The organism is Vibrio bivalvicida (assembly GCF_001399455.2).
Classification (GTDB): domain Bacteria; phylum Pseudomonadota; class Gammaproteobacteria; order Enterobacterales; family Vibrionaceae; genus Vibrio; species Vibrio bivalvicida.
Genome location: NZ_LLEI02000091.1, coordinates 115343 through 172204 on the forward strand (window position 1 = coordinate 115343; position 56862 = coordinate 172204).

At 44.3% G+C, this 56862-nt stretch carries 62 protein-coding genes and 1 pseudogene (1 of these 63 running past the window's edge); 22 read left to right on the forward strand and 41 right to left on the reverse strand.

Annotation, left to right across the window (positions count from 1 at the left end):
- From APB76_RS22125 to APB76_RS22135, 3 genes are read left to right on the forward strand one after another with little or no spacing between them, the layout of a single operon-like run.
- Window positions 1-633 carry a DUF2760 domain-containing protein gene (locus tag APB76_RS22125; RefSeq protein WP_049845024.1) on the forward strand — a complete coding sequence of 211 codons (633 nt, stop codon included), beginning with the start codon at window positions 1-3 and terminating at the stop codon, window positions 631-633.
- A complete protein-coding gene (locus tag APB76_RS22130; protein ID WP_054962575.1) occupies window positions 633-2564 on the forward strand; it encodes an Hsp70 family protein in 1932 nt (643 codons plus the stop codon). The genes APB76_RS22125 and APB76_RS22130 overlap by 1 nt, the downstream gene beginning before the upstream one ends.
- 57 nt (window positions 2565-2621) lie before the next feature.
- Window positions 2622-5429: an Hsp70 family protein gene (locus APB76_RS22135; protein ID WP_054962576.1), complete on the forward strand. Its 2808-nt coding sequence runs from the start codon at window positions 2622-2624 to the stop codon at window positions 5427-5429.
- An 88-nt stretch (window positions 5430-5517) separates the two neighbouring features.
- On the opposite strand, the gene APB76_RS22140 is transcribed toward APB76_RS22135, so the two are convergent.
- A complete protein-coding gene (locus tag APB76_RS22140) occupies window positions 5518-7059 on the reverse strand; it encodes a hypothetical protein (RefSeq protein WP_054962577.1) in 1542 nt (513 codons plus the stop codon).
- Between the two features lie 218 nt (window positions 7060-7277).
- Here APB76_RS22140 and APB76_RS22145 point away from each other — a divergent pair, with 218 nt between their 5' ends.
- Complete coding sequence (locus APB76_RS22145) at window positions 7278-7709, forward strand: CesT family type III secretion system chaperone (RefSeq protein ID WP_054962578.1); 432 nt, start codon at window positions 7278-7280, stop codon at window positions 7707-7709.
- Window positions 7710-7848: 139 nt separating this feature from the next.
- On the opposite strand, the gene vopD is transcribed toward APB76_RS22145, so the two are convergent.
- The 12 genes from vopD to sctW are packed head-to-tail and all read right to left on the reverse strand — an operon-like array spanning window position 7849 to window position 17858.
- Window positions 7849-8859, reverse strand: a complete 1011-nt coding sequence (gene vopD / locus APB76_RS22150; RefSeq protein WP_054962579.1) for a type III secretion system translocon subunit VopD — start codon at window positions 8857-8859, stop codon at window positions 7849-7851.
- A gap of 9 nt (window positions 8860-8868) precedes the next feature.
- Entirely contained in the window at window positions 8869-10134 is a 1266-nt protein-coding gene (gene sctE, locus APB76_RS22155) for a type III secretion system translocon subunit SctE (protein WP_054962580.1), read from the reverse strand.
- A gap of 3 nt (window positions 10135-10137) precedes the next feature.
- The gene (locus APB76_RS22160) at window positions 10138-10629 is read right to left on the reverse strand and encodes a SycD/LcrH family type III secretion system chaperone (protein WP_054962581.1); all 492 of its coding nucleotides are present in this window, start codon (window positions 10627-10629) and stop codon (window positions 10138-10140) included.
- A gap of 11 nt (window positions 10630-10640) precedes the next feature.
- Entirely contained in the window at window positions 10641-12731 is a 2091-nt protein-coding gene (locus tag APB76_RS23510; protein WP_054962582.1) for a virulence-associated V antigen, read from the reverse strand.
- A gap of 11 nt (window positions 12732-12742) precedes the next feature.
- Window positions 12743-13033: an LcrG family type III secretion system chaperone gene (locus APB76_RS22170; protein WP_054962583.1), complete on the reverse strand. Its 291-nt coding sequence runs from the start codon at window positions 13031-13033 to the stop codon at window positions 12743-12745.
- 60 nt (window positions 13034-13093) lie between these two features.
- Window positions 13094-13504, reverse strand: coding sequence for an LcrR family type III secretion system chaperone (locus tag APB76_RS22175; protein ID WP_054962584.1), 411 nt, complete (start codon window positions 13502-13504; stop codon window positions 13094-13096).
- Complete coding sequence (sctV, locus tag APB76_RS22180) at window positions 13504-15630, reverse strand: type III secretion system export apparatus subunit SctV (protein WP_157633236.1); 2127 nt, start codon at window positions 15628-15630, stop codon at window positions 13504-13506. Before sctV ends, APB76_RS22175 begins: the two co-directional genes overlap by 1 nt.
- On the reverse strand, window positions 15614-15955 hold the full coding sequence (gene sctY, locus APB76_RS22185) for a type III secretion apparatus assembly chaperone SctY (RefSeq protein WP_054962586.1): 342 nt from the start codon (window positions 15953-15955) through the stop codon (window positions 15614-15616). Before sctY ends, sctV begins: the two co-directional genes overlap by 17 nt.
- A gap of 6 nt (window positions 15956-15961) precedes the next feature.
- Window positions 15962-16339 (reverse strand): type III secretion system protein VscX, encoded by a 378-nt coding sequence (vscX, locus tag APB76_RS22190; RefSeq protein WP_054962587.1) that lies wholly within the window; start codon window positions 16337-16339, stop codon window positions 15962-15964.
- Window positions 16336-16710 (reverse strand): type III secretion chaperone SycN, encoded by a 375-nt coding sequence (sycN, locus tag APB76_RS22195; RefSeq protein WP_049845010.1) that lies wholly within the window; start codon window positions 16708-16710, stop codon window positions 16336-16338. The genes vscX and sycN overlap by 4 nt, the downstream gene beginning before the upstream one ends.
- On the reverse strand, window positions 16697-16981 hold the full coding sequence (locus APB76_RS22200; RefSeq protein WP_049845009.1) for a TyeA family type III secretion system gatekeeper subunit: 285 nt from the start codon (window positions 16979-16981) through the stop codon (window positions 16697-16699). Before APB76_RS22200 ends, sycN begins: the two co-directional genes overlap by 14 nt.
- Complete coding sequence (sctW, locus tag APB76_RS22205) at window positions 16962-17858, reverse strand: type III secretion system gatekeeper subunit SctW (RefSeq protein WP_054962588.1); 897 nt, start codon at window positions 17856-17858, stop codon at window positions 16962-16964. Before sctW ends, APB76_RS22200 begins: the two co-directional genes overlap by 20 nt.
- Before the next feature lie 190 nt (window positions 17859-18048).
- Here sctW and sctN point away from each other — a divergent pair, with 190 nt between their 5' ends.
- From sctN to sctU, 8 genes are read left to right on the forward strand one after another with little or no spacing between them, the layout of a single operon-like run.
- Window positions 18049-19371: a type III secretion system ATPase SctN gene (gene sctN / locus APB76_RS22210; protein WP_049845007.1), complete on the forward strand. Its 1323-nt coding sequence runs from the start codon at window positions 18049-18051 to the stop codon at window positions 19369-19371.
- Window positions 19368-19829, forward strand: coding sequence for a type III secretion protein (locus APB76_RS22215; protein ID WP_054962589.1), 462 nt, complete (start codon window positions 19368-19370; stop codon window positions 19827-19829). Before sctN ends, APB76_RS22215 begins: the two co-directional genes overlap by 4 nt.
- Window positions 19830-19837: 8 nt before the next feature.
- Window positions 19838-20722 carry a type III secretion system needle length determinant gene (locus APB76_RS22220; RefSeq protein ID WP_054962590.1) on the forward strand — a complete coding sequence of 295 codons (885 nt, stop codon included), beginning with the start codon at window positions 19838-19840 and terminating at the stop codon, window positions 20720-20722.
- Window positions 20722-21681, forward strand: coding sequence for a type III secretion system cytoplasmic ring protein SctQ (gene sctQ / locus APB76_RS22225; protein WP_054962591.1), 960 nt, complete (start codon window positions 20722-20724; stop codon window positions 21679-21681). The genes APB76_RS22220 and sctQ overlap by 1 nt, the downstream gene beginning before the upstream one ends.
- 1 nt (window position 21682) lies before the next feature.
- Window positions 21683-22333: a SctR family type III secretion system export apparatus subunit VscR gene (vscR, locus tag APB76_RS22230; protein ID WP_004749292.1), complete on the forward strand. Its 651-nt coding sequence runs from the start codon at window positions 21683-21685 to the stop codon at window positions 22331-22333.
- Window positions 22334-22347: 14 nt separating this feature from the next.
- Window positions 22348-22614: a type III secretion system export apparatus subunit SctS gene (gene sctS, locus APB76_RS22235; protein ID WP_004745567.1), complete on the forward strand. Its 267-nt coding sequence runs from the start codon at window positions 22348-22350 to the stop codon at window positions 22612-22614.
- Complete coding sequence (sctT, locus tag APB76_RS22240; RefSeq protein ID WP_049845003.1) at window positions 22611-23402, forward strand: type III secretion system export apparatus subunit SctT; 792 nt, start codon at window positions 22611-22613, stop codon at window positions 23400-23402. The genes sctS and sctT overlap by 4 nt, the downstream gene beginning before the upstream one ends.
- A gap of 9 nt (window positions 23403-23411) precedes the next feature.
- Window positions 23412-24464, forward strand: coding sequence for a type III secretion system export apparatus subunit SctU (gene sctU / locus APB76_RS22245; protein ID WP_049845002.1), 1053 nt, complete (start codon window positions 23412-23414; stop codon window positions 24462-24464).
- A gap of 57 nt (window positions 24465-24521) precedes the next feature.
- On the opposite strand, the gene APB76_RS22250 is transcribed toward sctU, so the two are convergent.
- Window positions 24522-25997: a hypothetical protein gene (locus tag APB76_RS22250; RefSeq protein ID WP_054962592.1), complete on the reverse strand. Its 1476-nt coding sequence runs from the start codon at window positions 25995-25997 to the stop codon at window positions 24522-24524.
- Window positions 25998-26008: 11 nt separating this feature from the next.
- The gene (locus APB76_RS22255; RefSeq protein WP_049845000.1) at window positions 26009-26467 is read right to left on the reverse strand and encodes a type III secretion system chaperone; all 459 of its coding nucleotides are present in this window, start codon (window positions 26465-26467) and stop codon (window positions 26009-26011) included.
- A gap of 195 nt (window positions 26468-26662) precedes the next feature.
- Here APB76_RS22255 and APB76_RS23045 point away from each other — a divergent pair.
- Window positions 26663-26803, forward strand: a pseudogene (locus APB76_RS23045) (IS481 family transposase); the annotation flags it as partial.
- A gap of 247 nt (window positions 26804-27050) precedes the next feature.
- Here the strand turns inward: APB76_RS23045 and APB76_RS23515 are convergent.
- Window positions 27051-28268: a hypothetical protein gene (locus APB76_RS23515; protein WP_082173485.1), complete on the reverse strand. Its 1218-nt coding sequence runs from the start codon at window positions 28266-28268 to the stop codon at window positions 27051-27053.
- A gap of 192 nt (window positions 28269-28460) precedes the next feature.
- On the opposite strand from APB76_RS23515, the gene APB76_RS22265 reads away from it, so the two are divergent.
- On the forward strand, window positions 28461-28874 hold the full coding sequence (locus APB76_RS22265) for a CesT family type III secretion system chaperone (RefSeq protein ID WP_049844998.1): 414 nt from the start codon (window positions 28461-28463) through the stop codon (window positions 28872-28874).
- 163 nt (window positions 28875-29037) lie between these two features.
- Here APB76_RS22265 and APB76_RS22270 read toward each other — a convergent pair whose 3' ends face one another.
- The 15 genes from APB76_RS22270 to APB76_RS22340 form a co-directional block, all read right to left on the reverse strand.
- Window positions 29038-29394 carry a hypothetical protein gene (locus tag APB76_RS22270; RefSeq protein WP_150114998.1) on the reverse strand — a complete coding sequence of 119 codons (357 nt, stop codon included), beginning with the start codon at window positions 29392-29394 and terminating at the stop codon, window positions 29038-29040.
- A gap of 117 nt (window positions 29395-29511) precedes the next feature.
- On the reverse strand, window positions 29512-30144 hold the full coding sequence (locus tag APB76_RS22275; protein ID WP_049844996.1) for an HrpE/YscL family type III secretion apparatus protein: 633 nt from the start codon (window positions 30142-30144) through the stop codon (window positions 29512-29514).
- The gene (gene vscK, locus APB76_RS22280; protein ID WP_049844995.1) at window positions 30123-30788 is read right to left on the reverse strand and encodes a SctK family type III secretion system sorting platform protein VscK; all 666 of its coding nucleotides are present in this window, start codon (window positions 30786-30788) and stop codon (window positions 30123-30125) included. Before vscK ends, APB76_RS22275 begins: the two co-directional genes overlap by 22 nt.
- Window positions 30781-31524 (reverse strand): type III secretion system inner membrane ring lipoprotein SctJ, encoded by a 744-nt coding sequence (sctJ, locus tag APB76_RS22285; protein WP_049844994.1) that lies wholly within the window; start codon window positions 31522-31524, stop codon window positions 30781-30783. Before sctJ ends, vscK begins: the two co-directional genes overlap by 8 nt.
- Before the next feature lie 3 nt (window positions 31525-31527).
- Window positions 31528-31872: a type III secretion system inner rod subunit SctI gene (gene sctI / locus APB76_RS22290; RefSeq protein WP_004745577.1), complete on the reverse strand. Its 345-nt coding sequence runs from the start codon at window positions 31870-31872 to the stop codon at window positions 31528-31530.
- A gap of 8 nt (window positions 31873-31880) precedes the next feature.
- Window positions 31881-32510 (reverse strand): YopR/YscH family type III secretion effector, encoded by a 630-nt coding sequence (locus APB76_RS22295; RefSeq protein ID WP_049844993.1) that lies wholly within the window; start codon window positions 32508-32510, stop codon window positions 31881-31883.
- Window positions 32507-32866 carry a YscG family type III secretion system chaperone gene (locus APB76_RS22300; RefSeq protein ID WP_049844992.1) on the reverse strand — a complete coding sequence of 120 codons (360 nt, stop codon included), beginning with the start codon at window positions 32864-32866 and terminating at the stop codon, window positions 32507-32509. The genes APB76_RS22295 and APB76_RS22300 overlap by 4 nt, the downstream gene beginning before the upstream one ends.
- A 3-nt stretch (window positions 32867-32869) precedes the next feature.
- Entirely contained in the window at window positions 32870-33121 is a 252-nt protein-coding gene (sctF, locus tag APB76_RS22305) for a type III secretion system needle filament subunit SctF (protein ID WP_049844991.1), read from the reverse strand.
- Between the two features lie 11 nt (window positions 33122-33132).
- Window positions 33133-33342 (reverse strand): EscE/YscE/SsaE family type III secretion system needle protein co-chaperone, encoded by a 210-nt coding sequence (locus APB76_RS22310; RefSeq protein ID WP_049844990.1) that lies wholly within the window; start codon window positions 33340-33342, stop codon window positions 33133-33135.
- Window positions 33329-34630: a type III secretion system inner membrane ring subunit SctD gene (gene sctD, locus APB76_RS22315; protein WP_049844989.1), complete on the reverse strand. Its 1302-nt coding sequence runs from the start codon at window positions 34628-34630 to the stop codon at window positions 33329-33331. Before sctD ends, APB76_RS22310 begins: the two co-directional genes overlap by 14 nt.
- Window positions 34631-34635: 5 nt before the next feature.
- Complete coding sequence (sctC, locus tag APB76_RS22320; protein ID WP_054962593.1) at window positions 34636-36489, reverse strand: type III secretion system outer membrane ring subunit SctC; 1854 nt, start codon at window positions 36487-36489, stop codon at window positions 34636-34638.
- Window positions 36486-36914, reverse strand: a complete 429-nt coding sequence (locus tag APB76_RS22325) for a YscB family type III secretion system chaperone (protein ID WP_054962594.1) — start codon at window positions 36912-36914, stop codon at window positions 36486-36488. The genes sctC and APB76_RS22325 overlap by 4 nt, the downstream gene beginning before the upstream one ends.
- A gap of 13 nt (window positions 36915-36927) precedes the next feature.
- Window positions 36928-37908, reverse strand: a complete 981-nt coding sequence (locus tag APB76_RS22330; protein ID WP_049844986.1) for a T3SS regulon anti-activator ExsD domain-containing protein — start codon at window positions 37906-37908, stop codon at window positions 36928-36930.
- A 151-nt stretch (window positions 37909-38059) separates the two neighbouring features.
- A complete protein-coding gene (locus APB76_RS22335; protein WP_054962595.1) occupies window positions 38060-38920 on the reverse strand; it encodes a helix-turn-helix domain-containing protein in 861 nt (286 codons plus the stop codon).
- Between the two features lie 642 nt (window positions 38921-39562).
- Complete coding sequence (locus APB76_RS22340) at window positions 39563-39967, reverse strand: YscW family type III secretion system pilotin (RefSeq protein ID WP_054962596.1); 405 nt, start codon at window positions 39965-39967, stop codon at window positions 39563-39565.
- A gap of 473 nt (window positions 39968-40440) precedes the next feature.
- Between APB76_RS22340 and APB76_RS22345 the strand changes: the two genes are divergently transcribed.
- From APB76_RS22345 to APB76_RS22360, 4 genes are all read left to right on the forward strand, one after another.
- On the forward strand, window positions 40441-40887 hold the full coding sequence (locus tag APB76_RS22345; protein WP_049844983.1) for a CesT family type III secretion system chaperone: 447 nt from the start codon (window positions 40441-40443) through the stop codon (window positions 40885-40887).
- 7 nt (window positions 40888-40894) lie between these two features.
- Window positions 40895-41170 carry a T3SS regulon translocated regulator ExsE2 gene (gene exsE2 / locus APB76_RS22350; RefSeq protein ID WP_049844982.1) on the forward strand — a complete coding sequence of 92 codons (276 nt, stop codon included), beginning with the start codon at window positions 40895-40897 and terminating at the stop codon, window positions 41168-41170.
- Window positions 41171-41349: 179 nt separating this feature from the next.
- On the forward strand, window positions 41350-41730 hold the full coding sequence (locus tag APB76_RS22355; RefSeq protein WP_054962597.1) for a hypothetical protein: 381 nt from the start codon (window positions 41350-41352) through the stop codon (window positions 41728-41730).
- A 189-nt stretch (window positions 41731-41919) separates the two neighbouring features.
- Window positions 41920-42519 carry a thiol:disulfide interchange protein DsbA/DsbL gene (locus APB76_RS22360; protein WP_054962598.1) on the forward strand — a complete coding sequence of 200 codons (600 nt, stop codon included), beginning with the start codon at window positions 41920-41922 and terminating at the stop codon, window positions 42517-42519.
- Window positions 42520-42585: 66 nt separating this feature from the next.
- Here APB76_RS22360 and APB76_RS22365 read toward each other — a convergent pair whose 3' ends face one another.
- The 3 genes from APB76_RS22365 to APB76_RS22375 form a co-directional block, all read right to left on the reverse strand.
- A complete protein-coding gene (locus tag APB76_RS22365) occupies window positions 42586-43209 on the reverse strand; it encodes a substrate-binding periplasmic protein (protein ID WP_082173478.1) in 624 nt (207 codons plus the stop codon).
- Window positions 43210-43451: 242 nt separating this feature from the next.
- Entirely contained in the window at window positions 43452-44432 is a 981-nt protein-coding gene (locus APB76_RS22370) for a Gfo/Idh/MocA family protein (RefSeq protein ID WP_049844979.1), read from the reverse strand.
- A complete protein-coding gene (locus APB76_RS22375; protein WP_054962599.1) occupies window positions 44432-44728 on the reverse strand; it encodes a putative quinol monooxygenase in 297 nt (98 codons plus the stop codon). Before APB76_RS22375 ends, APB76_RS22370 begins: the two co-directional genes overlap by 1 nt.
- 105 nt (window positions 44729-44833) lie before the next feature.
- On the opposite strand from APB76_RS22375, the gene APB76_RS22380 reads away from it, so the two are divergent.
- The gene (locus APB76_RS22380) at window positions 44834-45700 is read left to right on the forward strand and encodes a LysR substrate-binding domain-containing protein (RefSeq protein WP_054962600.1); all 867 of its coding nucleotides are present in this window, start codon (window positions 44834-44836) and stop codon (window positions 45698-45700) included.
- Window positions 45701-45797: 97 nt separating this feature from the next.
- Window positions 45798-46484: a DNA-3-methyladenine glycosylase I gene (locus APB76_RS22385; protein WP_054962614.1), complete on the forward strand. Its 687-nt coding sequence runs from the start codon at window positions 45798-45800 to the stop codon at window positions 46482-46484.
- A gap of 11 nt (window positions 46485-46495) precedes the next feature.
- On the opposite strand, the gene APB76_RS22390 is transcribed toward APB76_RS22385, so the two are convergent.
- On the reverse strand, window positions 46496-47047 hold the full coding sequence (locus APB76_RS22390) for a GNAT family N-acetyltransferase (protein ID WP_054962601.1): 552 nt from the start codon (window positions 47045-47047) through the stop codon (window positions 46496-46498).
- A gap of 41 nt (window positions 47048-47088) precedes the next feature.
- The gene (locus APB76_RS22395) at window positions 47089-47550 is read right to left on the reverse strand and encodes a MarR family winged helix-turn-helix transcriptional regulator (protein WP_054962602.1); all 462 of its coding nucleotides are present in this window, start codon (window positions 47548-47550) and stop codon (window positions 47089-47091) included.
- 111 nt (window positions 47551-47661) lie between these two features.
- On the opposite strand from APB76_RS22395, the gene APB76_RS22400 reads away from it, so the two are divergent.
- On the forward strand, window positions 47662-48084 hold the full coding sequence (locus APB76_RS22400; protein ID WP_054962603.1) for an organic hydroperoxide resistance protein: 423 nt from the start codon (window positions 47662-47664) through the stop codon (window positions 48082-48084).
- Window positions 48085-48153: 69 nt separating this feature from the next.
- On the opposite strand, the gene metE is transcribed toward APB76_RS22400, so the two are convergent.
- Window positions 48154-50439 (reverse strand): 5-methyltetrahydropteroyltriglutamate--homocysteine S-methyltransferase, encoded by a 2286-nt coding sequence (gene metE / locus APB76_RS22405; protein ID WP_054962604.1) that lies wholly within the window; start codon window positions 50437-50439, stop codon window positions 48154-48156.
- 280 nt (window positions 50440-50719) lie between these two features.
- Between metE and metR the strand changes: the two genes are divergently transcribed.
- Window positions 50720-51631, forward strand: coding sequence for an HTH-type transcriptional regulator MetR (metR, locus tag APB76_RS22410; protein WP_054962605.1), 912 nt, complete (start codon window positions 50720-50722; stop codon window positions 51629-51631).
- A 46-nt stretch (window positions 51632-51677) separates the two neighbouring features.
- Here the strand turns inward: metR and APB76_RS22415 are convergent, their stop codons facing one another.
- The 4 genes from APB76_RS22415 to APB76_RS22430 all read right to left on the reverse strand — a co-directional run.
- Window positions 51678-51878 carry a DUF4250 domain-containing protein gene (locus APB76_RS22415; protein WP_049844971.1) on the reverse strand — a complete coding sequence of 67 codons (201 nt, stop codon included), beginning with the start codon at window positions 51876-51878 and terminating at the stop codon, window positions 51678-51680.
- 87 nt (window positions 51879-51965) lie between these two features.
- Entirely contained in the window at window positions 51966-52646 is a 681-nt protein-coding gene (locus APB76_RS22420) for a hypothetical protein (RefSeq protein WP_054962606.1), read from the reverse strand.
- Between the two features lie 54 nt (window positions 52647-52700).
- Window positions 52701-55175, reverse strand: a complete 2475-nt coding sequence (locus APB76_RS22425; protein ID WP_054962607.1) for an EAL domain-containing protein — start codon at window positions 55173-55175, stop codon at window positions 52701-52703.
- Between the two features lie 53 nt (window positions 55176-55228).
- A protein-coding gene (locus APB76_RS22430; RefSeq protein ID WP_054962608.1) for a bifunctional diguanylate cyclase/phosphodiesterase crosses the window boundary here: on the reverse strand, window positions 55229-56862 show its 3' portion. Its footprint extends 829 nt past the window's final position; the window shows 1634 of its 2463 coding nt (coding positions 830-2463); its start codon lies beyond the right edge, outside the window; it ends in the stop codon at window positions 55229-55231.

A 56862-nucleotide genomic window follows, 5' to 3' on the forward strand; every position in this document is an offset into this window, starting at 1 on the left:
ATGACGTTCGATTTACAAATGATCCCTCAAACGTTCGATATGCTTCACGCAGGCCTTGCTGCTTCAAGTGTATTGCTGCTACTTATCGCGGTTTCTCGCAAATCTACAGTGATTGAGAAAGTGGTAGAGAAACCAGTTGAGAAAATCGTTGAAGTAGAAAAACCAGTCGAAAAGATCATTGAAGTAGAAAAAGTGGTCGAAGTTGAAAAAGTCATCGAAAGAGTGGTTGAAGTTGAATCAAAGCTGGCAACTGCATCTACCGATTCCGCAATGCAATTTCTGTCGATCATGCAGCAAGAAGCTCGCCTTGTTGATTTCCTGAAGGAAGACCTGACTACCTTCTCTGATGAAGAAGTTGGCGCAGCTGCTCGCGTTATCCACACTGGTGGTAAAAAGGTACTGAGTGACTACGTAACGCTAGAGCATATTCGCAATGAAGACGAAGAAACTCGTATCACAATTGAAGATGGTTTTAACCCACAACAAGTTCGCCTTACAGGCAACGTTACAGGTAACGCACCATTCAATGGCACACTGGTTCACAAAGGTTGGAAAGCGAGCGCGATGGACTTACCTAAACTCGCTGAAAACTACGATGCATCTATCATTGCTCCTGCTGAGGTTGAGCTATAATGGAACATCAAAATAACCAACAGCAACACACCGAATCCAATGCACCAAAGTTCAGTGTCGGTATCGACTTAGGTACTACTCACTGCGTGTTGTCCTATGTCGACACTCACGTTGAAGATGCCCGTGTTGAAGTGATGGCGGTTCCTCAGTTGACTGCACCAGGTACGGTTGAAACTCGTAGCCAGTTAGGCTCGTTCCTATACCAACCACACGAACACGAGATGAACCCTGCATCACGAGTGTTGCCTTGGTCATCTGAACCAACGGCTTTGGTGGGTGCTATTGCTCGCAACCTTGGTGCCAAAACACCAATTCGCTTAATTGCCAGTGCTAAATCTTGGTTATGTCATGGTGGCGTAAATCGTCGTGATGCGTTTCTTCCTGCTGGTAGCCCTGAAGAAGTTGAGAAGGTGTCACCACTACGTACCACTGAACTTTATTTAGAGCACCTAAAGCAAGCTTGGGATCATACCAACCCAAATAACCCGTTAGCCGATCAAGACGTTACTATTACTGTTCCTGCATCGTTCGATCCTGCCGCACGCGATCTAACCGCTGAAGCTGCGCGTAATGTGGGCTTTGTTCACCTAACGCTACTTGAAGAGCCACAAGCTGCACTCTACAACTGGATTGATAATAGTAACGACAAATGGCGCGATGAAGTCTCTATTGGCGATATTGTTCTTGTTGTCGATATCGGAGGGGGTACAACTGACCTTTCTCTTGTTGAGGTGACGGAAGAAGAAGGTAACCTAACGCTGAATCGTATCGCTGTCGGTGAACACATTCTACTGGGTGGCGACAATATGGACCTTGCGCTGGCTTATCGTCTCAAGATGAAGCTAGCTCAAGAAGGCAAAGAGCTTCAGCCTTGGCAAGTTCAGGCAATGACTCATGCATGTCGTGATGCAAAAGAAGCCCTACTAAACGATAGTGAGCTTCAATCAGTGCCTATCGTTGTACCTAGCCGTGGTTCTAAGCTACTAGGTGCGACGCTTAAAACAGAACTAACTCAGCAAGAAGTACAGCAGACACTTGTTGATGGATTCTTCCCTAAAGTTGCTGTTAGCGAGCATCCCGTTCAGCGTAACCGTGGCGCACTGACTCAAATGGGCCTACCTTACGCGCAAGACGCAGGTATTACTCGCCATATTGCTGCTTTCTTGACTAAACAAGCCAACGCACTTTCTGGTTCTGAAATTGAACAAGAGTACAACCCATTTGCCAATATGCCAGGCATGCCAAGTGGTGAAACCGCTCAATCTTGTGACTTCATCAAACCGACTGCGATTTTGTTTAACGGTGGCGTCCTAAAATCTACGCTTCTTGCTAATCGTCTCGAAGAAACGCTCAACGAATGGTTGATTGATGCAGATAGCGAAATGGCGAAGCGTTTGACTGGTGTTGACCTCGATCTGGCAGTGGCTAGCGGAGCTTCATACTACGGCAGCGTTCGCCGAGGAGAAGGCGTTCGAATTCGCGGTGGTGTCGCGTCTAGCTATTATGTAGGTATTGAAAGCGCTATGCCAGCAATTCCAGGGATGGCTCCACCGATGGAAGCACTGTGTGTGGCTCCATTTGGCATGGAAGAAGGATCCAGCGCTGATGTTCCAAGCCAAGAGTTTGGGCTTATCATTGGTCAACCGGTTAACTTCCAGTTCTTTGGTTCTACCGTTCGTCGTGACGACATCGCTGGTACTCACCTAGACCATTGGGCTCCTGAAGAGCTAGACGAACTGCCTGAGATTCAAGTCACGCTGCCTGTCTCTGAAGGGCGCCGTGAAGGTGAAGTCGTTCCGGTGACTCTTGCCTCACGCGTCACTGAACTCGGTACTTTGTATCTTGAAGCTATCGCTGCTGACAATGGGCAGAAGTGGCATGTTGAATTTGATGTCCGCGAAGACGCAAGCTCGAACTCAGAACAAGCATAACGATTAACGGCACCTCTGGGTGCCGTTGTTTTAAGTTGTCCGCAAATAAGGTTATCTATGGCATCTCCTCGATTCTTAGTCGGTATTGATTTAGGTACAACCAACACGGTTGTCGCATTCTGTGAAATCACCGACGACCTACAAAACTCTGCCGTTTCCCTATTTGAAATAGACCAGTTAATTGGCCCGGGTGAAGTCGTGCGCAAGCCATTGCTACCCTCTTTCCGTTATCACCCAGCGGCAGGTCAAGTCTCCCCATCAGACTTAACACTGCCATGGGATAATGAACCTGTCTTGGGTGACATTAGCCAAGTGATTGTTGGCGAATGGGCGCGAGAGCTCGGTGCCAAAGTGGAAGGTCGGCAAGTTTCTAGTGCCAAAAGCTGGCTCTCGCACCAAGCGGTGGATCGAAGCTCCGACATTTTGCCTTGGGCAGGAGCAACGGATGTCGATAAAGTCTCGCCTGTTATCGCCAGCGCAAGCTACCTGAACCACATTCGACTTGCTTGGAACTATCGCAATCCAAGCAATAAACTCGAAGACCAAGAAGTGGTGGTGACGGTTCCTGCTTCATTCGACGAAACAGCGCGCAAACTTACCCTTGAAGCCGCGCAGCTCGTAGGATTAAATAAAATTGTGCTTCTCGAAGAGCCACAAGCGGTTTGCTACGACTGGTATGCGCGCCACCAGCAAAGTGCAGCAGAAGAGCTAAAAGACCTTCCGTTAATTCTTGTCTGTGATATCGGTGGTGGTACAACTGATTTAAGTTTGATTGAAGCTAAGTTCGATCAAGGTGAGCTCTCTTTGGATCGCATCGGCGTTGGTGATCACTTAATGCTCGGTGGTGATAATCTCGACCTTGCTTTAGCACATCTGTCAGAGCAGCGCTTCAATCAAAGTAAAAAGCTCAATGCAGCTAGCTTAACCAAACTGATTCAGCAAACGCGCAAGGCAAAAGAAAATCTACTTTCTAGCAACGCGCCTGAAGAAGTAAAGATCACTATGCTCGGCAGCGGTTCAAAACTTCTTGGCGGGACGAAGAGTATCGGCCTTTCAAAGCAAGAAGTTCATCAAATTGCTCTAGATGGATTCTTCCCATTGTCTGATTTTACTGACACCCCAGATAAAAGACGCAGTGCTGTCGTTGAGTTCGGTCTGCCTTACGTCGCCGATCCTGCGGTCAGTAAGCATGTTGCAGAGTTTTTGAGCCAACATCAGCAAGTTTCAATGGCAGCGCTCAAGCAAGACGACCCCTACAAACCCGCTATCCCTGCAGGCATCCTGCTCAACGGTGGTGTGTTCAATAGTGACCTTGTCACTCAGCGTGTTACCCAATTGCTTGGCAACTGGCGTGGTGACGATGTCACGGTGCTCGATAACCCTCATCCGGATTGGTCAGTCGCACTTGGCGCTGTCGCTTTTAGTAAGGCTCGCCGAGGTGCGCAACTTAAAATCGGTGGTGGCGCAGCACGTTCTTACTTCTTACATCTTCAAGAAAAGAACAAAATGGGCAAGGCACTCTGTTTGCTATCAAAAGGGACCGAGGAAGGGCACGAGATTAGACTTAGTGGTCGCCGATTCTCATTAACCTTGGGCGAACCTGTTCGTTTTAACCTTCTAACAACGACACACGACACGCTGTCCAACAACACAGCCATTCAAAATGGCGTCATGGTTGATATTGACCCAGACCTATTCGCGCCGCTACCCCCTTACATCTCGACACTGGAAGGTGAAGGAATCGAGCTGCAAGCCAACCAGAAAGAGCGAGTTGAAGTTCAGCTCGCCTGTCAGCTAACCGAAGTCGGCACGCTGAAAATGGAGTGTGTCCATGTCGAAGACGACACAAAGCGTTGGGAATTAGAATTCGAAGTTCGTAACCAACAAGCAGAAGAGCAAGTTGAAGAGAGTCTTCACCCTCGCCTGCCCGAATGTCAAGAGCTGATTTCTCGTATCTACAGTGGCAATAAGAAAAGCGCGGATTCTAAAGAAATCAAAACCCTTGCCAAAGATCTCGAACGGAAACTGGGTAAACGTGATGAGTGGGATTTTTCTACTTTACGTCAGCTGTTTGATGTTTTTGCACTCGGACGCAAACGTCGTCGTCGCTCTGAACCGCACGAAAAGAACTGGTTACGTTTGGCTGGCTTCTCGCTGCGTCCTGGTTTTGGCGATGCTACTGATTCATGGCGTATCGAGCAAGTTTGGGGGCTCTACCAACAGGGGATTCAGTTTAAAAATCATCAAGGTTGGACCGACTGGTGGGTCTTCTGGCGCCGAATTGCTGGGGGACTAAGTCAAGAACAGCAAGAGAGCATCCTTGCCGATATTGCTAAGTATCTTCACCCTGGTGCGATGAAAAACCCTCAGTCAGCCAAAGCGGCGCAAGATATGGGTTACGAATCTATGGTCAGACTTGCCGCCTCATTGGAGCATCTTGAAATAGAAGATAAGGTACTTCTCGCTTCTTGGTGTATAAGTAAAGCCATTAACCATAACCAGTTCGAACAAGCACATTGGTGGGCGTTAGGTAGGCTTGCTTCACGTACTCCACTGTATGGCAGTCAGCACAGCGTGATCCCTCGTGAACAAGCAGAACAATGGCTACCTAAATTACTCGAGCAAAACTGGCAAAAAGAACCAATGATTGCTTTTGCCGCGGTCATGATCTGTCGAAAAACAGGTGATCGTCTGTTTGATATTTCTGATGACTATAGAAAACAAGTTCTCGCTAAGCTAAAACAAAGCAAGGTGCCTGAATCCTGGGTTAGCTTGGTAGAAGAGGTGAAAGAGCTATCAGAAAGCGAATCTAAGCGCGTATTTGGCGACGCTCTGCCTAGTGGGTTGACTCTTGTAAATCATTAATGGCTGAAATGCATTATAACCCTAAGACAAAAAAGCCCTTCTCATCGAAGGGCATCTTTTTAGTGTAAACAAAGCATGTAGACGTGGGTTAAGCCATCATCTCTTCCGTAATTCCCACCCTTAACAGCGCAGCTTTCTCAAAAGCAGTCAGCTCAGAAAGGTCGCTAATCATTGGTGCATCAGCAAAGCGAGTATCGGTCGGCTCACCTAACTTTTCCTTTAGAGCAGTAATCAATCCTTCGATAACATTGCCATAGCGCATCGCACTAGAGATCAGCACCGGATATTCCTGTGCATCATCAGAAACTGGTACTTTTTCGGCAACTAAGCCCATAATGCCCCTCAGATTCTGACCAAAATCGCCTTCTAATTGAGCTAAAGCCTGCTTAAGATCGCTTTGCGACATGCCATCAAAGCTTGATTTCATCAACTCTCTGTCAAACTTAGCGTGAGCGTTGGCGTCAATAGTGTCTTCCTGCTTATCCGCTGTTTTTGCGTGCCACTGAGAAGCTGACATATCAATAAAGCCCTGAACACCTTGCATTACGGTTCCTACATTTGACCGACTATGATTTAACGAGTCTACAATTGAGCCTAGTTCGCCAGTATATGATGCTTCTTGGTTTGAAACTGTTGAAAGTGCCAGCTCCCGGATCATGGCTAAGTCGCCTTTATTAAGAACGTCCTGTTGTATCATACTAAAGGTGACTGTCCCGTCGGCGATTGCATCTTGCAGTGCATTAATCGATTCACTAGACAATGTTGGGGTTGTACTTGGTGCTACTCTCGTAGCTAGGAAGCTAACTGCATCCAATGCAGTTTTAACACTGCTATCTTTAGCAGAGCGGCCACCTCCAATCCCAAAATCGTTATCCGCTTCATAACGAGATTCAACTGAATTCGCGGGCTTCTCTTCACTTGCCGAAGCAGTCTGCTGAGGCTGTAAATAATCAATCAATTCACCTTTCAGCTTGCTGATTTGCACGGAGAGTTGATTGATCTTGTCGCTAGCTGCTTGTAGTTCCTCAGATGAGGCATCGTTCAAAAACGTTGCAGCATCTTTAGCCTCGCCACTGCCTGTTGTCGCCCACTGCTGGAAAGGCTGGCCACCCACCGTATCGCTTAATATATTGATTGCCGCCGATTTCTGGGCTTCTGTACCGAACAGTTTGATTGTCTGAAGTGCTGTAACTGTTGAGCGCAGAGCACCATTGTTTGTCGCAAGCTCTCTATGTTGCTGCTTCAGTGATTCTCCATCAAGGCTCGATAAAGTATCCAACTGAGTTAGACCATTTAGAGACTCTTTTAGGGCTACCTTACCCATTTCTTCACGAGATAGCTGCTGTGTTTGACCTGTCGGAGTCATACTTGAGACAGGCTTATCTTTTGCTGTAAACAACCCCTTAATGGCGTTTGCCGCATTGCTCAACCAACTAATTACTTTGTCTTTTAGCGACGTTCTCGGGCTACTCTCGGTCCTTTCTGCTAACTGCTGAGCATCTTTTGGTGTTGCAATTGAAGTGACTGGTTTATCACCAAGTGCGCCAGCCTGAGTTGACAGCTCTGTCTGATGATTGGAAATACTGGCAACCTGTGTTGCGCTAGAGTGAGTTGCGTTTAAATGAGTCATACTGCTTTTCTTTATTGTTTAACACATGGAGCAGTTTAGGATCTAGCAGCAGGAGAAAATATCAGGATCAGTCGGAAATATATAACTGACAAATACCAGTCAGCTATCTCATTCACTCACACCAAACAATATAAAAACTTCCTGCCGATACTGATAGTTGGGCCAGACGCTTTTTGTTGTACTGCCGTCAGATTTTCAGACCAACATAAGAGTAACGAATGAGTCAACAATACACTCAGGCAATTGAAATACTATGTCAGGAGTTAAACCTGACACTTTCAGGTAACATTGATACCGTTGTCAGCTTTAAGGTAGGAGAGCAGGAATGCCACATTACAGAACACCCTTCCGGACGGTTACTTATGTTCAGCAATCTTGGTGAGTTAACCTCTGACAATGCGAAATCGCTGCTCGAGATTGGTATGTTCAGCCAAGAAGAGAAAAAGCCTGTCATTGGCTTTGATAGCAACAGCAATAACGTGATCCTCTGGAACCATCAATCTCTGGTACAGGCTGACCGTCATAGCCTCTATCAGCAACTTGAGGTTCTTAGCCAATATTTCGATCAAGTGCAAAGTGACTTACAAGAGTTGGCTGAACCAGAAGCCAAAGAGAAGTCTAATTTTAGCCCAGCTGCATTCCGAGTGTAATCGTCGTTCACTAACAAAGAACCATTAGGAATCTAAGCAAAGTCACTCTGGCTTTGCTTTTTTTTTGTACATAACCAATAAGAAAATTTACAAAAAAAGGCGCCACAATGTAGCGCCTTGAGGTTAGAACGATTTTAAGTTAAACCGTTGGAGCCGAAGCCCGCCATGCCTGGTTTTCGCTGTCAGAGATTGAGCGGAACATATCACGCAGCTCTTTCAGCATGCCATCCTGAAAACCAATATTTTCATCGGCTTTCTGTTTGGCTGCCTGAGCACGGGTCGCCTGGATCTCATCTTCCTTACCACGAGCCTGAGCTTCAGTCTGCTTCTGATTACCGACAGAGTTTGCCATCTGGCCCAGAGCCTGAAGTACGGCATTTAAGCCCTGGTTCTTGCTCATCTGCTTATCGAATTTACGACCCTGCCTGGTGGTGTCTGCCTTAATGTCATCCATGCCGCGACGCATCGCATTGGCTTCCTTATGCATCTCACCACGCTTGGCTTTTGCTCCGGTAAAACCTTTGGTGTCCTTAATCTCAGCCATTTTGGAATCAAGGTTCGCCTGCTGGTTTTTAAACGCTTTATTACCTGCAGATTCATTGTTGATTCGCTTACCTGCTTTAACCGTACCCACCGCACCCATAATAGCCGTAAAACCTGCCATAATGCCCGAGACAATGGCCATCGCCATCAGGGCTTTCGCCGAGTTGTTAAGCTCTGCCGCCTGACTCTTCAGACTGGAAACATTAGCTTCAACTGCAATTTGACGTTGAGTGACCTGCTGCTGACGGCTCAGCTTGGATACCTGATACAGAAGAGTCAGCAGAGTCAGCGCCTGAGACACAGACTCAGACTTAGCATCAGCTTTCTCGCCGCTGATGGCTTTGTTCATGGTCTCCATCATCAGGTTCAGCGTAGGTGCCAGCACATCCATCAACTTTGCAACCGTACCTGCCTGGCTTCCGGCTGCCGGCGCTTGTGGTCCTTCCAGCTGGTAGTGCTGCGGACCGCTTGCGCGTTTTTCGCCCATTGCTTTAAGCTCAGCCGCCTCTGTTCTGGTCGGTGCCGGCTTCTCTTTGTCAGCGACTTTAAAGTCACCACCCAGGCCATACAGTTCAGCCGGGTTTCTGTTTGTTACTTTTTCTACCATATTTGCCCCTTACACCGTCGCAGGACGGTTAAGTACTGTTTGCATGGTTTCGCCTTTGGCCTGGATCATCTGCATGATCTGTTCCATCAGCTCCTGGAATCCCTGCATGATCTTCTCAACCTCTTCTTTGAGCTTGTCTATCACCGCCTGACTCAGGGTCATCTTGGCCCTCATATCGGTCAGCTCAGACTGAATCTCAGTGACTTCCTGCTGTTTCAGTCCATTCGCCATGTCTGTGAAACCTTTGCCCACATTTACCGTCAGATCGACTGTTTCCGCACCAAGACGAGCTGCTTTCGCCGTTGTAGACGCCGCTTTAGCCCCAGTTTCAAAGGTCGTTTTCATCAGATTTGCCACATCTTTAGCCTTACCAGAAACCTGCTTCAGCACCACTTTCGCAGCCTCTCCAGCCGCCTTCTGACCTAGCTTAACACCCAGTTTAGCTGCCTGTTCACCAGCTTTCGAAGCCAACTTAGCAATACCACTGGCAGCAGCACCACCAAAGGTAACAATCGCGCCAATTACCGCAACGGCAATTTCCAGTGCCATTACGACCTTGTTCAGCACATCAACATTAACGCCCATCTCTTTCAGGGCATCCTGTACCGCTGGCTCCTGGAGCGCCATACTGACTGCCCCCATGACACCACCGGCGATCATCAGAGCACCCGCCGCCGCGCCAACGCCGGTCGCTACCATAATCGCACCAACAACAATCGAAACGACTGCGCTGATCCAGCCAAAGATCTTCGCCGCCAAACCCGACTTCTGAGCTTCTTTAGCTGCAGCTTCAGATTCTTTGATCTTCTCCTGGTTCTCCGCCATCTCCTGCTTATGCTTGGCTTTAGCTACCTTCACCTCATCGATTTTGAGGTTACTTTGCGCAGTCTTCAGCTTCTCAGTCATCGCAGCCAGCTCGACTTCAAAGTCATCACCTGAGCCAGAGATGATCTTCACCGCCAGAGGAGCGATCGCTTCTGCAAAAGCTGAGTGAATTCCGGAGAAGCTACTGGCAAATGCTCCAATCAACTTCTGAAGCTGCGCCATTTCCTGCATGGTCTTCTCTGTCACTACATCACTCACAACCGGATTTGGCGCATCCAGTTGTACCGGCACTTTACCGGTATTGAGCATGTCAGACGCTTTGCTTTGAACATTTTCTACCGTAACAGCTGGCTGTCCGGTACCTTTTTGCTGGGTTTTCTCCAGCGTATTTTCATCAGGGCTCTGGGTATAAACCTGGCCCTGGGCGCGGTCAAGTGCAATAGAACTCATATTCTAGTTACTCCTTTTATTTCTCACCGCTTCCAACATGATGTCTGCACGTTTATGCAGGTCTGCATAGTTTAATTCCCCGGCAGACATCTCCTTTGCACTATAGAACCCGCTTTCCGCTTCGGTCAGTTGCTCGAGCTTTAAGTGACACTCAGCCGAATGGAAAGGCGGACGCGGATCATTAATATCCACCAGTGCTGCATAACTGTAGGCGTCAATCGCCTCCAGATATTCACCCAGTTCCTGACGAGCCGCTCCCAGACCGATAAAGAAACGGGCCTGGTAATGATCCAGCATGCTCAGCAGTTGAAATACTTTCGCTGCCTGTCCTATTTTTCCAGACTGGAAAAAGTTATAGCCCACTGCGTAGATATGCTCGATGGTGTCAGCAGACACATCGTGCAGCATTTTCAGGGTACCGCCTTCTTCTAGGAAGGACATCAGCTCTTCAGCCTGCATTTCTGATGGATCGATTGTTGCGTTTTCTTTGGTCATGGTCTCTATCCTTAAATGGCTCGTAGGATTTGTTCTAAAATGCTGTGGTATTTCTGAACGAACTTATTTATCGCTTCAACAGTAGAGTTGTACTGCGAGCTGGTGTCGTTCAGTTCTGTGGTTTTAATCTGGACTTCATCATTAAGTAATTTTGATTTATCACTGATGGAGCTGGAAAAGTTCGATAGCTTTTTCACCTTTTCGCCATCCTGATAAGGTGTGCCTGCAGCATCAACACCTTCATATTTTAAGAACATCAAATGCGTTACTTTGACTTCGCTGCGACGAGCCCCCGAAATACTATTCACTGTAACGTCATCCCGATATTCCGGTTTGATGTATTTATCTACATATTCCCTGGTGCAATGAAACCGGGTTTTTCCGGAATGACCTTGTGCCCAGGACACTTCATCCATACTAATCAGACCTGCCCTTCTGTCTTCATGTAACTTATTCCAGTCGATCCAGGTATTATTTATATCCTGCCATTCGCCGCTTATGGCAACTGTATTTTCTGACAAGTATACCTTGGTCAGATGTTTGAACTCCGGTGAGTTATAGAACTCTTCGTCTGTGCTGTAGTTAAAGTCTTCACGACTAAATGTGTAATCTTTAGGGTTATAACTTTGACCATAAGTGCCACTGCCACTCTGCTTGGTGTGTATCAGAGACTGCACTTCACCATATATTTTCAGTCTACCGGTATAAGACTGAAGTTCTGCCTTTTGACTGTCCCGCTTTTCCAGACGGTTAACGCGGCGCTCGTTCAGGGAAAACAGAACCTGCTCGTCAAACCGGTTTGCTATGCTGGCGTCAACGACGGACAGCAGGTCACGGGCAGTCATTGAATGCCCGGCATTGATCTCTTTCCTGGCAAGCTCTTCCGAGGTAACTCTTCGAAGACGGGCAGTCAGCGTATTCAGGTTGTCCACCATAGCTGCGTAACGGTCTTTAAACGCTGGCTCGACAGGTTCCCCGCGCATCATCTTTTCAAACAAGTCGCGAATATCGCGCTCCACATGATCTTTAACACCTGTAACCTGATCAGCATTTATCTGAGTTTTCTGATCGCTATGGATTTCGTCGTCGTTATAAAAAACGTCGATCCGTGAATGAGTTAGGCTGACCGCTATATTGGCAAAAAAATCTGACAGGGATTCTGCTTTACTATCCGTTTTTCCAAGCCGGGTCACTTCTGCATCGATAACCGCTTTAAGCCTGGTGGAAGCATTTGCTTCATAAGCTGTATCAAACTGCCCCTTAAGCTGAGTCACCATCTTTTTAACAGCTGTCTCCAGCTGTGTTTCGGACATACCCGGTGTCCACTTGATTTTCGCGGCGATCTTATCGGCATCATCCTTACTGAGAGTGACACCAGCATCCTTAAACTGTTTAACCAGTTGCTCAGATACTTTTTGAGAGAACCTGTCCGCTTTCAGCAAAAACTCTGAATCTTTTATCTCTGATAAAGTAAGGCTTCGGTTAGCCAGACTGCCAAATGCAGAGCGCAGAAAAGGGAGAGAATCATTACGTATCCGGAGGTCGCTGTTTAAGTGGTCCTTTAACTGGGTTATGAAAGTACTGACCTCACCAGTTTTGATTTGCAGATCTGCTGCGGTCAGGCCGCCAATCTGGTCCGCCTGACTGACCGTCGAGCCCAACACAAGCTTAAACTGACTGACAACACCAGTTGGCAAGAATGAGTCCAGCTGGCTGGTCAGTTGCTTACTGAACCAGTCCTGAAACTGGTTCGACAAAACCTGGTTAGACTGATCAAGCGGATCGCTGCTGGTAACCCTGCTCATGCCCTGCAGTGAATTAACCCACTGAGTCAGTGCGCTGCCTGTATTACCTGAAACTGCAGCCTGTTTATCGGCTAGGTTCTTAACGGCTGCGGCGTACAGGGTCGCGGTTTCTTCCGGCGTTTTTCCCTTAATTGGGGGAAGCCGGCCAATAAATGGCTGCACTAAAGCAAACTGTTCGCCGGAAAGCTGGCCTTTTAATTCACTCTCAAAATTTACCGAGGTTTTCGGCGCTTCATTGCTCTGTGCATCGGTTGAAGCACCGGTATTAGAACCCGTAATTTTTAACATATCTGTCATATCAAAAAACCTTAAATCACCATTCCGCGCATCATGGCCGGACGTTTTCTTCTTTTGCCTTTTTCACCCGGCGCCTGAACAGCGTTCAACTGCTGACGCCTGCGCATCACCTCTTCTACCAGTTCCTGCTCTGCATTTTTCATGGTTTGTGGAGAGGCATTGATCCTTCCCAGCAGGATTTCACCGGCTACTGGCCCGACCCCAAGCCCTTCCAACAGTTCGTTAAATACATCACTACGATCTCCAGCACTTTGGATCGCTAGTTCGGCTTGGTCTATCGTGTCGGTAAAGGGTTGTTTCATCTTGTTTTCCATCATAAAGGCAGTAAAACGTCGCGCGCTGTCAGTAACAGCCGAGACTTTTTACTTTTTCCTATTTTTCAACGGTCTATAGTCAGCTAAACGCAGCAAATACCAGTCTTCTTCTGCATCATGGCTGGCACCACAAGCCGTTAGATAAAATTGCGCAAGTCGTTGGTTACTCATGTTACTTCCACGTAACACATCGACATTACCTCGAATGATCCAGTCTGCTGGGTAGAGCCTAACCGCATGTTCAGCAAGCATAAACAGGCAGGAAAATGGGTTTCGAAGTCCTTGGTTGGCGCTGGTTCTTCTAAGCAGAACAATAACTATTTCGCCCTCTTCAACACGAAATACAAGCTCCATTCCATCGAATTCAATGCGTTCTCCGAGCTTGATACTGCTTTGTTGCCAGTAATATGGTGTCGTCTCTATCCCTGCGTTTTGTAGAGAGCAAATGAGCTTATCCATTACATTCCAACCCGACCAAGTGGTTGAATGTTGATTTGCTGTGTCAACTCTTGGAATGAAAGCACAGGCAACTCGTAGTAGTCTGATTCAATCAACTTCCTGACATATCGACGTACATCCATGGAGACAACTAGTACTGGCTTGTTAGGCATTCTGCTAAGATCACCTACAGTCTGCTTTACATCGCTGACAAATTGCTGAGTAACCGAAGGGTCTAGCGCCAAATAGCTGCCCGCTGATGTTTGTCTAATACCATTGCGAATCGTATCTTCAAGGCTTTGATCTAGCAGATAAGCTGGGAGCATGTTTTGCCCACTTGCGTATTTGTAGCAAATGTAACGCTTCAGACTTGAACGAATATATTCAGTGAGTTGAACGACATCTTTTTCTTTTTGTCCCCACTCAACCATCGCTTCGAGAATAACTCTTAGATTTCGAATAGATATATCCTCTGAAACCAGACGCTGTAGGATTTCAGTCATCTTTTGCAAAGGTACAATTCGCTGCGCTTCTTTAACCAACTCCCCAAAACTGCCTTCCATTTGCTCAAGCAAGTAACGAGTTTCCTGAATACCAATAAAGTCTTGTGCGTAGTCTTTCAACACGTGTGATAAATGGAATGTGAGGATTCTATCCGGAGTTAAGAAACCGACATGACTTGCCTCTAGCTTCGCCCGATGGCTATTTGCCACCCACATAGTCTTGACACCAGGAAGGAAGTCATCGTCTTCTTCGTAAGGTATCCCGAGCAACTCAAGCTGCTCTGCTCCCTCGGTCACAAGTAATTTGTCTTGCTCGATCCGACCTCGAGCGACAGGTACTTCCTGTAGCTGAATTAAATATTCTCCACTGCTCATTCCTTCGTTAAAACGTAGGTGGATACCAGGGAACGGAACGCCAAGATCGAGGTATAGTGCGCGCCTAACCCTTGCAAGCTCATCGTTAAGTGCCACTGCCTCAAGGTGCACCTGCAGACTTGAATCGAGATCAATAAGCAGAGGCACTGTCATGGCGAACTCTTCTTGTTCGGTTAACTTGCCTTTGCTCGCTCGTGACTGAGATGGCTTATGTGGCATCGCAGCAGGTGAACCCGCACCTTGAGCGACAAATGTAGATAGATCAGATGTGTCAGTCTCGTTTTGCTTTTTTTGTTGGTAAAAGAGAAACATTCCCCCTCCCCCAACCACTGCTGCAAGAACAAGGAAAGTTATCTTCGGAAAACCAGGAATCAAAGCGAATAGAATCAGAAGAACACCACCAATGAGCAAGGCTCTTGGTTGAGCCGTCACTTGTCCACCAATATCTGAGCCTAAATCTGAAGACTCTTCATGAGACACTCGCGTAACGATGATACCAGCAGTAATGGCGATAAATAGCGCAGGGATCTGTGAAACGAGACCATCTCCAACCGTTAGAATCGCAAATAATTCCAACGCTTCAGATGCACTCATGCCTTTCTGAGTGACCCCGATCATGACACCACCAAGGATGTTAACTACGATGATGATCAACCCCGCAATTGAATCGCCTTTTACGAACTTCATTGCGCCGTCCATCGACCCATACATCTGGCTTTCTTTCTCTATCAAAGAGCGGCGGTGCCTAGCTTCATTGACATCAATCACCCCTGCGCGCATATCACCATCGATACTCATCTGCTTACCAGGCATTGCATCAAGCGAGAATCTCGCGCTAACCTCAGCAACACGTTCAGAACCTTTGGTAATGACCATAAACTGAACTACGGTGATGATTAGGAAAACAACAATACCGACAACTAAGTTGCCACCCACCACGAAGTTACCAAAGGTATAGACAATTTGACCTGCGTCAGCTTGCAGAAGAATAAGGCGTGTGGTGGTAATAGACAGTGATAAACGGAACAGCGTCGTGATTAGAAGAACGGCAGGAAAAGCGGAGAACTCTAGCGGCGTGGTAATGTAAATCGCCAGCATAAGTAACACCACAGCGATACTCATGTTCGCACCAATCAGGACATCTACAAGTCCAGTAGGGAGAGGCAAAATCATCATAAAGACTATCGCCAGCAACATAACTGCTAGCATAATATCTTTACGCTGACCGACCTTATTTAATATATCAATCAACTTATTCATTAGATTCACTATTTAGTGATTGTAGGTAACGTCTGTGGGCCTGACGTGCCCCATCTTGATTATTCTGTTTCCATCTGGCCTGACTAAGGCAAAACCAAAGTCCCGGCTCATGGCCTTTTGGATCACCTTGTAATAATTCTTCACACAACATGGTCGAGCGGGTATAGCGCCCTGTTTGTAGACAGGCGACAGCGAGCAGCCGTTTTGCTTCCCAATTGTCAGAGCTAAGCTCTAGCAGTGCGTCGAGCAAAGACATCGCCTGTTCTGGTCGTTGGTACTGAATTTGAAGCGCTGCATGCACCAGTAAAAGCTCTGATTCTTTTTTGCTTATCATTGCTCGTTAGACCTGAATTAGTAGGTTGAGAGCCATGGTTAGATAGCGCTGATCTAATTGGCTACTCTCTAGCGTTCTTGCTGCTGAAGTCAGTGTTTGGGAGTCACTTTGATTTGCCAACGCCTTGAGAGTGTCTAACGTTTGATCAAATTGCTCACGATACTTTTCTGGCCTCAATAAGTCAGATTGCGTTAACTTCGGCTTAGCTAGATTTAATAGGTATTGGTCTGAAGGGCGAAGATCATATAAACGTTCCAAGTGTGTCGCTATCGCTTGGCCATCTGGCAATAGCTGGAAACGTTGTGGAAAGTCGTGTTCAGCTTGCTCGGTTGTGAGATGACTAAATGCTTCAATCCCAACATTTAAGGTGCTTATACTATTCATTTTTCAACCACTTCATTGTGAAGTCGAATCAGTAACGCAAACGCTTGTTCTAAAGATGGTATTGTTACCTCCGCACCATTAATTTGCGCCGTGAATACAAGAGTTTCTTCTCCCAACAATCCCGTACGAACGGAAAACGGCCAGCCATTCTCAAAATTGCACAGTGCTAATGCACCTTTAATCAGTTCGCTCGATTGATGCCATGAAATCCCTCTTGAAAGCATCAAAAATATGTTGTCTTGGTGTCTTTCTATGTGGAGAGTTCCGCTAAGTTGGAATGTCAGCTGCACCCGACCAGTTGATGAAAAATCAACCGTATCTAACCCCATCCCTCGACAAAAATCATCCACTGACGAGTCAATCCAATTCATCTTCCCACGCTTCCTCTTCTTCTCTATCGACAGCTTCATCAAGTGCCGTTTGCACCGCACGGATTAAGTTTTGCCTTTGCTCATCGTCTGCGAACACGTCTACAGGTATATGTCGAACCAACTTATGTAACTCACGGAAGAAGCTTATTTTTTGTTCAATCGAGTTTAAGCTCATTGACTCAGCTAACTTCCAAACCGCTTCAGCACCCACCCATCGCTGTTCAACCAAAGCGATGATGTCAGCCATTAAGTCAGAGTCCTGATAGGCCATGGCTCATCCCTTGCGTTTGAAACATTTGGAACAGACCGCGCACCTGGTCCTGAAGCGTGTTTAAGGTCTTTAGCTTCTGCATATCAGACATCAGCAGTTGCAGTTTTACAGAGTCAATCGTGCTACCTTGAACACTCAAATCTGCACTCATGCCTTGCAACATGAACTCCACAGCTGTCGATACTTCCTGCGAGCCAAATCGTTCAACAACATCCTGATATGCGGCTCCTAAGCCTTGATAGCTGTGTACAGTGTCCCGATAGAAACCTCTCAACTGATGCAAGCTGCTAAACTCTTGCTCACGACTAAAATCATCTGCAAATTGCGATACGCGGATTTCGGTATCGATCTGACCCCAAGAGTCTGGATTTTGCTCCATCTTCAATAAGGCTTGATCAATAACCGCCAGCAGATGCTTATTATCTGGGCCCGCTTTGAGGTATTCCTTTGCCGCTTTTAACGCTAGGTATTGGTGACTTTTCTCTTCTGAAAATCCATTTAGATAGGCTTGCAGTTGCGCAATCGTAGAAATATTGCCACCAGCCATCTTGGCAGCAAGATCTTTTATTTTTTGGTTTTTCTCTAAATCAGGAACTTTCTTTAGATACTCAGAGACCAGTTCATGAACTTCATTGACGCGTGAACCACTGTCTTTGACTTTACGCTTGCTAAGGTCTTTTTCTGCCTTTTCTGAGCCCAGTGACGTCAACTCCTCCATCGCATCGAATAGCGATTGAGTAGCGTTATGCACTCTGACAGTTTCCCCCCGATAGGTACCTTTGCTACTAGCAATATCAGAGCGAGCACTATCTTGGCTAACTCTCGCGGACGCATCAAATTTCGAATTTGTAGTGACTTGATTATTGATCGTACTCATTCACTCACGCTCTATTTTTCCCAATTTATAGAGCGATTATATGGAGCACCAGCATTCCAAGCTGTCAAAATCAGACGCGTTTTTTTAGGCCTTTTTTAGTTTTCTAAAAACTCCCGACTAATACTCACTATAAATAGAACGTCCTAAATCCTATTCTCGCAATCATCAATCATTGTGCATAAATTTAAGTTTGAACCAGTTTTCCTATATCACCGATATTCAGCAATCAGCTATCAAGCAAACACGACTGATCCAGATCCGGGGTCGTGTTACTCAAGTAACCGGTACGATCATCAAAGCCGTGGTCCCTGGTGTGCGCGTGGGTGAACTTTGCGAACTACGTAATCCTGACCAAACTTTGTCTTTATTGGCCGAAGTTGTGGGTTTCCAACAACACCACGCACTGCTAACCCCACTTGGCAACATGTTTGGTATTTCGTCCAACACTGAAGTAAGTCCGTTGGGGAAAATGCACGAAGTTGGTGTCGGTGAACACTTGCTAGGTAAGATTCTTGATGGGCTTGGCCGCCCGTTTGATGGTGGGCAAATGCAGGAACCTACATCCTGGTATCCCGTCTATCAAGATGCACCACCACCGATGCAACGCAAATTGATAGAAAAGCCAATATCGTTAGGTGTCCGATCAATTGATGGTCTACTTACCTGCGGTGAAGGCCAACGTATGGGTATTTTTGCCGCCGCCGGTGGTGGTAAAAGTACCTTACTTGCCAAACTGATTCGCTCCGCAGATGTCGATGTCACCGTACTTGCTCTTATTGGTGAACGCGGACGGGAAGTTCGAGAGTTTATAGAACATGACCTTGGTGAAGAAGGCATGGCCCGTTCTGTACTGGTCGTTGCAACATCTGATCGCCCTGCAATGGAGCGTGCAAAAGCCGCTTTCGTGGCGACGTCGATTGCCGAGTACTTTCGCGATCAAGGAAAGCGCGTCCTTCTACTTATGGATTCAGTCACTCGGTTTGCACGTGCTCAACGAGAGATTGGCTTAGCGGCTGGCGAACCACCTACACGTCGTGGTTATCCACCGTCAGTTTTTGCAGCATTGCCTAAGTTGATGGAGCGTGCCGGACAATCAGACAAAGGCTCTATTACGGCTCTTTATACTGTTTTGGTTGAGGGTGACGACATGACAGAGCCCGTCGCCGATGAAACTCGCTCAATACTCGATGGACACATTATTCTGTCTAGAAAGCTCGCAGCAACCAACCATTATCCCGCGATTGACGTACTACGCTCTGCAAGTCGCGTAATGAACCAGATAGTTGATGACTCGCACAAAGAATCTGCGGCTCATATGCGTGAAATGTTAGCAAAATACGAGGAAGTCGAGTTGCTAATTAAGATTGGTGAATACCAACAAGGTACTGACCCTAGAGCAGATATGGCAATTGCTCAAAGCGAAGACATCCGCACTTTTCTTCGTCAGGGTACTCATGAGCTGAGCGACCTAACTGGCGCGGTTGAACAACTCACAGGAATTGCTAACCAATGATTGCTCAGCTTCTGCACATCAAAAGAATTCGTGCTGACAAAGCCGATAAGGCAGTCCAACAGCAAGAATACCGAGTGTCCCATGCTTCCGCGTTCGTGTTGAAAGCAGAACAAACGGTCAAAGAATACCATCACTGGCGCGAGCAAGAAGAAGAGCGGCGCTTTGCCAAAGCCAAACAGAGCACTGTCTTGCTCAAGGAATTAGAAACGTTAAGACAAGAAATTGCCCTGTTACGAGAACGCGAGGCCGAACTCAAGCAAAAATCGGCAGAAGCAAAGAAAGCACTTGAAGAAGAGCAGCGACTCTTACAAGACAAAAAAAAGGCGGCCTTACAAGCACACAAAACCACCGAAAAATTTATTCAGCTATATGAACAAGAGCAAGCAGAGAAAGAACTGCTAGCACAACATCAAGAAGAACTCGAACAAGAAGAATTTCGCACTGTCGCGGTAATGTAGAGGGAACAATGCAAATTAAGCAAAACATTGACAGTCAGACCCAAAATCCACCTCAAAGAGCACGCTCTCAAAAAGCTTTAGAGCAGGACCCAAATCGCCTGCAATCTCGCTTCGAAAGTGCAATGGCCGACAAAAAACAACTAAGCAAAAAGAAAGCCAGCGACAAAGATTCAGAACAAACGAATACCGTAGAAAGCCTTCCTGCCGATAAGAGCAAGCTCTCGTCAAGTCAAGGAGTGAGCTTGCAACTTGCTCAAAGTAATAGTCAAAGACAAGACTCCGATTTGTCACCAAAGGATAAAAATCACAGAAATCCAATGGCGGGAAGCTCTGGTTATCTGGCCACTAGTAAAGGTGAATCAAATCTCTCTTCCCTAGGCCGTGGAGCATCTAGTGCTGAAGTAAAAGAGATTCCTTTTGAGCTACTAGAAACACATTCAACGCCTAAAACAGAAGCAACGCAAAGTCACTCCTCTAATGCTATGACTCAGGGAGAACTCATTTTAAGAAGCATGACCAATCAAGCTTCTCAGCCAACTCAACGCGAGCTGTCTCACCTCGTCAAACAGCTTGTAGAGCAGATCCAAGTATCACTACCGAATGCCACCACATCAAAAGAGGTACGCTTGCTTCTCAATGACGGTCAGCTAAAAGGTGGAGAGATCCAAATTAAGTTAGATAACCAAGGTTATAGTGTGACCATCCGTCAAGATAACGCACTTTCAGTCATTAACCAGCAGGCACGCCAAGAATTATCCGAAAGACTTAATCGTCTTAACTTAGATCAACCAATTAAAATCACCGTCACAGAACAAGCAGACCAACAGCATGACCAGCAGCATTCGCGGCAACAGCGCAGCATTTATGATGAATGGCAGCCAGAGGAAAACTGATGAAACTTGCATTTCCTAAAATCGAAGCCGAAAGCGTTGAACTGATTAATCGCCTTTGCACAAAGCAATGTTACTTCCATGGCGATAATGGAGGGAGCTTATCAATCACTATCGCGGAAAAACCGCAGTTTTCAGGGTATCGACTTACGGCGATAATTGGTAGTCAAACTCTACACATCGACTTGGCATCGGCGCAATTACAGCAATGGCTAGGCGATATCCTTAAAGAGACTTCTTTCGACTCACTACCAGATTCGCTTCAGCTGGAGCTACTGGCTGCTCAATTGGAGCCATATGCGCGTGAGTTAAAACAGCAGTTTGGGCAGCTTCCAGTTCTAAGCAAGTTGGAACCCATTACGATTGAAAGCAATCAAGAACAAACCTTGATGTTGGCTGCCAAGGGCAACAACAATACACTTTGCCTTTGGCTGAGCCAAGGCAACAACGTTCTCGTCGAAGCTCTGCCAACGCTATCCTCCAAGATCAATCAGCAAATCACTCTGCCTATCTGGTTGTGCCTTGGCACCACTCAATTAGCGGTGAGCGACTTTACTGCACTTGAACAAGGCGATGTTGTCTTTTTTGACCACTGCTATGTAGCTGATCAGCAAGTTGTTTTTCAGCTATCAGGCAAAAACCTATGGCGATGCAAACTTGAAGACCAAACCATTCAAATACTGGAAAAAGAACCAACTATGAACGATTTACATAACCAAGAGCCAATTACCGAACATCAACAACTTCCAGTTGATCTTACTTTTGATGTTGGTCAGCAGACGATAACCTTAGATCAACTTACTCAGCTTCAACCGGGCTATGTTTTTGAGTTAGACCAACCAATAACCAAACCAGTGGCATTAAGAGCCAATGGCAAAGTGATAGGTCAATGTGAGCTTGTTAATGTTAACGATAAGCTCGGTGTTCGCTTATTAGAAATTTTCATCGGCGAGAACGCTTAACATGATTCAGCTGCCAGACGAACTCAATCTCATCGTCAGCCTTGCGCTACTGGCGTTGATTCCTTTCATCGCAATGATGGCCACCTCTTTCGTCAAACTTGCGGTCGTCTTTTCATTGTTGCGAAATGCATTAGGTGTGCAGCAAATACCGCCCAACATGGCGTTGTATGGTCTTGCGATCATTTTATCTATTTTCATCATGGCACCCGTTGGCTTCGAAACCTATGACTATGTAAAGGCAAACGAGATTTCTCTAGAGGATTCAGCAAGTGTTGAAGGACTAATTGAAAGTGGAATGCAGCCCTATCGCGAGTTTTTAAAAAAACATATTCGAGAGACAGAAGCTGCATTTTTCACCGATGCTGCGCGAACTTTATGGCCGCAAAAGTACGTCGACCGACTTGAATCTGACAGCTTATTGCTCTTATTGCCTGCATTTACCGTCAGTGAACTAACTCGGGCTTTTGAAATAGGTTTTTTACTTTATCTTCCCTTTATCGCCATCGATTTGATTGTGTCAAACATTCTGTTGGCAATGGGGATGATGATGGTATCCCCGATGACCATTTCGCTGCCTTTTAAACTGCTGCTATTCGTACTACTTGATGGCTGGACCAAGTTAACTCACGGTCTCGTGTTGAGTTACGGTTGACAAGGTACCTAGCTATGAACCCTTCAGAAATCATTCACTTTACGACACAAGCACTAACACTTGTCTTGGTACTATCGCTGCCTCCCATTTTAGTTGCTGCCTTTGTCGGTACTTTGGTCTCACTGATACAAGCGCTGACTCAGGTCCAAGAGCAGACTCTCGGATTTGTCGTCAAACTGATCGCAGTCATCATTACTCTGTTTGTTACTACCCAATGGCTAGGTGCGGAGCTGCATTCATTTGCCGCACTTACAATGGATAAGATTCCGCAGATACGATGAACTACGAAGATCTCCATCAAGCTTTATTTGTTTACAGCTTAGCGCTACCTCGAATGATGGCGTGTTTTATCTTTTTGCCTATTTTAAGCAAGCAGATGCTAGGTGGCACTATGGTCCGCAATGGTGTCCTGTGCTCACTGGCGCTATTTACTTTTCCAATCATAAACCAGCACGCCTTACCTGCCGAGATTGATGGGCTATGGATTATGGTTATCCTCGGCAAAGAGATCTTATTGGGTCTTTTGATTGGCTTTATCGCAGCGATTCCATTTTGGGCCGTAGAAGCTAGTGGCTTCTTGATCGATAACCAACGCGGTGCTGCGATGGCGGGAATGTTTAACCCTACATTAGGGTCACAATCGACACCAACAGCCGTTTTGTTGACTCAAACACTCATCACCCTCTTCTTTTCTGGTGGTGGCTATATCGCATTTATGTATGCGATTTTCAAAAGTTATAACTCATGGCCCGTTATTGATTTCTTTCCAACGGTAACCGACGCTTGGGTAACATTCTTTTACGGACAGTTCCAGCAAATGTTATGGCTTGGAGTCTTGATGTCTGCACCATTAGTATTAGCGATGTTCTTATCAGAGTTTGGGCTTGCACTCATTAGCCGATTTGCCCCTCAGCTCAACGTATTCTTCCTCGCTATGCCAGTTAAAAGTGCCGTTGCTAGTGTTTTACTGATTTTTTATCTCGCTTTGATGATGGATCATTATCAAGACCTGTTCCCCAATATCACCTTGTTTGTCGAACTACTAAACCCCATTTGGCTAAGCCACTAGGATTGAGATATGAGCGGTGAAAAAACTGAACAACCCACCCCGAAAAAACTTCGTGACGCGAGACAAAAAGGCCAGGTTGCCAAAAGCCAAGAAATCGTCTCTTCCTCGCTGATACTTGTGCTCATTGCTGTACTGTTTGCATTCTCAGATTATTACCTTGAACACATTTCCGCCCTGTTGCTACTTCCCAGTGAACTGGCCTATCAAGGCTTTCAAGATGCGTTGCTTGATGTCGCCATCTCGATTGCTAAAGAAATGGCTTACCTCTTGGCTCCAATCATTCTTGTCGCAGCGCTCGTTGCAGTTTTCGCCAACATGGGCCAATTTGGTTTTCTGTTTACCGGAGAATCTGTTAAACCTGAAATCAAAAAAGTGAACCCTGTCGAGGGGGCAAAGCGGATTTTTTCACTCAAAAGTGTTATCGAATTTATTAAATCGATACTTAAAGTCAGTCTGCTTTCATGCATTATTTGGGTTACCCTTCGCGGCAACCTGAATACATTGCTACAAGTCCCTACCTGTGGACTAAACTGCGTTCCAACCATAGCTGGCGTGTTGATTAAACAGCTTATGATTATCTCTTCCTTCGGGTTTATTGTGATTGCTGCAGCTGATTTTGCTTACCAAAAATACGATCACACCAAGAAACTGAAAATGACTAAAGACGAAGTTAAGCGCGAATATAAAGAAATGGAAGGTAGTCCAGAAATCAAAAGTAAACGCCGTCAATTACACCAAGAACTTCAGGCATCTAACCAACGTGAAAATGTTAAGCGTTCCAACGTATTAGTAACGAACCCTACCCACATCGCCATCGGTCTCTACTACAAAAAAGGAGAAACCCCTCTTCCAATCATCACTTTGAAAGAAACCGATGCCATGGCAAAACGTATGATTAAAATCGCACAGGAAGAAGGAGTACCGGTTATGCAGAAGGTTCCTCTAGCTCGGGCACTTTACGCCGATGGCCAACTTGATCAATACATCCCCGGAGATCTGATTGAGGCAACAGCAGAGATTCTAAGGTGGGTAGCTTCTTTAGATTCAGCAGAAGCCAACTAATAAAGCCCGTCAAAACATAGAGTTACATATATTAAAAAGGAGCTTTCGCTCCCTTTTTTATACCCAACCTTCTGCTAAATAGAGCAACCTTAATTGGCTTGGTGAGCCCAATCTCTCCAGTGCATCAATTTGCTCATCTGTTAAGTTAGGACTCTTATCTAGCATTACGCGGCCATTGGGGGCGTCTAATGGCAATTTATAAGTCAACTTTTCATTGATCTGATCCGCCTTACCTTCGTCTAAGCAACGTACTGCCGGCATCAACCAGTTCCAATCTTCGTCGAGAAGTTTTTTCAGTGCGCCCGTCGCCACTTTCTCTGTTTCGCTAGGTTCATCTTCTTCGCTAAGCTTCAATATAGCATCGGTGTCTGGGACCAAATGTTCACTAGGTGCCGAGCCGAGCATTTTCTTTAATGCTAACCGAGCATTCTCCATCTGTTTAACTTCTGCTGGAGCATCAGAGCCCGTCAAGTTTGTGTCTTCTTTTGGCCCTAGATAAACCATAAGAGCTCTCACCGATGCGGCGTCTTGCATACTAAAAGTGAAGTTTCCTTTTGTGTTGGCAACCTCAAGCCTTGGCAACACGCCTGAATTGGCCTCCTCAGCCAATGACTCAGTTGCTTCCTTGTTTAGAACATAACTGCTAGCCTGCCCCGCAACAAAGCCGCCACCGCTAATAATACCCGACGCAGCAACAGTTCCGATTGCTTCCTTAGCTAAAGGAAGTACACCTGCTGTAGCCACCGGAGTTACGCCAAATGTGCCGAGTCCTCCTGTTGCCATTCCTAACGTGGCACCTATCCCTCCTTCAGCAGACAGTTTTGCATGACCAATGGCAAGCGCTTGCTCCATTGGTAAAGATAAACGTTGGTCTCGTCCTGGCAAGTGCGAAACCTGCTCTAATTGGTGATGATATGCCTCAGCATCCCCGTTGATAGAAGCTTTGTACAATTCTCGACCGGTAGCGACAATCAACCCCACTCCTGGTAATAGCATGTTAATAGCCACATTAACCCCGGGCCCTTTTAGCTTGTCTTTCACCATCTCTATCAACTCAGCACTAAATCCGTCCATCTTACCCGGATACTGGGTCTCTAAGCTCGCTTGAAGTCGAGCATCTTTGCTTATTGCATCAAAATTATTTTTGAGCTCTTGGTAAGTATCTCCATCAACTTTAACTTCATCTAAAAGGCTGACAACCTCTAAGATTTTTCTTTCTGTCAGAGGCTCCCCTCGATACCCTGAAGGGCTAACAAGAGAGTAGGCCAACATAGCCGTATCGTACTTTTCTTCCTTTATCAGTGCTTGCTTTAAGTCTAAATGGGTTTTTATATTCTCTTGAAAGTACTTGTTGTATTTTTGCTTAAGCACATTTTCGCTAATCGCAGCGTATTTATGCCCTTTATGGAATGTCGATGGCTCTTTAACCTCACCTTTTTTACTGATTACACGGTCATCTTTGGCAGCCGCAACCGCACGGAACTGGTCTAAATCTGGTACACTAGCTTGGCCCACTTTCACTGGATTCACCATAATATCTTCCTCTATACACGTAGTTGCTGAGCAAAGGTTTGTTGGTTTGATTCACTGAGCGGAATATCACGGTCTAACATGGAAAACCGCGCTGACCACTCCGAGCTTTGTTGATTGAATTCGTCGAACCACTGGGTGAGATTTGCTGCATCTAACATTTCTAGAGCTTTTCGACCAAACAGAATGACTTGACGTCCATCTGGTGATATGGCGAGATTCAGGCCGCCGCAACCTAACCCATAATAATTTGCTCTTGCCAACAGCTCTAAACCTCGGTTCCTTAAGCTACCCTGCTTTGGCAGTGCACCCACACGAGCAGATAACAAAAGTTCATTATCTTCTGTCGCGATAAAATAGAGCAGTGTGCGGTCGTCGACAAGCAACTGACAACGACCATTATTTTCAATAAGCAGTGGTGGAAGCTCATTGAGAGAACAGAATTCATCAAGTAAGCGTTGTATTGATTTCATAGTTTTTCCTTTTTGTTTCACTGAAATCCATTGAACAACGATTACTTATTGAACGATGTCGTAAATAGCTCTAATTTTGTTACTTTCGGCAATGCGCTGTGATACTTACCACAAAACTATGAAGCTGATTTTTGCAGCAGTTTGTAGGTTATTTATACAAGAAAGACTTTAAAATGGCGTTTCCGTAACCAATACATGGAAGAGTTGCAGAAAGATCTGGACGAATGGATGGACTACTACAACTATCATCGTACTCATCAAGGAAAAATGTATTGCGGTAGAACACCTGTAGAAACAATAGACGATGGGAAATCAATCTGGGCTGAAAAAATCTAGCCCAGATATAATCTGACAGGCACCAAGTCGAAAAGTGGGTAACTGTCAGGTCAGAATTAGTACAATTTAGCAGCTTCACGAGCAAACGCTTCAAGTGCTTTCTTGTCCATACTATCCACCCTTAGCCTTGAAGGCTTAAGTTTAGACAGTTACACAGAATTCAGGACAGTCTCTTTTTCATTTTTCAACCTTAATAAGCACTATCACTTTATGTCACCGCGCTTAATTACACTATGCACATATGGAATTATTTATAATCATAAACAACTTTGTTTATATCTCCTCCTTGGGCGATAAAACCAACTTTATCACCTTCTACATGGTGTCTTCCATTCACTTTTTTTGAAAAAGTATCCACTCCATCTCTAACACCTTCCAATTTTGATTCACTGGTTCTTCCAACTACATTTGTTCTTCCTTTTACCTCTGCAACAATACCTAGCTCTAACAGCTCTTGTGTTAATTTTTCGGCGAAGCTGTCATGAAGTTCGTCGGGGTTATAGTTTGAAATTCTCTGGGCCTGTGCAAGTGTTGTACTTCCTTTAGGAAGACACCCATATCCACTCCCACTGCTACTAGGCCAGACAATGTCAACTCTGCTATTATCAGCCCTCAGCTCTAGTGCTTCCTTACGGTTGTTAACAAGTACCGACGATGAGCTTCCTCCATTACATGCCATAACACTCACAACAAGCGGTTTTCCTTTATATTCAGATTTTGATCGTGTAATTGCCTCGGCAATACCTTTAGCATAATCTTGAGCTGTTATTCTCACACCTTTGTCACTGACTATCGAACTGGAGCCCGGGGAACAGTGTCCAACAATATAAACTCTAGAGTTAAAAGTAATACCTTTGAGATTATCTGGAATGCTAATAACATTTGATTTCAAACTTACAGATTGAGTTTTTAAGGCGCTTGACTTAGCTTTCAAAGCAATACCCTCTGCTGACTTTCCTGAACCAGAATCTAAAATAAATTGTTGATCATATTTTCTTGAAGCGTTATTTGTGCTGTCGCCTCCAGCAGGAGGTGGTGTAGCACTTCGCGGAGGAAGCGGTGGTGGTGTGGCACCTCGCGGAGGCAGCGGTGGAGCTTGTTGACGCATCGCTGCTTCCAGTAAAACTTTTGCATCTCGGAGAGTCAATTGATCACTATTTAACCCGACAAAACGACTTTCCCCACCAGTAGCTTGATGCAAGACAAAGTTGTTCTTACCAAAGCGAGAAGCACTGTTGAATAACTCAGCCTGTTCATTCTTGTTGAGGATGACGTTCGATGCGTGCTTCAGCACCTCTGTAGCAAAGGTTTTTTCTGTATCTCTCGCACCACTTGAGACTTTAAGTCCTTGAAATCTACCTTCAGTATTTGGAGCTACATTTCCTTTTAGTTTACCCGTTGCGTCACCATTGTGTTCGGCTAGTTTAGTGACCTGAGTGTGCAATTGTTGAATCGATAATGCCATATTGACCTCGATATTGTGGAATTCAGCCATCATGTTAAGGGGTTATTCTGGCTCTAGTTTGCATTTTTGGTCGCTAATTTTTATTTTAGGTCTCAAAAGACGAATGCCTACAAAACCACAGCCACGAGTAACAAATGACTAAGAGTTTTTTTGATAACTTCATGGATATTCTTTACAAGGTGGTCAAATCACATGAACGAAAGATTTAAAATGGTTATAGACGATTTAGGTAGGCTTCTAGAAACAGAACTGACTATAGAAGGAGGTCTATCCAGTTTAACTTTTGAAAACCAAAACGTCGTGCACCTAGCTCCTATTAGCGAAGACCAGTTGGTTATTTTTATGAGTGCTGGCACGCTGACTAGTGAACAACAAGCAGTGCTGCTACTTAGACAAAACTTCTTTTCTTCGGAGTTTTTTCAACCGCGTATCGGTTTATCTCAAAACAACGATCTCGTAATTTGGAGTCAATACCGAATCAATGAACTCGATGCTCCAGCAATAAACCAAATTCTTGAAAATCTCTTGGATTTTGCTCAGGTTTTATCTTCGGAGGAACCGATATCGACAGATTTGCCTCCATTATACTCAAGTTTGATGGTTTGACTTTAAAGAGTAGCACCAACATCATAATGATCAGCACTTAAAACTCATCATGTTAGTGCAGAGATAGCAGCTACATTTATTGATTAGACCATTGGCATTATTTGTTTTCTAGACAAAAAAAGAGTGGCGACAACCACTCTCTATTTTGTTCACAACGCCTGTTTTACTCGTAAAATGACGAAGGCAGTACATACAGTAGTAAAACTGCACCAGTCACTTTAATCACGTTCTCAGAATCATTGACCAAAGCGGCAGGAGTCGCCATTACTTTTCTTGAAATCCTACTGATATCGCTTTCTCGAACAAAACATGCCTTCTCTACTTCTTGTGGCGGTTGTACACAAACCGAACTAATATTTTGAGCTTTCAGTACGGCTTCAACATCTTCGCCAGCATAAGTTGGCAGAACTTCAATATAATCAGGCTCCGTTTTCGACCAGACCTGTACCGTAGATGAGCAACCTGCAATCATGGCAAGTGCCACAACTAGCAACCCTTTCACTCTTCGTGCTGCCTTCACAATTTTTCGTCCTTAATTTTGTTATCAAGCAACTCTTGCCCTCAGATTGAATAGGTTCATCCAATCCAATAAATCGTGATATTCAAACTTGGCGAGAGCAATAATTGGGTTGTTTAGTTACAGGGCGTTTTGACGTTCACTAAGTTGCTTTTCCATAGCCTGCTTTAACGCCTGCAACTGACCATCAATACTTGCGTCGATGATGCCGACTTCCGTTTCAAGGATACAGCCACCGTTTTTTAGACGCGCATCGGCAACGACTTCAACGTATCCTACTTCTGGAAAGTCACTCAATACCGATGAAACCTTTTCTCGGACGTCAATGACTTGTTCTGGATGAACATGTAAAATCACTTGCTTTTGGTTACTGACCAATTGTAAAGCTTCACGCACAACACTTACCGTCGTATCAACGTCATCAAAGGTATCGATGATCTTGCGTACAGCATCAAGCACCACGCCGGTCATTTTTTGCTCTACCTGAAGGTAGTAATCATTACATTTAGCTAGGGTCGCAATCATGGTCTGGGCGTTTTCAATTTTCGCCTTTTGTAACCCATCTTGGTAACCACGTTGTTTTTCACTTTCGTAAGCCTGCTCAGCACTCTCAACAATGCTATCTGCTTTAGCATGCGCAGCTTCAACCAAGTGCTGGGAGTCTAAGTAGCTCAAGTACTCTCGAGCTTTTAGTACTTTCAACCCCGGTGCGAGTTGTAAGTTGTCTGTTTTTATTTCAACAAATGAAACCATTGGGGAATAACCTGCTTTGCGATTTTTTTAGTTAGTCGATATGCCAAATCACGCTGACTTTCTTCTAGCCAAGCAACATTTGATGAGAAAGTGAAATCTGACTGTTTGAGCTTAAAACGCCATCGCTGTTGGATATTGTCCGGAGAGTTTTTTAGGATAAAGCTAAACCAGACCAAGCCTAGCTGTAGCGCGCGCTCCTGGATGCTCACGCTGTCAAATTGACTAGGTAATTTGTGTTGCCACCCTTCTGGCCAATCAGAAAGTAGCATTGGACCTTGTTGAATACAGAATTGCACCCCCTCAGGCCCAAACACCGTATTTAGATGTTGCTTTGGCTCCTTGAGTATAACTTGACGCATTGCAATGCAATGCAGCACACCGCCAACCATGACTAACAGTTTCTTAAGTGCTTCAGGTGGCAAAAGTGCCATACTGTTTGTCGGTATATTAAAAGTCGACTCGGAAATGGGCGTCAATGCCCACTCTTTTAGCGCCCAGTTGTTAAGCATTGGTCTATGCCTCCAACCATCTAGGTTTTCTATCCAAGACTGCTTTTCGGTAAGCCAGCTACTGTCCATGTACTGACACGGGCAGTAGTTGAACTGGTGGACAACCTGACTAAGCGGTGTTTCTGGGTTAGCCACGTTTTACATTCCTACGGCACCAAAGATAAGTTGCCATATTCGTTCCAATCATTAACGCCACCATAAAAAGAAGAATGACAACAAAATTATCTACCGAGTCTTTTGTTAGTTGAACAGACAAGATGCTCTCAAACTGATTCCCCTGAGGAGTGATTCGAACCTCTGCAGATGGTACCATTACGACACTAATACGATCGTAATTAAGGCCCTCTATACTGTTGTTGACTAGCAACTTTATCTGCGGCACGTACGAGTCTAATGCAACATCGGCAGCATGCTTGATGAATACAGAGGCTGAAGCTGGCGTTGGACGCTCTCCAGGACGTAGATCCTTTTCTTCGAGAACCACATGCACTCGCGCAACAAGTACCCCATCAATCTGAGAAAGTGTCGACGATAATTCCTGAGACTTTGCATAGATTAGACGCGCACGCTCTGCCAATGGTGATGAAATTAAGTCATCTTTAGGGAATACTTCTTTTAGTGTTGAAAACTCTTCACGTGGATAGCCTTTGCGCTTAAGTGCATCTACCGCGAACGCTATTTGCGAGCTATCCACCATCAATTTTACCGTGTTGTCTTTACCTGGCTCTTTGGTCGCTACAACGCCTTCAGACAGCAAAATAGATAACATCTCGTTACCTTCTTTCTGGCTTATATTCGTGTAAAGCTCAGTTTGACAACCTGCAAGAAACACAACCATAGCCAAGGCGAATACACGCAATTTATTCATCATTTCTTACTGAGCCTTTAATAGGGTTTCTACGTTTTGAGTGGTTTTGCCAACTGTCTTGGCAATCAACTCTTCTTGGAAAGTAATACGCGTCAGCGCCCATTGCATTTCTAGCAGTTTCGCAGGGTTGTCTCCTACCGCTTCCATGCTGTCCTGCAATGAACTTTTAGCATTGTCGATATTTGACTTTAGTTCACTGATGTTTTCTAACAAACCACCCTCTAGGCCATTATTGCTTTCAGGTAATGACATTGCTTGATCGAAACGTTCACTGAGCCCATCTTCTATTTGGGCGTCTTGCACCTGCTCTAGGCTTGTTTGTACTACTTCAGTGTATTGCGTGTTGATCATATGACCTCCTACGACAAATCTAACTTATGGCTATGAGTGAGCATGTTTTTGACGATGGCATTTTTTGAAATAACTAGGCTCAACTCTTGGCGAACCAAATCAACAACGGGTTTCATCTCCGGAACCGCTTTAAGCTCATCCCAAGCATGCCAAAGGGCTTGTTCCTTATGAGCACTCAGAGAATACTTCTCTGATAGCATTTGTCTAAGCTGATCGCTACCGGTAGGTGGTACATCTCTGAGTTCACTTGCGAAGTCCCCTACAAGCTCCTGTTTAAGCATATTCAGTAAATTCGAATTTGCTTCTTCTGTCCCTTTTAACGACTTCTCTTTGTTGTAGGCGTACCACAAAGCTTCTTTTTGCGAAGCAAGTTCGGGAAAAGCTTGTTTTAGCTCCGAGATCAAAGCTTGTCGACTAATATATTGCTGAGGCTTAATATTCTCATACCAAGCTTTAACCATGGAAGCGTCACTAGAAGCTTGAACAACAGGCGGATTTGTTTCTTTTTTGACGCTTTTTTCTTGCTGCGTTGATTCCGTCATTAACGAACTCATTCGCTCTTCATCTTGGCGTCGATACGCGCTTAGCTCATTTCTGCTCTTTGGGTCAGCAGCTTGCAAGCTTGAGTCAATGATCATCCAAAGTTCCTAAGATCATGACAAAAACTTTCAGCAAAGGCTTTACTTTGTGATCTCCCATTCGCTGCTTGTTGCAACCAATGCTCAGCCTTACTAGACAAACCCGCCTTACCCGCAGCCAAGGCAGCAAGAGGAATAAGAGATGCATGAGCAGAACACAATGAAGCAAGATGCTGCTCAGCTTGTTCATACTTGCCCCTATTCATTAAGCTCATCGCCAAAATCATCGCCACCACCTCTTCAGTCCCTTCTTCCTGTTCGAGGCACTCGACAATTGATTGAGCTTCTTTATGACAGTGCGTACCTGTAGCCATCAAAGCCACTGCAGCCAAAAGCTGACGCATTTCTCTTTCCATCAGTTACACCTTTTGTAAAATAGACTGCATCACATCTTTAATTGCTCTGGTCGTTGTAGAGTTGATGTTGTAGATAACTGACCATTGGTTGATGGTGTGCTGCAGCTCAGCTAGTTTCGAAGGATCGTCCGCGTTGGCTGAGAGATTATTGATAGCGGTGGTCACATTAGTGTTTGCCGTTGCAGCCTGATCAGTAAGTTTTTTCTTAACTTCGTCGAGGTTGACTGTACTGGTACCAGTATAAAAAGATGTCATAGTATTTCTCCTTAACTTAGCCGGGAAACGTAGTTTTCAAGGACTGCCTGGGCAGCTATATACGCTTCGTGTTGCTTGGTTAATTGTTGATATTGCTGAGGATCACACCCCTGATCTAGCTTTCGCTTGACAGAAGTTTGCGCTTGGAAAAGTGTCTCCTTAAGCTTCTTCACTTCAGCTCCAGTTGGATCGTTATTTAAGATTTGTTCAAGATCTGTCATTGTTATTCTCTTTTGAATATCCGAGTTCAATATTGATGACCTGTCCACCTTTCACCAATTCAATTCCGTCAGGTGTTACACTTGAAATGCGATAGCCTTGAGGGGTTCGGGAACCCACCATATAACGAACATTGTCTGTCAAAATGACATACGGCACCTGACCAAAATTCACGCTGCGAAATGGGAAATCAACGTTACTTCCTTTGCTAACTTTTGGGATAGATTTCAAAACCAAGTACGGTTTTTCACCATACTGTTCCCTGAACTCTCGAGTGACGCTGTAAAAGCGTGTCGTCTCAATATCATCTAGCTCACCGCGCACTTCCACGCGATCACCACTGGTAACGATTTGGACTTTTTTGAGTAAGGATTCTTTTTCAAGCAGCTGCTTCAGCGTATCCATATACGCCCCTGCCCGCTGTAACTCAACCTTCCACGCAACAAGACCGGGGACATCCCTTTCTAGAATCTGTTCGACTTGACTCCAACGGCTCGCATCATCGATGTATCCTGTTAGCAGCACGGTCCCTGTTTCATCACCGTTCTCAACTTTGACTTGGTGATAACCTAGATTTCGAAGGATAAAGCGAACTCCGCGACGGATCTCTTCCATGGTGCGTAAATCGCTTTTATAGTTAATCCCTAGTAAGTCTATTCGACGCAATAGCTGTAATTTTTGGGCACTATCGTCGACATATCCTTCGAGTACCGCTTGGTGAACGTTCGCATTCCATTCTACACGCACATCATCTAGCCCAAGTTCTTTCAAAATATCCCGAACTTGAACAATTGGTTCCGCTTCAGTGGTAATCTCGTTGGCATTACTATTCGCCTGGCTGTACCACATACCCGCAAGAATCGCGCTCGGCAACATACTGCACACAACACCAATCAATAGAGATCGTTTCCAACTCGAAGTTCTCGTCACCTTGTTGGATATCTCTTTGGTTACAGTTTCTGTTTCACGGCCCAAGATTGCCAAATCATCACCTGCATGTCCGATAGCAAACTGAACTACCCCGACAGAAACCAAACTGCCGCGCTCTAGTTCAACTCCTTCTTCAACAACATCGACCTGCTCACCCTGTAGCGAAGCGTCGCTACAGCCTTTCAAGATGACATTCTCTAACGTACATTCAAGCGTAAGGTGATGACTCTCAACACCCGCGTCTGAAAGTACAAGGTCAGCACCAAAGTCATCATTTCCTAGCACCAATGAACCTTGAGGCAAAGGGACCTCTACTCCGGAATGCACCCCGGATAAGATACGAATTTTCCATTGCTCCATTCTTATCAAAGCTCCTTAGCTGGGCGCATACAGTGTGGTTCTGAATCGCATTGAGTCACTTTAACTCGCCAACCCGTTTGTCCGGTTGGTAATTCACACTCTGACAGTAGTGAAGATTGTTCGCTTTCAAGTAGATACATTTGGTGACGCTGTGCTTGTTCTAACGTCGAGCAACTATATAGCTCTACTGCAGACTTAAACTGTGTACTGTTGTTGGAGATATTGTTTAACTGTCCAATATGAGGACGCAGATCGTGTTCATTGCCAATAAGAACATTGTCGCCAATGCCATCTACTACGATGCGTGGCTCAATGATGAACATTCGAACAGTGCGACGAGTTGTATTAGTGTTGCTTCTGAACAAGGCACCTAAAAATGGGATATCACCAAGTAATGGTACTTTGCGTAACTGATGGCTGACTTCATCACGATATACACCACCAATCAGCAAACTCTGCCCTTGCTTCACGGTCGCTAAGGTGCTGATTTCGGTCTTTCGTACTGAAGGCAGGTCATCAACACTACCATCAGGGATCTCTGAACCATCTTCCAAATGCAGGCTTAAGTTGATTTCTGGACGCTCAGCGAAACGATCGCCAACAATACGTGGCACAATCCTCAACAAGGTTCCATAAGTCACTTCTTCAAGAGCTGTCGTCTCTTTGCCTAGCAATTTCACGTAAAATGTATTGCTATGGTTAAGGACAGCCTCTACATTTTCTTGCGTTAATAGTGTCGGTCTCGACACCACTTGGGCACTCCCTTGAGATTCCAGCAAACGAATTTGGGCTAGCAAATAATTTAAGTTACTTGCATCAAGCAGGGATTTAAAGGTCGCGCCGCTGCCCAAAGTAACATCGCCACCAGCGACATCACCTGTTGTTTTTATATCGATAATGCTGTTGTTACCGACAGACACTCCTGCTCGCCAATCTACCCCTAGCTGGCTAATGTCATTTGCACTTATATCCACGATCGAAAGAGCAACTTCGATTCTTGACTGTGGTTGATCTAGCTGGGCAATTAGCTTGCGATATAAAGGAAGCCTCGCTTGAGTGTCGCGAACAATAATCGCATTTAAACCTGGTTCAGCTTCAACTGTAGCGCCACCATGTACTGACGCTGGCTTAGCTATCGCATCTTGGCTTTCGCCCCCCTCCCCGTCGGTCTTGGCGCTTGAATCTACAACCTGTGTTTGTACACCTGATACCAATCGACGAAGCACTGCTGCTATGCCTGGTACAATAACTTTCTGGTCTCGGTAAGAAATCTCTCGATCAGTTGCTGAAGCATATTTTAATGGGATCAGCTCAACATAAAGTTCATCAGTAGAATTTGCCTTCTGTAACAATCGGCTCTCTAGCGCTTCCGCTGTCTGAACGATTAGGTCGACGTAACGGGGTGGACCCGCAAGATAAATGAGACCTTTGTTCTCTACAGCTCGCCAACGATAACGAGGATCCCAAACCCCAGTTGAAATTAGCGTGCTTCGTAAATCTCGCGCTGTTAAAAGCTCAAGCTGGAGAAGCCGTGAACGAGTTTCCGTCGCCTTGTATACATGTAGTACAGCACCGTCGAAATACCACATTAGGTTGTAAACCTGTGCCAAGTAATCTAAGAACTCGGTTGGCTCTTCTGGTGTAAATCTCCCACTAATTTTTTCACTGATTTTTTCACTGACAGCAACCGACACACCATAGTTTGCGCCAAAGTTATTTAATAACTCTTTTAGAGAATCATTATCAGCAAAATAGCGAAACGGGCGCTGTGGCCAATCGAGTGGAGCAGCCAATAAACTTGTTGAACCAACAGACAACAAAAGAACTGCTAAGCTGAGTTTGGCAAGCAATGTTCTCATGGCAGCCACACTGTATGATTAATTGCACGGTTTACACGTTCATGCTCTAGTATTTCACTGTAGAATTCACACATGTTAACGTGTTGGGAGAGCAGTGAAGGAAAAATCACTGAAGATACTTGATCAAACGGCGCCTTACCTTGTAACACTAAACGCTGATCCTTATTTAGAGTTAACGTATCTCGGCCATCACGTACTGTTTTTAAAGACAACTGCATACAACGTTTAAGCATCTGTTCACTTTGATAGTCTAAATCTTTATCAAAGTGGAAAGGCAATTCGGTTTCCCATAAAATCCAAGACGAATGTTGTTTAACTTCGACGTTAAACTGGTCAACTTCAATCTCGTATATGCCATTTTCATTGGGCGCAAAAGCCCTAACCTCTAGCGTATTTGCTAGAGATTTCATTATTTGATTTAGCATAGTTATGCCTTTATTAAATATGACTCATGTGATTGTAAGCTTGACCACACTGACCACTTTGAACATCAAAGTAATACAGATCTACGTCACCTACCGATTTCATGTCTTGGAACCATTGCCACAGTTTCGCAACCGCGTTTAAATCACGATATATGTGGTCACATGCTTCCCAAACTTCCCGAAGTTCAGGGGCGAGTCTACTCGCCTGCTCACACCATGCCTGCCATGCTGCGAAGAACTCTGGAGATGTCAGCGCGTGCTCAGACAATGCTTCTAATGCATTGAGGCAAGGCTGCCACTTTTCCATCATAAGACGATGTGACTCTGCGGCCTTCTTGTGCGTATCTTCAAGGGTTTGAAGTTGCTCTTTCACCTGTTGTTGTTGAGACTTTATCAATTCGAGTTGCTGCTTTACGTATATAGCACTCGCTTCTTGGCCCAACAGCTTTTCCCAGTAACTGCCTTGAATCTGAAGTTGGTTAGCTAGTTGCTCAATTTCCACCACATCCAGTAACACACTTTGGTCAGATTGGTGATTTACCCATTCAGCAATAGCGCAGTGCAGACATAATGTCAGTGATTTCGGGCTAGCTAGGTTATATCGATAACCGACATGTTGATTGATATATGCCACGCGCTGTTCGTGGGTTGTAAAGATCTGACTTGCACCCAACCTCGAACCTATTTCTAAGAACAAACGCATAGCAAATCTATCCAACGGCACACTAAGCTTTTCATAAGTCTTAACTAACTGGCTTGAGCACAAAGCGTCAATTACATCTCTATTTAGCAACCTTTGTAATAGAGATAGCTGCTCAGAACTCAAGACACCTTCGCTTAGGAGCTGACGGTGACTGACATTAACAACATTTTTACCCTGCGTTTGCTTAGCGGCCTCTTGGTATCGAGCCCCTCTCTGCAAAACCGTGACCTTCCTTTTTGCCACAGAGTTGTCTGGAAAAAGCGAACGGCGTCGCCAATGCTGCTTTTTCATTTTCGTCTTCTTTCTCCGCACTTCTTTCGTACACTCCTGAACGAAAGAGGTGAAATTAGTATTGAATATTAGTTTCTATGCTGATGATAATATAATGACTTGCAAACCGACACTTGTAATAAAAGTCAGAAAATTTTAGTCACAAGTCATTTCATTCTGCGATTGCGACCATTTCTTCACCTGATCGTACTTTACTCGGCGTTGTACCAAAACGACGGCGGTAGCTCTGAGTAAAATAAGACTGGCTAGAAAAACCTGCCTCCATCGCAATATCGACAATACTCATCTTACTCGTTAACAATAGCTTGTGCGCATACAGGAGGCGGCGCTCGCTAATCCAAGCTCGCGGGGACATACCATAGTGCTCATTAAAAAGCTCTTTGAAAGTCGTTAGGCTTGCGCCAAACTCCTGAGCATAATCATTGAGCTTCCATTCTTTCAGATAATGCAATTCCATAAATCTACGCAGCCTTTCTGACGTGCGATTCATCTGTTGCGAGAGCAAAGCATAAAGTTGCTCTCCTCCCTCACTGTGTAATAGCAGGATCAACATTTCTTCGTATTTTAAACGCATAATCGCACTTGGATAAGATTGCTCTTCCAGTGCTTGCATTGCTGCAATAACTTGCTCCAGTAGAATATTTAAGCCAAAGGGGAAAAGCCCCATAATAGCTTTATCCGACTTTGGCAATGTCATTAGCAAATCGCTATGTTTTTGTAATAGCTGGCTCACCAGCTCATTTTCAAATTCTATGATCATCGATTGGTATTCTTCACCAAGAGTCGAGTATTCAAACAAATAATCGCCTTGAGACAAAAAAATTCCACTACCAGCAAGAACATTAACTGTACAATCTCCAGTTTGAACTTTTAACTGACCGCTACGAACAATAACAATTTGAGAATGATCTGAATGAAATACCTCATCAAAGCTTTCCTGAGTTGAAAACCTGTGAGTTTTTTCAAAACAAGCGCCGAATTTATCCGTGTTTAATTGGCCTGACACATTCATTTCCTAACCTTCATCATATTCACTCCTTGTTTTAAAAGCACAGGAGTTCCAAAGCACCATCAGTTAGCGATAACACCCTAATAATGCATTAGTAATTTAAGAAGAAAAGAAAAGAGCACAGTAAGTTAGCAACCAACTATACCCCCCCGTATTTAAAGCAAAATGCTCAAAACCCCCGCTGTCAAGCGGGGTAAATAAAACTAAACATGCGAGTTCCCTGAGTTAGATTATTGGTATTACAGGGAACGCTAATTTTTGCATTTAATTAGTATTAACTAAAGTTATAACTACTGAGAGTTATATTAATAACTTTTATTTATTATTAGAACAAAATGAAATTACTTAACACTACATTCTCAAACATGAGACACGGGAGTATGCAAGCGCACACGCACTCAAAATTTCATTCCAGTCAAGCCAACTTATCCGATAACCGAATTATAATCACAAAGTTAGCAACTTAGGCAACAATCATAAGTGATAAATTTCACTGTCCCGATGAGCTAAAAAGTCAAATGTATATCATTTAGATGAGTAAAAATCATTTCATATGAGCACATATTAAATATAAGAAAACCTTATTTTAGTAGCCACTAATTAAGAAAACACAAATTAACCAACCACACCGTTCCGGTTTTGTTGTTAATTTTTTGTTGAGCTTAACACTATATCAACACGTTTCTCACCAGGTTCAAAATGATATTCAACCAAGCTTTGAGCAACTACGCTTCCTTTATCTAACAGTCTTGCTCGGATTTTCATATTCCCATCACCGGCCTGAAGAGGTGAAATCAAAAATGAATACTGAATCGGCAATTGAACCCCTTCATACTCTTGCTCTGCCGACGTTAGACACCTATTATCAACCACTTGACACATATCCACTTCTACTTTAGTTACAACAGGTGAAAAATAATCATCTATAGAGATCCAACCGTACACCTGAGCTTGAGACTTCTTACTAAAAGTATCCGTATTCGAAATGGACTGACTGCATCCACTCAAAGCAACCAGAAATACTAGACCGGACCATAAAGGCTTTTTCATTCAAAAAAATCCAAGTTTAAGTAAATTAGAGGGAATTGGTGTAAATTTATACAGCCACGTTGCTAAAATCAACCTTTTAGATTGTAGATTTGAACAAGGTGCACGCCTTAAAAAAACAGATCCGGTTCATTGTGCGTCGTATAAGTAATTGTCAATTCTTTGTATTTACAAATAATAATATCATTAGATACAGATCATTTTTCTGATAATAGAGTCTCGCAGTTTTGAATTAATTAATAAGAACATTTCAATAAACAAACCATCAATAACATACCGCATACAAAAACAAACACTATCACTTAACTCTTTGAAAGCATTACCTGAACGATGAAACTTGGTGCACAATTATTGAGTATCCATATAAAAAACACTCAGTCTCGACCAAAATATAAAAAACTACACCAAATAATGATAAACAAGAATGCCGCTCTCACATATGTTCATTGAGAAAAACGAAAATAAGGATCCTACATATGTCAGCACGCCAGAAAATAGATGAGGTGCTAACTCAATTTGCTCATCAAATAGGCTTGCCTGAATTACGCTTAACTGATAATGAACTCAGTCTTGCATTTGATGATGCAATACGAGTTCACTTTTTATATCACCCTGATCAGGAAACACTTCAAATAGAAGCAGAGGTGGTCAATTTAGCTGTGCTCAGTAGCGACCTTTGCCGTTCTTTGCTTGCTTTCAATCATCACTGGCCAGAGTACGAGCTCTTTTTTAGTCTCGACAACAATAGAAACGTCTTGTGTCTACATAAACTACTAAGTAGTGAAAAGCTTGATTATGCTTACTTCGAGTCTGCGCTAGCTGAACTTATTACACAGTGTGAGTCTTGGGAGTCACTATTGACAGCCTTTGAGACTCCGGAGCAAAACCTTGGCTTGCCAAATACTGCAGACTTAAGGGTGTAAGAGTACTATGTCGAATGATATTCAACCCACGAGAAACAACGCTCATGTTTTTACCTTAGACACGTCAACAGAGCGTAATAACGTATCAAAGAAAACCTTTTATGGCCGCTCAGTCACTTTACTTGGCTCTTCGGAACGTAAACAACACAAGGCTCAAGCGAAAATATCACTTAACAAGCAACTAAATCAGCTAAGTAATCTTGCACTTAGCAGCACTGTACTTAGTGATGATAAGCAGTTTGCAATCAACTCGCTCTATAAACGAAAAGTAGAAGTTCTTTAAGAACTGTGAACAGGTTTTCAAATAAGACAGGCTAAGTTAGCGCAACCGCTTTATCTCTATGCTCAATGGTGATTGGACTTAGGAGGTAAGCAGACAGATAAGATAGCACTATTAGCCTCAATGTCTTGACCTCTGGAAAGCAAAACGTTTATCTAGACTTAAAATTCCGTTAAGCTGTAATGACTTCAATACTACGGATTACTCAATTGATATTTAGCCGCTCCATTCTTTCAGTGTTTGCTTTCTCCTGCCTTGTTATTTTGAGCAGTAGTGCAGTGGGCATGCAAGCAAGTGAGCAAAGTATCGAGCTAATATCACCCAAACTGATTAACGACCAAAACCATTACCAGATTAGTCCCATTAAGTGTCCAGAGTTAGAGCAGTATCACCAAGCTTCAGCCCATCATTGTTGTGGCTCGACATGTCTACTTAAATTGACCAACAACCAATCCATATCAACAGCGCAACTTTCTCTGCCAATACTTGCTCCATTAGATTTAGAAGATATAGGTAAAGCTATCACGCGCGCTCGTACTTTGTTCCGCCCTCCAATCGCTTAGTTCCCATCTTCACAAACTCTTACCGCGCTCAATGCGTTAAGAATTCATACCCAAAATAGTTGTAGCTGCATCTAGGCGGCGAGCCTGATCACCCCAATCAGCATAGGTGTTGTATTTGGTTTGCTGGGCAGCTTCAAATATGAACGGGATCAAGCTATTTGATAATCGGAATTTATATAGGAATAAGCGATGAAAAAGCTATTTACTCTTTTTTCTTCTTTGATTGTTGCCTTATCGGTACAGGCTGCACAATTTGAAGAAGGGACACATTACAAAGTATTAGACACAGACAAATCGGCAACACCAAAAGTCACAGAGTTTTTCTCATTCTACTGTCCTCATTGCTACAAATTTGAACCTGTGGTTGAGAACCTAAAAGCATCTCTGCCTGAGAATGCAAAGCTGGAAAAAGTCCATGTTGCGTTTATGGGCTCTAACATGGCTGTTCCGATGGCTAAGTCTTACGCAACCATGGTTGCTTTAGATGCTGAAAAAACTATGGTTCCTGCTATGTTCAAACAGATCCATGAACTACGAAATGCGCCAAAAGATGAGCAAGCGTTACGCCAAACCTTTATTGACAATGGAATTGATGCAGAGAAGTTTGATGCAACATACAACAGTTTTGTGGTCAATTCCATGCAGCGCGGATTCGACAAACAGTTCGCAAACAGCACCCTCACAGGTGTCCCAGGTGTCTTAGTTAATAATAAGTACATTGTAAAAGCGGACCAAATCCGTTCATTTGAAGAGTACAATCAGTTGGTAAACTACCTTCTGACTCTTTAAGACTATACACCAAAGAAATCAAAAGCCAGAGCATCTTGCTCTGGCTTTTTAGATTTCTCCAACTCGCTATCGCCTCTTAGTTTGACTAGCTCGTATTGCCCTGTTGAGTTTGTCCATGAACTGTGGATGACGGTTAAGAAATGATTTGGAGATGTAAACACCAAACTCTTTCTCTTCCTGTAAGATAACTTTGTATTTGGTATTGTTTTTAAACCTGTGATTGTAGACTTCTTCTGCCACCAATACGGCGTTCACTTCTTGCTTATCTAACATACTAATTAACGATGTAATACTCTCGGCCGGATGTGCTAAGTTGAAACCCGTTTTCGTCAGCCAACGATTTGTATTGGTGTTTAGTAAGCTAGCGACTGTATACCCTGACTTGGGGTAAGAAGAAAACTCTCCGTGATGACTGGTCAATACAATCCAGACCCAACGATTGGTCATTACTGACTCAGAGAAAACCGCATATTTGTCGCGCTCATCGTTCTGAGAAGCCATAAAAAAGCCATCTGAGCGCCCAGTTTTTAGCTCAGCCAATGCACGCCCGTGATTAGAGTTAATTTCAATGGTGTAGTCTATGCCGACTGAGTCCAGTATCGACTTCATTTTATCAAGCCCAATTCCACTATGACTGCCTGTGCTGTCAACGGTGGTATAGGGTGGAAAATCTGGACAAAAGAAGTGCATTTTATACTGTGCGTGTACGTAGCTACTGCCAAAGCACAGCCAAGCGAATATCCAAGTGTATAAAGTCCTACTAATCATCAAACTAAGCTATTAAGAATCCATATCTTTAATATAGGCTCATCCTATAGCGTACACCAATCTATCATTGTGATCTCAAAAGCAACTTTCACTCTAACGTCTACTTAGCAGACGCAAAAGCCAGAACATGATGTTCTGGCTTTGGGTTTAAGCTATTAGCGCAATTAGAAGGTAGAAGCGGCTCGTTCCCAGTCGGTTAGCAATTTCATGATCTGCAGAGAGTCATCTGGCGTAGCACTTGGTCTATCGAGTGACTTGCGGCCCAACTTCACGGCCTGTCGAATGTTTCTTACCTGATAATAGAACCCATCCCCTTTAGCTTGTACCTTAACTGATTTCTGCGAGGTTTCATAAACTTCGACACTGTATTGGTTTTCTTCTGTGGGTAGCCAAGGGTTGGTCGTAAGATTGATTGCGCCTTTTGAACCAAGAATTTTGAATCCATGCTTTAAGCCGTGATCTTCTGCTGTGTGCATTTGAGCTGTCACATTTTGACCAAACTTAAAGATGGCGCTAGACTCGCAAAGGTTACCATCTTGCCCTTTGCGCCCAATGGCTTGAACCTCTGTATTTTCGAAGATACTGTCGCCAAATTGATTTTGCAGGACAAGATGCATCAGTGACACAGGATAACAGCCCAAGTTATACAGTGCGCCCTTACTCTCAGGGTTAACAAACTGACTAATAGCAGCAATGTAAGAGCCTTGGATGCTGCGCACTTCCCCAATTGTGCCCTGCTTTAGTGTTTCTAAAATCGATTGAATCAACGGATGATTAAGATACATTAACCCTTCTGCAAAAAACACATCGTGCTCACGAACCGCATCTAATGCGGCATGAGTTTTTTCCATATCGATAGAGAGGGATTTCTCGCACAGTATCGCTTTGCCTTTCTGCGCTGCTTTGATGACATAGTCATGGTGAAGATGGTTCGGCAATGCAATGTAAACCACCTCAACGTCACTATCTTCTATCAACTTATCCATTGAAAGGTACGTCTTGGCAACAGAGTGCTTGCTGGCAAATTCTTCAAGCGTCTGTGGGTTTCGGCCTGCAACCGCATAAAGATCGCTTTCACTGTCCCCCGCAATCGCTGCTGCCATCACATCAGAGATAAAGCTCGTTCCTAGAATGCCCCACTTCATTATGCTTCTCCCACTTTGTGACTGTTAGTTGCACTGACCAGTTCTGTCATACCTAGAGCGATAAAGGCTTGTGTATGAGGCATAGCAAAATGTGCCTCAATCGCTAACTGGTCGTCGTATCGCTCCCACAATATGACGCGTCGAGGGTCGTTAACATCAAACGTTGCTGTCGCCTGTTGGCAGCCTGACTCCGACTCCATATCCGAGCAAAACTGTTCAATTGCTTTCCTTGCCACGGCTAAGTCTACATCAGTGTTTACTCTTAGCTCCGCAGTGACAAAAATTGTTGAGTCCATTATTCAGTAAACCTTATTTTCTTCACGTTAAGCAAATCATGTTATTACAGCGCTCAGATTGTTAAACTAGGACAATGTTTTTTGTTTAACAACCCAGAGTGTTTAATGGACAAGCTCACCAGTATGAAGGTTTTTTGTCATGTCGCAGAACAAGGCAACTTTCGCCTTACCGCGGACTATTTTTCGATGTCTTCAACCATGGTCGGCAGACACATAAAACATCTTGAAAGTTTACTTAACACACCGCTGATTCATCGCACGACAAGAAAGCAAACCTTGACAGACTCTGGAAGAATTTACCTTAAAGAGTGCCAGAGAATTCTCGAAGATATCAGCAATACTGAAAGCCTTATCTATGATTTGCAGAACAAACCTAAAGGCACGGTAAAAATCAACGCACCTGTCACCTTTGGTACTCAGGCTCTCGCACCTATTTTGTCTGACTTCATCATTCAATACCCTGATATCAGTATTGATTTGGAGCTAGACAACGGTGTAGTTGACCCATACAAAAGTGAGGCTGACTTTATTATTAGAATTGGTCTGCTAAAAGACTCCAACTTGGTGGCAAGATACCTAGGAGAATATGATCTTATCTATTGCGCTTCACCCGATTACCTCGCTAGGCATGCCAAGATTATTCAGCCAGAGGACCTGACTGGCCACTCTTGCCTTGGCTTTCGCTATCACGATATTTCAGATACTCCGAGTACTAAGTCGGATTCACGCCAACATATCAAGTTGATGGCAAACAACGGAGAGGTACTTCGTCAAGCCGCTTTGAAAGGTGTGGGGGTTGTTATGCAGCCTCGCATTTTGCTTGAGCAAGATCTTAAGTCAGGCGCGCTTGAGCAAGTGCTAGAGAGCTTTCCTCTGCCAACAAAACCGATTCATCTTGTTTATAAAGACAAACAATTATCGCTAAAAGACCGAACCTTTGCCGACTATCTGTTAAGCGCTTTAAGGCCTTGAAAATACGCTCTCTAATCCCCTTTTAGTACAGACAAACAATAGCTAGAAAGTTAGTATGTTTGCTAAAGTGGTTAAAGACATTATGGAGAGCCTCATTGTGGCACTAGAAAAGTTCGACGATATTTACCAACGCGCAGCAGAGCGCAAAGGTGGGGAAGCAAACCTAGAGTCATTACTATCTAAACCATTACCAATGGATCAACTGATGCAGATTACCAATGATCGTTGGCTATCCGCATTCAGTATGAAGGTGTTTCAAAGTGGCATTTCTTGGAAGGTAGTACGAAACAAATGGCCTAACTTTGAAGAGGTGTTCTTTGCTTTTAAGATTGAACCGCTCTTGATGCTTTCTGACGAACAATGGGACAACAAAGCGTCTGATACTCGAATCATTCGCCATCATGCCAAAGTGAAATCCATTCAAGCGAATGCTCAAATGCTACACGAAGCTTCTCTACAACATGGCTCATTTTCCAACATGATCGTCAACTGGCCAAGTGAAGACATTACGGGGCTATGGAGTTATCTCAAGAAGCATGGTAACCGTCTTGGTGGCAACACAGGCCCATACAGTTTGCGCCAAGTGGGAGTCGATACCTTTATCCTCTCGGGTGATGTTGAAAGCTACCTACGTAACTACAAAATCATTGAAGGGGGCAAAGACACCAAACGCTGTCTTGCAGCAGCCAACAGCGCTTTTGCTCACTGGCAACAAGAAAGCGGGCGTTCACTAACAGAAATCAGCCAAACTATCGCCTTTAGTACGGGTGATAACCGCGTATAGGCCCTTAACATTTATTGAGCTGATTGCCACTGCTCGCGAGTGATTTTAAATAAGCAGTGGCGCTCTAACTCGTGACCTTTCGGTAACTTGGGATGGTCAAAATCTTGCCCTGTGTTGCTCATGCCAATTTTTTCCATCACCCTTTGTGAAGGTAAGTTTGGCAAAGCGGTAAAGGAGTAGACCTGCTCTAACTTCAATTCCATGAAAGCAAATTCCAAAGCAGCTTGAGCCGCTTCTGGCGCGTAGCCCTTGCCCCAATGTTTAGAATCTAATCGCCAACCAATTTCAACAAATGGTGTGTTGGGTAAACCGCTTTCTTCACTTTGCGCAAGCAGACCCACAAAGCCAATAAACTCTTGGGTACTTTTTAGCTCAACTGCCCAAAAGCCATAGCCATTGTTATCTATATAGCTACGTGCACGGCCTACTTGAGCAGTGGTCTCTTCCTTGGTCATCACCGACGGGAAATAACGCATCACCTGCTCGCTAGCATTGATCAGGCAATAGGGGTCAATATCTGAATCTTGCCACTGTCTTAGCTGAAGTCTTTTAGTTTCTAGCATTGATGTTCCTTCGTCTGTTGGTAAACCCATTAAAATTGCCGTTATTGCTCTAGCTTAACCATTACTTTTTCGCACAATGTTTTCAATAGGATTAGCTCATCAAGATCGAGCTGAATCTTACATTTCATCTCAGCAGGGATGGCAAGGGCTTTAGCTTTAAGCGCTCTTCCCTCTTCGCTGAGTTTGAGCACCCTAACCCTTTCATCTAGTTCGCTTCTTCCTCTCACTACAAAGCCCTTCGCATCAAGCCGCTTCAATAAAGGGGTTAAAGTGCCAGAATCTAGGTGTAATCTTGCACCTATGTCCTTGACGCTAATCCCATCACTTTCCCACAGCACCATCATGACAAGGTACTGGGAATAAGTGAGGTCTAGGGCATCTAATAACGGGCGATAGGTTCGAATCACCGCATTGGAAGCGCTGTAGAGAGGAAAACAAACCTGATTCTCTAACAATAAGCTTTCTTCTTCAGTTAGCTGTTTCTCACTATCGCAGTAACTCATTCCACTACCCTTTCAAATTAAATTGCGCACAATATACTTGCATTCCAGCTTTGTTTCGATCTAATATTGTAAACAATTAAATTGCGCGCAACTCAAAATAAGGATACAAACATGACGACACTATACAAAACTAAAGCAACAGCACTGGCGGGCAGAAACGGCTTGGTTAAAACAGATGATGGCTTGCTTGAACTAGAGCTCGCTTATCCAAAAGAAATGGGCGGCACCGGCGCTGCTACCAATCCAGAGCAACTGTTTGCCGCAGGTTATTCAGCCTGCTTCTCAAATGCTATTTTGCATGTTGCCCGCGAAGGTAAAGTGGCTCTAAAAGAAGCACCAGTGACAGCAGAGGTTGGGATTGGTCCGAACGAACAAGGAGGGTTTGCGCTAACGGTAAGCCTTGCTGCATCAATAGATCTACCTCAAGAACAAGCGCTCGAACTGGTTCGCGTTGCGCATCAAGTGTGTCCTTACTCAAACGCTGTACGCGGGAATATCGACGTAGAAGTCACGGTAAATGGCCAAGCAATCTAATTGGTGTTGATTGTGTAAACAGAGAGTGCCGACCCCTGAGGTCGGCATTTGTTGCTTTAAAGCTCAAAATTACGCTTGGTAGCTTTTGCGAAGTTCTTTGGCCGCTAACACCATATTGGCCAGTGACGCTTCTGTTTCTGCCCAGTTACGTGTTTTCAGTCCACAATCTGGGTTCACCCATAAGCGCTGTGCCGGAATCTTCTCCGCCGCTTTGTTGAGTAGGCCTTCGATCCATTCTTTAGTTGGAATGTTTGGTGAGTGAATGTCATAGACACCTAGGCCAATCTCATTTGGATAGTTAAAGTCTTCAAATGCCTTAAGCAGTTCCATGTTTGAACGCGATGTTTCTATTGTAATCACGTCTGCATCTAGCGCGGCGACAGATTCAATGATCTCATTAAACTCTGAGTAACACATGTGAGTGTGGATCTGGGTTTCTGGTTTAGCACTTGCCGCTGAAATCTTAAACGCATCCACTGCCCATTCTAAGTACTCTTTATGATCTCGCTTCTTAAGTGGCAAACCTTCACGAATCGCTGGCTCATCAATTTGGATGATATTAATGCCCGCATCTTGTAAGTCTGAAACTTCATCACGCAGTGCTAGCGCAAGTTGATCCGCGATTTGCTTGCGCGTGATGTCCTCACGTGGGAATGTCCAACAAAGAATCGTTACTGGCCCCGTTAGCATGCCCTTCATCTGTTTCGATGTTAAAGACTGAGCATAAGTAGACCATTCCACCGTCATCGGTTTTTCGCGTTCAATGTCAGCAACCACAATGGCAGGCTTAACGCAGCGAGATCCGTAGCTCTGTACCCAACCAAATTTGGAGGTTTGGAAACCCGCTAAGTTTTCTGCAAAGTATTCCACCATATCGTTACGTTCAGCTTCGCCGTGAACCAAGACATCCAGATCCAACGCTTCTTGGCGTTTAACCGCATCCGCAATATGACCTTTTAACGCTTGATCGTATTCCGTTTGTGACAACTTACCTGTGCGATAGGCACTGCGCTGAATTCGAATCTCGCTCGTTTGTGGGAAAGAGCCAATGGTGGTGGTTGGAAACAATGGTAGTCCCAAGACTTCACTTTGGTGCGCTGCCCGCTCTGCATACGGTGCACTACGCTCGGCCAAAGACTTAGTAATACTATTTAATCTCGCTTGAACTTGTGGCTTATTGACATGAGTTGCGGTTTTACGTGCTTGAATCGGTGCACTATAGGTATCACAAGCAAGAATAGCTTCTTGGCTACCATCTAGCGCCTTACCCAGTAGTGCCACTTCCGTTACTTTCTGCTTAGCAAAAGCAAACCAACTGCGCACTTCTTCCGTCAGAGCAGGCTCTAATTCTAGATCCACCGGACTATGCAGTAGTGAACACGAGCTCGCTACCCATAACTTGTCACCGAGCTTGTCTTTAAGCGGTTGCAGTAACGCCAGTTGAGCGCTCAAATCTGCGCGCCAAACATTGCGCCCATTAACCACACCAGCAGACAATACCCAATGTTCAGGCAGTTTTTCGACAACAACGTCTAGTTGTTCAGGCGCTGCCGACAAATCAATATGTAAGCCATCGACTGCTAACTCGACAACTTTATCAAGCGTATCGCTAACCGAATCAAAATACGTGGTAAGCAGAACCTTCACATCACTGCGAATCACTTGATAGGCGAGTTTAAAGGCATCTTGCCAAGGCTTGTTTAGCTCAAGAGAGAGGATCGGTTCATCAATCTGTACCCACTCAACACCTTGTTTCGCTAGCTTCGCTAAGATTGCCTGATAAGCGGTTAATAGACGAGGTAGCAAAGACAGGCGATCAAACCCCTCTTCTACTTCCTTACCAAGGTAAAGATAGCTCAGAGGGCCAAGTAATACAGGCTTGACTTTATGACCGGCTTTCACAGCTTCGTTGACCTCTTCAAACAGTTGAGGCCAGCTCACTTCAAACGTATCGTCCTGACTGAACTCCGGCACAATATAATGGTAGTTGGTGTTGAACCACTTAGTCATATCTGAGGCTGCGTGGCCGCTACAATCACATCCCGCTTGAGATTGACCACGACCGACTTTGAACAGAGTATCTAGATCAGGGAAACCATCACGATGTCGCTTTGGAACGTGTCCTAGTAGCAATGTAGTCGTAAGAACATGATCATACCAAGCAAAATCACCAGCTGTAACAAACTCTAATCCGGCTTCAGATTGCGTATTCCAGTTTTTGTTACGTAACTCAGCGCCTACCGCTTTTAGCTCAGCTTGGTCAATTTCGCCACGCCAGTATTTCTCTAGCGCGAATTTGAGTTCACGTTTTTCACCAATGCGAGGGTAACCTAGTATATGTGTTGTCGTTGTCATCTTGCCGATCCTTCTGATTCTCAATTTTGCAATTTATTAATACTGCGCAGAACACCTTCAAGATGTCTGGATGGCTAAACTATCTCGCCAAAATCAAATTTGGACAATCTCCAAATACTTAACTTGTTTATTAGAAAATTTCATAATCGCAAAACACCTGTTTCAATAACCTAATCAACAAAAATAGTTAGCACTATAGACGTCTAGATGTTTACACCCCTATAAAAACAAGGTAGGTTATAAATATTCATGCTGTTCACACATCATCTGAGGGAAATTCATGATTGAGCTCAAGCATCTGAAAACATTGACTACTTTGCGTGATACTGGTTCGCTGACAGCGACAGCCACCACGCTACATTTAACTCAATCTGCTTTGTCACATCAGCTCAAAGATCTCGAAGCAAGAATTGGTGGACAGCTATTTTTGCGTAAAACTCGCCCGGTGAAGTTCACTTCCGAGGGTGAGATCTTTCTAACATTGGCTGATGATGTGTTGCCTAAAATTGCCAAAGCAGAAAATGAAATTGCGAGCTTGAAAGAGGATGTCAACGGTCGACTGCACATGGCGATTGAATGCCACTCATGTTTCCAGTGGTTAATGCCTGCACTTAAAGAGTATCAGGTGGCTTGGCCTAGCGTAACGTTGGACTTTTCTTCCGGGTTTGGATTCGAACCTTTGCCTGCCCTTATGGCGGGAGAACTCGATTTGGTCATCACCTCAGATATTCAACCGCGCTCGGAAGTGCACTACGAGCCTTTGTTTGATTTCGAGATGCGTTTAGTCACTTCAATTTCTCATCCTTTGGCGGAAAAAAAGTGTATCGAACCAGAAGATCTTGCTGAACAAACCATGCTCTCTTACCCAGTACATAAATCTCGTTTGGATGTAGTTAAGCACTTCTTACAGCCTGCTGGAATTGAGCCAGCAAGGTGGAAACAGGCGGATAATACTTTGATGTTGATTCAGATGGTTTCTGCCGGACTTGGCGTTGCCGCCTTACCTAATTGGGCAATCAGCGAATTTTCAAGACAAGGACTTATTTCTAGCATTCCACTAGGCAATGGGCTATGGCGACGTTTATTTGCAGCGACACGTAACGCTGATAAGAACAAACGCTATCTACAAGCTTTTTTTAATACGGCTAGAACTCAGTCTCAAAGCCACTTGGATGGAATTAAAACAGTGTGATTGGTAAGCAATAGTGAGCTAAAAGAGGCTGGACGCCTCTTTTAGTTTATCTGTCATATGATTTGAACTGGTTAGTTAAAGGGTCGTATTGATAGCCAAGTATGTCGAGCTTACCGGTCACCGCTTCAACATCCATTTCGTACATAGAAACTAACTCTTCAAAAGAGTCACACTCCAAACGTAGCTTTTCATTCACTATTCCTAATAAGATAATACTATCAAAGCTCGCTGCATTACTGAGATCCATTGACACCTCCTTTTATGCTACTGCTCTTAAAAGAGTAGCTATAAATAGGCGCTTTGAAAGTGAGCCAGATCTAATCTTTATTCAGATTTAAAGAGCAAATAGTGCCTGATTGGATGTGCTCGCAATTAGCATAAACGCCAACGCAATCCCCAACTGCATTTTATTAATTTCTTTCGTTGCCAACATATGCCAGCACCAAACCAATACAGCGCTAATCATCAACGCGACACCAACCAAGAGCGACTGTGTCACTGCGGTCAAGGTTTCGTTATCTAGGCCATAAGCTTTGAGCAATATAGCGAGACTCATCAACATCGCAGAGACAACACCTGAAACCGGTAGAATTCGGTGAAATGCCTGCAATCGAGTGCGAGCAACAGTAAGAAGTAAGTGAGCCAACAATCCTCCCAGTAAGAAAGTTTGAACAATTATACTTAAGCTAGCAGCAACCGACGCTTGTAAACTTACTTCGATTCCGACATAAGCAAGTGCCAAACCATTAGCTAGATACATCACCCATATTGGACCTTGGTCGCGAGTCTTTTTTGTTTGCACTTGAGTGTAAAAGTAAGCTACGGCAAATACGATCATCATAGCTTCAATGCGTAGTGACGCAACCGCCAGCCATAAGAGCGCTAAAGAAGGAAGCACTTTATGGATACGCCCTCTTTGACCAGGGCATATATCACCTTTGACTAAAATAAGGGTAAGAATAAACTGCGCACCAAGTAACATAGGCGCGAAAACGGCGAGTAATTGCTGAACCATAACGTCATCGATTTATGAAATTGTTGGCTGCGGATAATAGCAGATTGAGCAGTTTTAGCCATTGGCGAAATGTTCTAAAATATCCTGATTGGTCACAATGCCTAAATACTCTCCTGAATCGTTTACGACTAGCCAAGGCGGTTTGATGCCCGCTTTGATAATTTCGTTGATTTTTGAAATTTTGGTATGGAACGAAGCCGTATACACATTGGTACGCATCACTTGGTTAAGTCGTTTTTTAGTAATTGATAGGTCTTTAATGGTTTCTAGTTTAGTGCCTAAGGTAGGAGAAAGGTGATAATTCAACTCTTCTCGGCCAACGATACCCACACATTCTTTTCGATCTACAATCGGAATAACATCAAGTCGATATTGGCCGGAATCAAATAGTGCGCGCGCTTTTTCTATGGTATCGTCCGGTGCCAACGTTGGAATATGTACTTGAGTAATACTAAGTATTCCAACTTGTCTCGCATGCCCGGCGCTCGATAAAAAGCTATCAAGTTTCTCATAGTATCCCCAAGCATTTTCCAGCTCTTCTAATGGCAAAGGTTTAGAGAAAAAATAACCTTGAATAAAGTCCACACCTAGACTGCATATCACCTCTAACTCGTTGCGGGTTTCCACCCCTTCCGCGACCACTTTAACATTTAAGGTATGCGCAAGCTGGGTGATCATTTTGACAATATAATATTTGTGTGAACCCTCTTTGAGGTCTTTTACAAACTCTCGGTCAATTTTTAAAACGTCAAAGTTACAATCGCTCAGATATGCAAATGAGCTATAACCTGTGCCAAAGTCATCAATGGCGACACTCACACCTCTGCGCCGAATATTTCGGATCAAACTCGATTGACGAGATTCACTGTCAAAGTAAGCACTTTCGGTAAGTTCAATTGTGACGGTATCTGGGCTAGAGGCATATTGATGGACCAAGGAGTCAGCACTTTGTAACACCTCATCAACTTCGAGTTTGGTATTTAATGACCGATTGATCGTCACACCTAAACCATTGCCGAACCTAGCTTGTATTTTGTTGAGATCTTGCAGCGCTTTTTTACCCACACACCAATCAAGATCAGACACCAAATCTAGGTCCTCAGCAATCATAACCATCTCTTGAGTGTTTAGGAATTTACCGTTAGGGCCTTTAAAGCGACTCAGTGCTTCAAATTTAACAATATCCCAGTTTTTTACATCAACAATTGGTTGATAATAAACTTCAACCTCTTGAGATTTAATCAGTTTCTCTGCCCACTCTTCCAGTTCTTTACGTCTTAGCACCTCTTTGTGTAATGCTCCGTGGTAAAAGGTGATTTGCCCTCTTTGGGCACTTGATTGCTCTAACATGGCTTGAACAGCATGAGAAACAAGCTTCTTAGGACTATGTGTATCATGCCTAAGTACCGACACCCCTACACGACCACTAATGATTGCATTGTGGATAGTTTTACCTGCAGACTGGTTTAACGTGGCAAAAAAGCGTCGAATGGTTTGGTGGATCAATCTTATCTGAGAAGGCCCAGCAATCTTTTCACACTCCAAACAGGCGACAAAATAATTGCTGCCCAAATAGCCAACATACTTAACGACTTTATTCTTATTCAAATGCTCCGAAAGCATAGATTTAAGCTCAAAGTCGTCCACTTGTGCAAAACTTGGATGGAACGCAACGACCATACTAATATTAGGCTCGGCAGCATCCATCCATTGGTTTGTAATGGAGCGCGTAAACTGTTTCTCTGTTGGCAGTTGAGTCAGTAGTTCTATCCCTCCCCGCTCCACATCAGCGATTCGGTAAAGATTGTTGGATAAATCTAAATAAACACCAACATAAAAAGTGCCTTCGACTAAATTGATCTGTTGAAGAGTCAAATCCTGCGGATAGGTTTTACCTAATGAGCTTTGAATTAGAACCACACCAGACCAACTCCCTTCTTCGTCAATTTGTTGCCATATTTTTTGATAGAATCCAGAACTATGTTTATCGGAGTTGAGCTTATCCATCGGTTGACTCACCAATTGTTGATTGGTGTAATGGGTATGCTTTAGAAAATAATCATTGCACGCGATAATCGTGCGCGAGCTATCTGCGAGAACGACCCCATGATGAGGATTGTTGAAAAGCTGCTCGAACAAGGCACTGAGCGTTGACGTGGTCGCGTGGACAAACAGCAAAGGTGTCACACTCCCCTTAACGGTATAACGGTCTTCACCTTTAAAAAGTAATTCTACATAACAACATTGGTCATCACTAAGCTGTAAACAACAACAAAACCGCTGACTAGAATGATACTTACTTGATTCGGCAAGGAGGTTTAATAGCTCGGTTTGATCGTGATAGCTCATGCATGGAAGCAATACATTGCCTGTTAGCGACGGAAGATCAGAATTCAATATCTGGCGACAGCACTCTTCATCAATAGTGAGTTGATGATGCTCTAAGTCCCACACCCAATCTAAAGACTTGGTAACACTTTGGTCATTTTTCGCTGACGACAGAGCAGTGGAGCCTAACTCCCGATACATAGGGTCATCCTTTAGTTTAGCTAGCCCTAGTATTAAAGTTAGAACAAGTTCCCCTAAGTGACATTATTATTAGCAAGATATTCAAGTACTGTCTTCGAGCTAATAATACCTTTGAACAAACCTTGGTCATCAATAAGTACCCACGGGAAAGCGGTATTTTTCTTAATCAGTTGCCCTATTTTTGATTGCGGAGTATCCCACAATAAAGTGGTTTGAACAGGTACCATAATTCTATTCGCTGGCTTGTTCCAATAAGCTTGCTCTTTGTTTGATTCCCGATCTGTCCCCATGTTAGGTGTTAAATGAAGATTCATATTGACTCTGTCTATGTAACCAACACAAATCTTATCTTCCACCACAGGTAAGTAGTCATTAAACCCATCGGCAAAGTATTGATAAACAAGAGAGAGGCAATCTCCTGCATCGACATGGTGTCCGTGCTCGACAAGATGAAAAAGCGTGTCAGCGTCAACATCGGAATGCGTTACTGGCAATTGACAGAAATCTTTTACCTCTCTTAGCTCTGCCAGAGGCAATGGTTTTGAAAAGTAGTAGCCCTGAATATAATCAGTACCTAAGCCGCGCAGAATTTTCATCTCTTGATCTGTTTCTACACCTTCTGCAATGACTTTCAATTCTAACTGCTTGGCCAACTGAATGAGAGACTGCACAATATAGTACTGGCGGGACTGAAATGTAATATTATGAATAAAAGCCCGATCGATTTTTAGGATGTCGAAATAGCACTCCTTAAGATAACGGAATGACGCACTTCCCGTACCAAAATCATCCACTGCAATCGAAACACCCGCATCTCGCAAAAAAGACAGCACTTGTTTATTTTGTTCATCACTTTCAAAATAGGCACTCTCTGTGAATTCTAAGGTTATCGACTCGGGGTCAACTTTTGCTATATCGAGCAACATCGCTGTTCGCTCTAAGATTTCATTCAAGCCCGTTGATGTTCTTAAAGACCGATTTAAAGAAAGCTTAACCTGTGAACCAAATAACTTTTGTAGCTCTGGCAACTGCTCAACGGCAATAGAGAGTACAGCATCATCAAGCTGAACCACTTTATCTAGTTCTTCTACAATACTAATTAACTCTTGGGTTGTCGCCTCAAGCCCGCCTTCCACGGGGAAACGACAAAGAGCTTCGAATTTATCTATTTGGTTTGTAGTGATATCGACAATCGGTTGAAAATAGACTTCTACCGCTTTCTTTTCAATGGTCCTTGTGACGAACTCTTCTAAGGCTTTTTTCCTTTCAATTTGATTGTGGATATTACGGTCATAAAAGTTGATCCGCCGAGCTTGCCCTGAATGAAGCTCAAGTAACGCTTGGTAAGCATGAGAAACCATTCCGTTAGGAGTTTTCGCATCGACATCAAATACCGATACACCGGTAATCCCCTCTTTCAAGGCTGTGGCGACTTGCAATGGTGCATGCTTAAAGCTATGAAATAGCTTTTTAATTGAACGACCAATACCGGATACTACTTGGGTTGGTTGTTGAAAACTGTAAGCTAAGGTCACGACAAAACAATCATGTCCAATATACCCACAGGAGAGCACTTTAGTGTTATCTTTCAGATAGCTAGCAAATTGGCGCTTTGTCTCTTGAGCAGAGTCTTGCATGAAAGTGGGTTGTATGGCTAAAACAACCACCCCCTGTCCTGTTTCCAAAT

Coding starts and splice junctions, on each gene's coding strand:
- sctF (WP_049844991.1), bottom strand. CDS start 33,121: ATGACATCTTTTTATACTGGTACCAGTACAGTCAACCTCGACGAAGTT.
- APB76_RS22200 (WP_049845009.1), bottom strand. CDS start 16,981: ATGGCCTATCAGGACTCTGACTTAATGGCTGACATCATCGCTTTGGTT.
- APB76_RS22360 (WP_054962598.1), top strand. CDS start 41,920: ATGAAAAAGCTATTTACTCTTTTTTCTTCTTTGATTGTTGCCTTATCG.
- metR (WP_054962605.1), top strand. CDS start 50,720: ATGATTGAGCTCAAGCATCTGAAAACATTGACTACTTTGCGTGATACT.
- APB76_RS22170 (WP_054962583.1), bottom strand. CDS start 13,033: ATGAAACAACCCTTTACCGACACGATAGACCAAGCCGAACTAGCGATC.
- sctT (WP_049845003.1), top strand. CDS start 22,611: ATGAACTACGAAGATCTCCATCAAGCTTTATTTGTTTACAGCTTAGCG.
- APB76_RS22310 (WP_049844990.1), bottom strand. CDS start 33,342: ATGACAGATCTTGAACAAATCTTAAATAACGATCCAACTGGAGCTGAA.
- sctC (WP_054962593.1), bottom strand. CDS start 36,489: ATGAGAACATTGCTTGCCAAACTCAGCTTAGCAGTTCTTTTGTTGTCT.
- APB76_RS22345 (WP_049844983.1), top strand. CDS start 40,441: ATGTCAGCACGCCAGAAAATAGATGAGGTGCTAACTCAATTTGCTCAT.
- APB76_RS22355 (WP_054962597.1), top strand. CDS start 41,350: ATGACTTCAATACTACGGATTACTCAATTGATATTTAGCCGCTCCATT.
- APB76_RS22160 (WP_054962581.1), bottom strand. CDS start 10,629: ATGACCAAAGAAAACGCAACAATCGATCCATCAGAAATGCAGGCTGAA.
- APB76_RS22365 (WP_082173478.1), bottom strand. CDS start 43,209: ATGCACTTCTTTTGTCCAGATTTTCCACCCTATACCACCGTTGACAGC.
- APB76_RS22130 (WP_054962575.1), top strand. CDS start 633: ATGGAACATCAAAATAACCAACAGCAACACACCGAATCCAATGCACCA.
- sctW (WP_054962588.1), bottom strand. CDS start 17,858: ATGAGTACGATCAATAATCAAGTCACTACAAATTCGAAATTTGATGCG.
- APB76_RS22330 (WP_049844986.1), bottom strand. CDS start 37,908: ATGAAAAAGCAGCATTGGCGACGCCGTTCGCTTTTTCCAGACAACTCT.
- APB76_RS22275 (WP_049844996.1), bottom strand. CDS start 30,144: ATGGTTTCATTTGTTGAAATAAAAACAGACAACTTACAACTCGCACCG.
- vscR (WP_004749292.1), top strand. CDS start 21,683: ATGATTCAGCTGCCAGACGAACTCAATCTCATCGTCAGCCTTGCGCTA.
- sctE (WP_054962580.1), bottom strand. CDS start 10,134: ATGAGTTCTATTGCACTTGACCGCGCCCAGGGCCAGGTTTATACCCAG.
- APB76_RS22335 (WP_054962595.1), bottom strand. CDS start 38,920: ATGAATGTGTCAGGCCAATTAAACACGGATAAATTCGGCGCTTGTTTT.
- exsE2 (WP_049844982.1), top strand. CDS start 40,895: ATGTCGAATGATATTCAACCCACGAGAAACAACGCTCATGTTTTTACC.
- APB76_RS22125 (WP_049845024.1), top strand. CDS start 1: ATGACGTTCGATTTACAAATGATCCCTCAAACGTTCGATATGCTTCAC.
- sycN (WP_049845010.1), bottom strand. CDS start 16,710: ATGAATTGGATTGACTCGTCAGTGGATGATTTTTGTCGAGGGATGGGG.
- sctU (WP_049845002.1), top strand. CDS start 23,412: ATGAGCGGTGAAAAAACTGAACAACCCACCCCGAAAAAACTTCGTGAC.
- APB76_RS22135 (WP_054962576.1), top strand. CDS start 2,622: ATGGCATCTCCTCGATTCTTAGTCGGTATTGATTTAGGTACAACCAAC.
- APB76_RS22375 (WP_054962599.1), bottom strand. CDS start 44,728: ATGGACTCAACAATTTTTGTCACTGCGGAGCTAAGAGTAAACACTGAT.
- metE (WP_054962604.1), bottom strand. CDS start 50,439: ATGACAACGACAACACATATACTAGGTTACCCTCGCATTGGTGAAAAA.
- APB76_RS22325 (WP_054962594.1), bottom strand. CDS start 36,914: ATGCTAAATCAAATAATGAAATCTCTAGCAAATACGCTAGAGGTTAGG.
- APB76_RS22145 (WP_054962578.1), top strand. CDS start 7,278: ATGAGTCAACAATACACTCAGGCAATTGAAATACTATGTCAGGAGTTA.
- APB76_RS23515 (WP_082173485.1), bottom strand. CDS start 28,268: ATGGCATTATCGATTCAACAATTGCACACTCAGGTCACTAAACTAGCC.
- APB76_RS22300 (WP_049844992.1), bottom strand. CDS start 32,866: ATGGAAAGAGAAATGCGTCAGCTTTTGGCTGCAGTGGCTTTGATGGCT.
- sctJ (WP_049844994.1), bottom strand. CDS start 31,524: ATGATGAATAAATTGCGTGTATTCGCCTTGGCTATGGTTGTGTTTCTT.
- APB76_RS22255 (WP_049845000.1), bottom strand. CDS start 26,467: ATGAAATCAATACAACGCTTACTTGATGAATTCTGTTCTCTCAATGAG.
- APB76_RS22390 (WP_054962601.1), bottom strand. CDS start 47,047: ATGCTAGAAACTAAAAGACTTCAGCTAAGACAGTGGCAAGATTCAGAT.
- APB76_RS22220 (WP_054962590.1), top strand. CDS start 19,838: ATGCAAATTAAGCAAAACATTGACAGTCAGACCCAAAATCCACCTCAA.
- APB76_RS22295 (WP_049844993.1), bottom strand. CDS start 32,510: ATGATCATTGACTCAAGCTTGCAAGCTGCTGACCCAAAGAGCAGAAAT.
- sctI (WP_004745577.1), bottom strand. CDS start 31,872: ATGATCAACACGCAATACACTGAAGTAGTACAAACAAGCCTAGAGCAG.
- sctQ (WP_054962591.1), top strand. CDS start 20,722: ATGAAACTTGCATTTCCTAAAATCGAAGCCGAAAGCGTTGAACTGATT.
- APB76_RS22395 (WP_054962602.1), bottom strand. CDS start 47,550: ATGAGTTACTGCGATAGTGAGAAACAGCTAACTGAAGAAGAAAGCTTA.
- APB76_RS22420 (WP_054962606.1), bottom strand. CDS start 52,646: ATGGTTCAGCAATTACTCGCCGTTTTCGCGCCTATGTTACTTGGTGCG.
- APB76_RS22175 (WP_054962584.1), bottom strand. CDS start 13,504: ATGGATAAGCTCATTTGCTCTCTACAAAACGCAGGGATAGAGACGACA.
- APB76_RS22400 (WP_054962603.1), top strand. CDS start 47,662: ATGACGACACTATACAAAACTAAAGCAACAGCACTGGCGGGCAGAAAC.
- APB76_RS22250 (WP_054962592.1), bottom strand. CDS start 25,997: ATGGTGAATCCAGTGAAAGTGGGCCAAGCTAGTGTACCAGATTTAGAC.
- APB76_RS22425 (WP_054962607.1), bottom strand. CDS start 55,175: ATGTATCGGGAGTTAGGCTCCACTGCTCTGTCGTCAGCGAAAAATGAC.
- sctS (WP_004745567.1), top strand. CDS start 22,348: ATGAACCCTTCAGAAATCATTCACTTTACGACACAAGCACTAACACTT.
- APB76_RS22340 (WP_054962596.1), bottom strand. CDS start 39,967: ATGAAAAAGCCTTTATGGTCCGGTCTAGTATTTCTGGTTGCTTTGAGT.
- vopD (WP_054962579.1), bottom strand. CDS start 8,859: ATGGTAGAAAAAGTAACAAACAGAAACCCGGCTGAACTGTATGGCCTG.
- APB76_RS22215 (WP_054962589.1), top strand. CDS start 19,368: ATGATTGCTCAGCTTCTGCACATCAAAAGAATTCGTGCTGACAAAGCC.
- APB76_RS22265 (WP_049844998.1), top strand. CDS start 28,461: ATGAACGAAAGATTTAAAATGGTTATAGACGATTTAGGTAGGCTTCTA.
- sctY (WP_054962586.1), bottom strand. CDS start 15,955: ATGATAAGCAAAAAAGAATCAGAGCTTTTACTGGTGCATGCAGCGCTT.
- APB76_RS22380 (WP_054962600.1), top strand. CDS start 44,834: ATGGACAAGCTCACCAGTATGAAGGTTTTTTGTCATGTCGCAGAACAA.
- APB76_RS23510 (WP_054962582.1), bottom strand. CDS start 12,731: ATGACAGATATGTTAAAAATTACGGGTTCTAATACCGGTGCTTCAACC.
- APB76_RS22370 (WP_049844979.1), bottom strand. CDS start 44,432: ATGAAGTGGGGCATTCTAGGAACGAGCTTTATCTCTGATGTGATGGCA.
- sctD (WP_049844989.1), bottom strand. CDS start 34,630: ATGGAGCAATGGAAAATTCGTATCTTATCCGGGGTGCATTCCGGAGTA.
- APB76_RS22415 (WP_049844971.1), bottom strand. CDS start 51,878: ATGGATCTCAGTAATGCAGCGAGCTTTGATAGTATTATCTTATTAGGA.
- APB76_RS22140 (WP_054962577.1), bottom strand. CDS start 7,059: ATGACTCATTTAAACGCAACTCACTCTAGCGCAACACAGGTTGCCAGT.
- vscX (WP_054962587.1), bottom strand. CDS start 16,339: ATGAATAGTATAAGCACCTTAAATGTTGGGATTGAAGCATTTAGTCAT.